This is a genomic window from Arthrobacter woluwensis (assembly GCF_900105345.1).
GTDB classification, from domain to species: Bacteria; Actinomycetota; Actinomycetes; order Actinomycetales; family Micrococcaceae; genus Arthrobacter_E; species Arthrobacter_E woluwensis.
Genome location: NZ_FNSN01000003.1, coordinates 228,376 through 284,352, shown reverse-complemented (window position 1 = coordinate 284,352; position 55,977 = coordinate 228,376). Strand labels below are relative to the sequence as shown.

56 protein-coding genes and 1 tRNA gene (2 of these 57 cut by a window edge) are annotated in these 55,977 nt (G+C 69.1%); 34 read left to right on the top strand and 23 right to left on the bottom strand.

What is annotated here, in order from left to right; translation table 11 throughout:
* Nucleotides 1-104 carry the final stretch of a hypothetical protein gene (locus BLV63_RS01950; protein WP_066213353.1) on the top strand. Its footprint begins 928 nt before the window's first position, so 104 of the gene's 1,032 nt are visible here — the last part of the coding sequence; its start codon lies off the left edge, out of view; the stop codon is at nt 102-104.
* Here the strand turns inward: BLV63_RS01950 and BLV63_RS01945 are convergent, their stop codons facing one another.
* Nucleotides 105-728 (bottom strand): DUF3592 domain-containing protein, encoded by a 624-nt coding sequence (locus BLV63_RS01945; protein WP_066213351.1) that lies wholly within the window; start codon nt 726-728, stop codon nt 105-107.
* A gap of 205 nt (nt 729-933) precedes the next feature.
* On the opposite strand from BLV63_RS01945, the gene BLV63_RS01940 reads away from it, so the two are divergent.
* Complete coding sequence (locus BLV63_RS01940; RefSeq protein WP_066213348.1) at nt 934-1,782, top strand: HAD family hydrolase; 849 nt, start codon at nt 934-936, stop codon at nt 1,780-1,782.
* 14 nt (nt 1,783-1,796) lie between these two features.
* Here the strand turns inward: BLV63_RS01940 and BLV63_RS01935 are convergent, their stop codons facing one another.
* On the bottom strand, nt 1,797-2,360 hold the full coding sequence (locus tag BLV63_RS01935; protein ID WP_066213345.1) for a hypothetical protein: 564 nt from the start codon (nt 2,358-2,360) through the stop codon (nt 1,797-1,799).
* Between the two features lie 186 nt (nt 2,361-2,546).
* Entirely contained in the window at nt 2,547-3,035 is a 489-nt protein-coding gene (locus BLV63_RS01930; RefSeq protein ID WP_066213343.1) for an inorganic diphosphatase, read from the bottom strand.
* 178 nt (nt 3,036-3,213) lie between these two features.
* Between BLV63_RS01930 and dacB the strand changes: the two genes are divergently transcribed.
* The 14 genes from dacB (at nt 3,214) to BLV63_RS01860 (ending at nt 18,399) form a co-directional block, all read left to right on the top strand.
* Entirely contained in the window at nt 3,214-4,623 is a 1,410-nt protein-coding gene (gene dacB / locus BLV63_RS01925) for a D-alanyl-D-alanine carboxypeptidase/D-alanyl-D-alanine endopeptidase (protein WP_066213340.1), read from the top strand.
* 65 nt (nt 4,624-4,688) lie between these two features.
* Complete coding sequence (locus BLV63_RS01920; RefSeq protein WP_066213337.1) at nt 4,689-5,795, top strand: zinc-dependent metalloprotease; 1,107 nt, start codon at nt 4,689-4,691, stop codon at nt 5,793-5,795.
* Complete coding sequence (gene tilS, locus BLV63_RS01915) at nt 5,788-7,101, top strand: tRNA lysidine(34) synthetase TilS (protein ID WP_254780429.1); 1,314 nt, start codon at nt 5,788-5,790, stop codon at nt 7,099-7,101. The genes BLV63_RS01920 and tilS overlap by 8 nt, the downstream gene beginning before the upstream one ends.
* Nucleotides 7,102-7,118: 17 nt before the next feature.
* Nucleotides 7,119-7,670: a hypoxanthine phosphoribosyltransferase gene (gene hpt, locus BLV63_RS01910; RefSeq protein WP_066213334.1), complete on the top strand. Its 552-nt coding sequence runs from the start codon at nt 7,119-7,121 to the stop codon at nt 7,668-7,670.
* 338 nt (nt 7,671-8,008) lie between these two features.
* The gene (locus BLV63_RS01905) at nt 8,009-9,535 is read left to right on the top strand and encodes a glycoside hydrolase family 32 protein (RefSeq protein WP_066213330.1); all 1,527 of its coding nucleotides are present in this window, start codon (nt 8,009-8,011) and stop codon (nt 9,533-9,535) included.
* Between the two features lie 175 nt (nt 9,536-9,710).
* Nucleotides 9,711-11,738 (top strand): ATP-dependent zinc metalloprotease FtsH, encoded by a 2,028-nt coding sequence (gene ftsH / locus BLV63_RS01900; RefSeq protein ID WP_066213327.1) that lies wholly within the window; start codon nt 9,711-9,713, stop codon nt 11,736-11,738.
* 22 nt (nt 11,739-11,760) lie between these two features.
* A complete protein-coding gene (gene folE / locus BLV63_RS01895) occupies nt 11,761-12,384 on the top strand; it encodes a GTP cyclohydrolase I FolE (protein ID WP_066213324.1) in 624 nt (207 codons plus the stop codon).
* A gap of 6 nt (nt 12,385-12,390) precedes the next feature.
* Complete coding sequence (gene folP, locus BLV63_RS01890; protein ID WP_066213321.1) at nt 12,391-13,296, top strand: dihydropteroate synthase; 906 nt, start codon at nt 12,391-12,393, stop codon at nt 13,294-13,296.
* A 5-nt stretch (nt 13,297-13,301) separates the two neighbouring features.
* Nucleotides 13,302-13,724 carry a dihydroneopterin aldolase gene (gene folB / locus BLV63_RS01885; RefSeq protein WP_169795516.1) on the top strand — a complete coding sequence of 141 codons (423 nt, stop codon included), beginning with the start codon at nt 13,302-13,304 and terminating at the stop codon, nt 13,722-13,724.
* Nucleotides 13,721-14,215 carry a 2-amino-4-hydroxy-6-hydroxymethyldihydropteridine diphosphokinase gene (gene folK / locus BLV63_RS01880; RefSeq protein ID WP_066213318.1) on the top strand — a complete coding sequence of 165 codons (495 nt, stop codon included), beginning with the start codon at nt 13,721-13,723 and terminating at the stop codon, nt 14,213-14,215. The genes folB and folK overlap by 4 nt, the downstream gene beginning before the upstream one ends.
* Nucleotides 14,216-14,226: 11 nt before the next feature.
* A complete protein-coding gene (locus BLV63_RS01875; protein WP_244907358.1) occupies nt 14,227-14,712 on the top strand; it encodes a DUF3180 domain-containing protein in 486 nt (161 codons plus the stop codon).
* On the top strand, nt 14,705-15,676 hold the full coding sequence (locus BLV63_RS01870) for a Rossmann-like and DUF2520 domain-containing protein (RefSeq protein ID WP_066213312.1): 972 nt from the start codon (nt 14,705-14,707) through the stop codon (nt 15,674-15,676). The genes BLV63_RS01875 and BLV63_RS01870 overlap by 8 nt, the downstream gene beginning before the upstream one ends.
* 67 nt (nt 15,677-15,743) lie before the next feature.
* Complete coding sequence (gene panC, locus BLV63_RS01865) at nt 15,744-16,622, top strand: pantoate--beta-alanine ligase (protein WP_066213311.1); 879 nt, start codon at nt 15,744-15,746, stop codon at nt 16,620-16,622.
* A 277-nt stretch (nt 16,623-16,899) separates the two neighbouring features.
* Nucleotides 16,900-18,399 carry an MDR family MFS transporter gene (locus tag BLV63_RS01860; protein WP_066213308.1) on the top strand — a complete coding sequence of 500 codons (1,500 nt, stop codon included), beginning with the start codon at nt 16,900-16,902 and terminating at the stop codon, nt 18,397-18,399.
* Nucleotides 18,400-18,494: 95 nt separating this feature from the next.
* On the opposite strand, the gene BLV63_RS01855 is transcribed toward BLV63_RS01860, so the two are convergent.
* Together BLV63_RS01855 and BLV63_RS01850 are read right to left on the bottom strand one after the other, a co-directional pair.
* Nucleotides 18,495-19,328, bottom strand: coding sequence for an alpha/beta fold hydrolase (locus BLV63_RS01855; RefSeq protein ID WP_066213305.1), 834 nt, complete (start codon nt 19,326-19,328; stop codon nt 18,495-18,497).
* A gap of 42 nt (nt 19,329-19,370) precedes the next feature.
* Nucleotides 19,371-20,330 (bottom strand): alpha/beta fold hydrolase, encoded by a 960-nt coding sequence (locus BLV63_RS01850; RefSeq protein ID WP_254780427.1) that lies wholly within the window; start codon nt 20,328-20,330, stop codon nt 19,371-19,373.
* 109 nt (nt 20,331-20,439) lie between these two features.
* On the opposite strand from BLV63_RS01850, the gene lysS reads away from it, so the two are divergent.
* The 4 genes from lysS to BLV63_RS01830 all read left to right on the top strand — a co-directional run bounded on the left by lysS (nt 20,440) and on the right by BLV63_RS01830 (nt 25,250).
* Nucleotides 20,440-21,897: a lysine--tRNA ligase gene (gene lysS, locus BLV63_RS01845; RefSeq protein ID WP_066213302.1), complete on the top strand. Its 1,458-nt coding sequence runs from the start codon at nt 20,440-20,442 to the stop codon at nt 21,895-21,897.
* A gap of 1 nt (nt 21,898) precedes the next feature.
* Entirely contained in the window at nt 21,899-22,090 is a 192-nt protein-coding gene (locus tag BLV63_RS01840) for a hypothetical protein (protein ID WP_066213299.1), read from the top strand.
* A 109-nt stretch (nt 22,091-22,199) separates the two neighbouring features.
* Nucleotides 22,200-22,523, top strand: coding sequence for a histone-like nucleoid-structuring protein Lsr2 (locus BLV63_RS01835; RefSeq protein WP_066213296.1), 324 nt, complete (start codon nt 22,200-22,202; stop codon nt 22,521-22,523).
* A gap of 189 nt (nt 22,524-22,712) precedes the next feature.
* Nucleotides 22,713-25,250 (top strand): ATP-dependent Clp protease ATP-binding subunit, encoded by a 2,538-nt coding sequence (locus BLV63_RS01830; protein WP_066213293.1) that lies wholly within the window; start codon nt 22,713-22,715, stop codon nt 25,248-25,250.
* Nucleotides 25,251-25,504: 254 nt separating this feature from the next.
* Here BLV63_RS01830 and BLV63_RS01825 read toward each other — a convergent pair whose 3' ends face one another.
* Nucleotides 25,505-26,035 (bottom strand): hypothetical protein, encoded by a 531-nt coding sequence (locus BLV63_RS01825; protein WP_066213290.1) that lies wholly within the window; start codon nt 26,033-26,035, stop codon nt 25,505-25,507.
* A 160-nt stretch (nt 26,036-26,195) separates the two neighbouring features.
* Between BLV63_RS01825 and BLV63_RS01820 the strand changes: the two genes are divergently transcribed.
* From BLV63_RS01820 to dhaM, 4 genes are all read left to right on the top strand, one after another.
* On the top strand, nt 26,196-26,708 hold the full coding sequence (locus BLV63_RS01820) for an amino-acid N-acetyltransferase (protein WP_066213287.1): 513 nt from the start codon (nt 26,196-26,198) through the stop codon (nt 26,706-26,708).
* A 106-nt stretch (nt 26,709-26,814) separates the two neighbouring features.
* Nucleotides 26,815-27,816, top strand: a complete 1,002-nt coding sequence (gene dhaK / locus BLV63_RS01815; protein WP_066213284.1) for a dihydroxyacetone kinase subunit DhaK — start codon at nt 26,815-26,817, stop codon at nt 27,814-27,816.
* Between the two features lie 2 nt (nt 27,817-27,818).
* Nucleotides 27,819-28,457, top strand: coding sequence for a dihydroxyacetone kinase subunit DhaL (gene dhaL / locus BLV63_RS01810; protein ID WP_066213281.1), 639 nt, complete (start codon nt 27,819-27,821; stop codon nt 28,455-28,457).
* A gap of 202 nt (nt 28,458-28,659) precedes the next feature.
* Complete coding sequence (dhaM, locus tag BLV63_RS01805; RefSeq protein ID WP_066213278.1) at nt 28,660-29,382, top strand: dihydroxyacetone kinase phosphoryl donor subunit DhaM; 723 nt, start codon at nt 28,660-28,662, stop codon at nt 29,380-29,382.
* 90 nt (nt 29,383-29,472) lie between these two features.
* Here the strand turns inward: dhaM and BLV63_RS01800 are convergent, their stop codons facing one another.
* A complete protein-coding gene (locus tag BLV63_RS01800) occupies nt 29,473-30,465 on the bottom strand; it encodes an HhH-GPD family protein (RefSeq protein WP_066213275.1) in 993 nt (330 codons plus the stop codon).
* An 81-nt stretch (nt 30,466-30,546) separates the two neighbouring features.
* On the opposite strand from BLV63_RS01800, the gene BLV63_RS01795 reads away from it, so the two are divergent.
* A complete protein-coding gene (locus BLV63_RS01795; RefSeq protein WP_074783936.1) occupies nt 30,547-31,185 on the top strand; it encodes a hypothetical protein in 639 nt (212 codons plus the stop codon).
* Between the two features lie 24 nt (nt 31,186-31,209).
* Here BLV63_RS01795 and disA read toward each other — a convergent pair whose 3' ends face one another.
* From disA to BLV63_RS01765, 6 genes are all read right to left on the bottom strand, one after another.
* Entirely contained in the window at nt 31,210-32,286 is a 1,077-nt protein-coding gene (gene disA, locus BLV63_RS01790; RefSeq protein WP_066213272.1) for a DNA integrity scanning diadenylate cyclase DisA, read from the bottom strand.
* Nucleotides 32,287-32,502: 216 nt separating this feature from the next.
* Entirely contained in the window at nt 32,503-32,919 is a 417-nt protein-coding gene (locus tag BLV63_RS01785) for an SRPBCC family protein (protein ID WP_066213267.1), read from the bottom strand.
* Complete coding sequence (locus BLV63_RS18745) at nt 32,912-33,310, bottom strand: ArsR/SmtB family transcription factor (protein ID WP_217640434.1); 399 nt, start codon at nt 33,308-33,310, stop codon at nt 32,912-32,914. The genes BLV63_RS01785 and BLV63_RS18745 overlap by 8 nt, the downstream gene beginning before the upstream one ends.
* Nucleotides 33,311-33,512: 202 nt before the next feature.
* The gene (locus BLV63_RS01775; RefSeq protein WP_175533604.1) at nt 33,513-34,319 is read right to left on the bottom strand and encodes an MBL fold metallo-hydrolase; all 807 of its coding nucleotides are present in this window, start codon (nt 34,317-34,319) and stop codon (nt 33,513-33,515) included.
* Nucleotides 34,320-34,404: 85 nt separating this feature from the next.
* On the bottom strand, nt 34,405-35,781 hold the full coding sequence (radA, locus tag BLV63_RS01770; protein ID WP_066213263.1) for a DNA repair protein RadA: 1,377 nt from the start codon (nt 35,779-35,781) through the stop codon (nt 34,405-34,407).
* A gap of 67 nt (nt 35,782-35,848) precedes the next feature.
* The gene (locus BLV63_RS01765; protein WP_066213259.1) at nt 35,849-36,976 is read right to left on the bottom strand and encodes an FUSC family protein; all 1,128 of its coding nucleotides are present in this window, start codon (nt 36,974-36,976) and stop codon (nt 35,849-35,851) included.
* A gap of 309 nt (nt 36,977-37,285) precedes the next feature.
* Between BLV63_RS01765 and pstS the strand changes: the two genes are divergently transcribed.
* The 4 genes from pstS to pstB all read left to right on the top strand — a co-directional run bounded on the left by pstS (nt 37,286) and on the right by pstB (nt 41,452).
* The gene (pstS, locus tag BLV63_RS01760; protein ID WP_066213256.1) at nt 37,286-38,404 is read left to right on the top strand and encodes a phosphate ABC transporter substrate-binding protein PstS; all 1,119 of its coding nucleotides are present in this window, start codon (nt 37,286-37,288) and stop codon (nt 38,402-38,404) included.
* 204 nt (nt 38,405-38,608) lie between these two features.
* Nucleotides 38,609-39,526, top strand: a complete 918-nt coding sequence (gene pstC, locus BLV63_RS01755) for a phosphate ABC transporter permease subunit PstC (protein ID WP_370960592.1) — start codon at nt 38,609-38,611, stop codon at nt 39,524-39,526.
* Between the two features lies 1 nt (nt 39,527).
* Nucleotides 39,528-40,637: a phosphate ABC transporter permease PstA gene (pstA, locus tag BLV63_RS01750; RefSeq protein ID WP_066213251.1), complete on the top strand. Its 1,110-nt coding sequence runs from the start codon at nt 39,528-39,530 to the stop codon at nt 40,635-40,637.
* A 35-nt stretch (nt 40,638-40,672) separates the two neighbouring features.
* A complete protein-coding gene (pstB, locus tag BLV63_RS01745) occupies nt 40,673-41,452 on the top strand; it encodes a phosphate ABC transporter ATP-binding protein PstB (RefSeq protein ID WP_066213248.1) in 780 nt (259 codons plus the stop codon).
* An 86-nt stretch (nt 41,453-41,538) separates the two neighbouring features.
* Here the strand turns inward: pstB and BLV63_RS01740 are convergent, their stop codons facing one another.
* The 4 genes from BLV63_RS01740 to BLV63_RS01725 form a co-directional block, all read right to left on the bottom strand.
* Entirely contained in the window at nt 41,539-42,948 is a 1,410-nt protein-coding gene (locus BLV63_RS01740; protein ID WP_066213245.1) for an MFS transporter, read from the bottom strand.
* Nucleotides 42,949-43,170: 222 nt separating this feature from the next.
* Nucleotides 43,171-44,679, bottom strand: a complete 1,509-nt coding sequence (locus tag BLV63_RS01735) for a tripartite tricarboxylate transporter permease (RefSeq protein ID WP_066213242.1) — start codon at nt 44,677-44,679, stop codon at nt 43,171-43,173.
* 1 nt (nt 44,680) lies between these two features.
* A complete protein-coding gene (locus tag BLV63_RS01730) occupies nt 44,681-45,145 on the bottom strand; it encodes a tripartite tricarboxylate transporter TctB family protein (protein ID WP_066214077.1) in 465 nt (154 codons plus the stop codon).
* Nucleotides 45,146-45,264: 119 nt separating this feature from the next.
* Nucleotides 45,265-46,281: a Bug family tripartite tricarboxylate transporter substrate binding protein gene (locus BLV63_RS01725; protein ID WP_066213239.1), complete on the bottom strand. Its 1,017-nt coding sequence runs from the start codon at nt 46,279-46,281 to the stop codon at nt 45,265-45,267.
* Nucleotides 46,282-46,529: 248 nt separating this feature from the next.
* Between BLV63_RS01725 and BLV63_RS01720 the strand changes: the two genes are divergently transcribed.
* A complete protein-coding gene (locus BLV63_RS01720) occupies nt 46,530-48,140 on the top strand; it encodes a sensor histidine kinase (protein ID WP_066213237.1) in 1,611 nt (536 codons plus the stop codon).
* Nucleotides 48,137-48,802, top strand: coding sequence for a response regulator (locus BLV63_RS01715; RefSeq protein ID WP_066213234.1), 666 nt, complete (start codon nt 48,137-48,139; stop codon nt 48,800-48,802). Before BLV63_RS01720 ends, BLV63_RS01715 begins: the two co-directional genes overlap by 4 nt.
* Nucleotides 48,803-48,922: 120 nt before the next feature.
* On the opposite strand, the gene BLV63_RS01710 is transcribed toward BLV63_RS01715, so the two are convergent.
* The 3 genes from BLV63_RS01710 to BLV63_RS01700 form a co-directional block, all read right to left on the bottom strand.
* A complete protein-coding gene (locus BLV63_RS01710; protein ID WP_139244623.1) occupies nt 48,923-49,933 on the bottom strand; it encodes an inorganic phosphate transporter in 1,011 nt (336 codons plus the stop codon).
* On the bottom strand, nt 49,934-50,551 hold the full coding sequence (locus BLV63_RS01705; RefSeq protein WP_066213231.1) for a DUF47 domain-containing protein: 618 nt from the start codon (nt 50,549-50,551) through the stop codon (nt 49,934-49,936).
* 216 nt (nt 50,552-50,767) lie between these two features.
* Nucleotides 50,768-51,412, bottom strand: a complete 645-nt coding sequence (locus tag BLV63_RS01700) for a hypothetical protein (protein ID WP_066213228.1) — start codon at nt 51,410-51,412, stop codon at nt 50,768-50,770.
* Between the two features lie 158 nt (nt 51,413-51,570).
* Here BLV63_RS01700 and BLV63_RS01695 point away from each other — a divergent pair.
* Together BLV63_RS01695 and BLV63_RS01690 are read left to right on the top strand one after the other, a co-directional pair.
* Nucleotides 51,571-51,643 (top strand) — tRNA-Lys (locus BLV63_RS01695).
* Nucleotides 51,644-51,841: 198 nt separating this feature from the next.
* Nucleotides 51,842-52,603 carry a GNAT family N-acetyltransferase gene (locus BLV63_RS01690; RefSeq protein WP_066213225.1) on the top strand — a complete coding sequence of 254 codons (762 nt, stop codon included), beginning with the start codon at nt 51,842-51,844 and terminating at the stop codon, nt 52,601-52,603.
* A 43-nt stretch (nt 52,604-52,646) separates the two neighbouring features.
* Here BLV63_RS01690 and BLV63_RS01685 read toward each other — a convergent pair whose 3' ends face one another.
* The gene (locus tag BLV63_RS01685; protein ID WP_066213222.1) at nt 52,647-53,654 is read right to left on the bottom strand and encodes an endonuclease/exonuclease/phosphatase family protein; all 1,008 of its coding nucleotides are present in this window, start codon (nt 53,652-53,654) and stop codon (nt 52,647-52,649) included.
* A 191-nt stretch (nt 53,655-53,845) separates the two neighbouring features.
* On the opposite strand from BLV63_RS01685, the gene BLV63_RS01680 reads away from it, so the two are divergent.
* Complete coding sequence (locus tag BLV63_RS01680; protein ID WP_074783934.1) at nt 53,846-54,511, top strand: FadR/GntR family transcriptional regulator; 666 nt, start codon at nt 53,846-53,848, stop codon at nt 54,509-54,511.
* 37 nt (nt 54,512-54,548) lie between these two features.
* Here the strand turns inward: BLV63_RS01680 and BLV63_RS01675 are convergent, their stop codons facing one another.
* Nucleotides 54,549-55,229 carry a FadR/GntR family transcriptional regulator gene (locus tag BLV63_RS01675; protein ID WP_066213216.1) on the bottom strand — a complete coding sequence of 227 codons (681 nt, stop codon included), beginning with the start codon at nt 55,227-55,229 and terminating at the stop codon, nt 54,549-54,551.
* An 82-nt stretch (nt 55,230-55,311) separates the two neighbouring features.
* A protein-coding gene (locus tag BLV63_RS01670; protein ID WP_074783932.1) for a FadR/GntR family transcriptional regulator crosses the window boundary here: on the bottom strand, nt 55,312-55,977 show its 3' portion. 30 nt of this gene lie beyond the right edge of the window; 666 of the gene's 696 nt are visible here — the last part of the coding sequence; its start codon lies beyond the right edge, outside the window; the stop codon is at nt 55,312-55,314.

The following is a 55,977-nucleotide window of genomic DNA, read 5'->3' as shown; positions in this document are numbered from 1 at the left end:
TCCGAGCCGAGGGTTACCAGGTGGTGCGCTGGGTCTGGGGCGAGCTCATGAAACCTGAACTTCTGCGGGGGAAGCTGCTCAGGGCCGGAGTCCCAAGGCGGTGACTACTTTTCCCGGTACTTACGGTCATCCCCCTGCGCTTCGGCGGCGGGGAAAGTCTGTAAAGCCGGGGATTTCTTTCGCAGGCGCCGGCGGCGGCGACGCCGGATCCCCTTCACCAGGAACACCAGCACCACCGGGATCAGCAGCAGGGACGTCACGAACAGGCCCACGCCCCGGAAGAAGATCCCCCAGGTCTCGTACCCCTCCACGACGGCGTCGGACGGGTTGCCGGGCTCGTAGACCACGGTCACCTGCTCGCCTTCGGCCGGATGGCGTTCGGTGGGGATCAGGGCGCGGACGGTCAGGGTTCCGCTCGCCTCCTCGGGGTAGACCGTCGAGCCGTCCGGTGAGGCGGGGCCGTCGGCAGAGTAGGCCGCGGTGATCTGGCGGTTGCTCGCCTTCTTTCCGTCGTCGATGGCGACGACGACGCCGGGCGTCCGGGTCCCGTGGGCGAGGAGGTCCTCGTCCTGGGCCACCATCACGAAGCCGGCCACCGCGAACGCCGGCCCGACCAGGAGGACCGCGAAGAACACCGCGCCGGAGAGCCACCCCTTGACCTTGGCCCCAGCGCCCCGGGCCCCGGCGCCGCTCGTCGCCGTCCGGGCCTTCGGTCCGTTCCCCGCCATCTCGCTCCTCTTCCCCCATCACGGATCAAGCATCCACCGCCTTGTACTGTACGTTGCGCCCGGGCCGCGACCCCCCCCAGGCGAACATGCACACTGTGCGCAAGGCTGTGAGTATTAACCTCCGCGCCCGGCTGTTCACGCCGAATTCACGCCGCGCTGTGACCTGGCTCCTGGCCCGGCGCGCCGCGGAGTGCTTCACTGAATCATGACCATTTTGACTGAACATGCAGTCGCTGACATCGAAGATCAGCAGCAGAATCCCACCGCCCACCTCATCGCCCTGGACGTCGACGGCACCCTCGTGGACCACGACGGCCACATGTCACCCGGCGTCCGCGAAGCCGCCCAGGCCGTCGTCGCCGCAGGTCATCAGGTGATCATCGCGACCGGCCGTTCCCTCAACGCCACCCTTCCGATCGTCGAGCTCATCGGCCTCACCGAAGGGTACGTGGTGTGCTGCAACGGCGGCGTCACGCTCCGCCTGGATCCCACCCTGGCCGACGGGTACGAAGTCATCCACCGTGAGACCTTCGACCCTGCCCCGGCCCTGACCGCCCTCCGCAAGCGCCTGCCCGTCGCGAAGTACGCCCTGGAGGACTCGGAAGGCCGGTTCCTCTCCACCGAGCGCTTCCAGGACGCCAGCTTCGGGGTCGAGGCCACCGCCGTCGACTTCCACGAGATGCTCGAGGCGGAAGCCGTCCGCGTGGTGGTCTTCAGCTCCGAGAACACGTCTGAGGACTTCACCGAGGCGATCGCCGGCATCGGCCTGAGCGGCGTCACGTACTCGGTCGGCTGGACGGCGTGGCTGGACATCGCCGCGGCCGGCGTCACCAAGGCCAGCGCCCTCGAACGGCTCCGGGAATCCCTCGGCTGGGACGCCACGCGCACGCTCGCCATGGGCGACGGCCGCAACGACGTCGAGATGCTCGCCTGGGCCGCCCGCGGCGTCGCCATGGGTCAGGCCCCCGAAGAGGTCCGGGCCGTGGCGGACGAGATCACCGCTTCGGTGGACGACGACGGCGCCGCACGCGTCCTGCGTTCCCTCCTCGCGTAAAGGCCGGGGCAGCCTCAGTCGCCGGCGCCGGCCGCTCCCCGGAGCAGCCGGGCGGCGAGGCCTCGCCCGAGGAACTCCTCATGCCACCCGGTCCGGCTCAGCGCCTTGCTGACCGCCTGGGTGCTGATCCCGAGGGCCGAGGCCACGGTCTTGTACTGCCCGCGCACGCCCGGCGTGAGCAGGTCCACCACGCGCCATTCGGCCTCCGACCGGTCGGCCACGATCCGGGCCACGAGCCGCAGCGCGCCTTCCGCATCCAGGGCAGCGTCCGGTGACTCGCCGGCGACCGCCACCGCATAGCGGACCTGTCCCTTCTCCAGCGCCACCATGGCGCCGGTCGCCAGGTCCCGCGCGAAACGGGCCGAGGTGTCGTCCACGCCCTGAGCCGCTCCGACGGCGGCGAGCAGGCCGGGATGGCGGGGCGCCAGCAGTGCCGCGCGCACGGCGTCGTCGGCGCTCTGGGTGATCAGCCACCAGGACGGCGAGGCGTCGGCTTTGCGCGCCCCGAGGGCCTGCAGGGCGTCGGCCGCGTCCGGGGCCATGCGGGAGGCGCGGAAGCAGACGGCGTAGCTGTTCATGAGCGGGAGCCTCCGGGGACGGTCGTGGTCCGGGCCGGGTTTCCGGCCTCCCTGCAACTGTAATGGGTGGCCTGCGGGCGGGTGCTTCCCGCGTCACCACGACGACGGCGACCCGCCGCGGACCGTCGGTGACAGTCGCGCGGCGGGTCGCCGTCGTCGTGCAGCCGGGGCGTGCCCCGGCGGGGATCAGTGGCCCTGGGCCTGGAAACGCTCGATGGAGGCCTGGAGCTCGGCCTCGGCGGCGGCGCGGTCCGACCAGCCGGCGGCCTTGACCCACTTGCCCGGCTCGAGGTCCTTGTAGCGGGTGAAGAAGTGCTCGATCTCCTTGATCAGGAACTCGTCCAGATCGCCGATCTCCTGCAGGTGGTCGAAGCGCTTGTCGGCCGGCACGCAGACGACCTTGGCATCGCCGCCGGCCTCGTCCTCCATGTTGAAGATGGCGATCGGGCGGGCTTCCATGACGATGCCGGGGAACAGGTCCACATCCGGGTAGTACACCAGGGCGTCCAGCGGGTCGCCGTCCTCACCCAGGGTGTCGTCGAAGAAACCGTAGTGGGTGGGGTACTGCATCGAGGTGAAGAGGACGCGGTCCAGGCGGACGCGGCCGGTCTCGTGGTCCACTTCGTACTTGACGCGGGAGCCGCGCGGGATCTCGATCGTGACGTCGTGCTTCATGGGAACTCCGTAGCTTGTCGTGCCGCCTCGCGGCGTGAGGTACTGAGCGGCAGGCTGATGACCCTGCCGCCGACTACTATTGAGGATATAGCCACGGCCTGGGATTTTCTCCGGCCGGGCAGCCCGCAGCAGGCCCATGACGCCGCCGGGCCGGGACGGTGACAGGGGATTCACGCACATGAGCAGGGTGGCGCGCGCCGCGGGTTCGGCACTCCTGGTCCTGGTGCTGCTGGCCCTGATCGTCCCCCTCGGATTCCACTGGTCCGGCGCCTCGTTCCCGGCCATGCCGGGGCCCGCCGTCAGCACCCCGCCCTGGCAGCTGCCGCCCTCGACCCCGGCCCCGCAGAGTGGCTCCTTGCGCTCCGGGGCGCCGCAGCCGTCGTCGTCCGCGCTGTCCGCCCTGCTCGCCAAGACCCTGGTGCCCGACGGCGCGGGGAGCTTCTCCGCCCAGGTCCTGGACGCGGAGACGGGGGCGGTGCTGTATTCACGCACCGCGGGCGAGGCTCGCACTCCGGCGTCCAATATGAAACTCCTGACCGCGGCGGCGGCGCTCCAGGCTCTCGGCCCGGACAGCCGCTTCACGACCGAGGTCGTCCGCACGGGTCCGTCCTCCCTGACGATCCGGGGCGGGGGAGACGTGCTGCTCACCGCGGGCACTTCGCAGCCGGACGAGATCATGGGCCACGCCGGACTGGCGACCCTCGCCACCCGCACGGTCGCGCAGCTGCGGGCGGCCGGGGTGAAGGGCAAGGTGTCGGTGGCGGGCGACGACGGGCTGTTCAGCGGCCCGGCGCTGAACCCTGCCGTGGACCCGGGCGACGTCGAGGCGGGGGAGACCGCTCCCGTCGCACCGATGGCGCTGAACTCCGCCCGCACGGACCCCGATGTGCTCACCGGACCGCGCCCGCAGGATCAGACCGCCACCGTGGTCAAGGCGTTCCTGGCCGCGCTCACCACGGCGGGCGCGACCGGCGGGAGCCCTCTCACCTTCGTGGCCGGCGGCAAGGCCGGGTCGGGCGAGGTCCTGGCCGGCGTGGAGTCCGCCACGGTCGCCGAACAGGTGTCCTGGATGCTCCAGCACTCGGACAACTTCCTGACCGACGTCCTGGGGCGGATGGTCGCCGTGAAGTCCGGCCGTCCCGGAAGTTATGCCGGCGCGATCGCGGCCGTCCGGAGTGAACTCGATCAGCTCGGACTGGACACACGCGGCATGGTGATCGCGGACCTGAGTGGGCTGTCGGCCGCCAACCGGGTGAGCCCCGCCCAGTTCGCGGCGCTGATCCGGCTCATGACGACCGGTTCCAACGCCGCCCTGCGCTCCGCGCTGGACGGATTCCCGGTGGCGGGCCTCAGCGGAACCCTCAACGCCCGCTACGGAGACGCCTCCAGCAGGGGCGGCGCAGGCCTTGTCCGGGCGAAGACCGGCACGCTCAACACCGTGCTGAGCCTCTCCGGCTACGTGGTGGACGCGGACGGCAGGCTCCTGGTCTTCTCCTTCATCGGCAACGGCCTCACCCCGGGCGCGGCCGGGAACAAGGCCGCCCTCGACGACTCGGCGACCGTGCTGGCCGGCTGCGGCTGCCGCTGAGACGCTCCACCCGCGTCGGACCGGAAGCCCGGTGAACTGTCAGCCCGGTAGGGCAGGATGGTGACATGAGCTCTCAGTCCACACCCGCACTCATCGACTGGAACCTGGCCGCGGCCACCGCGGCGCGGCTCGCACCGGCAGGCCCCCGATTGCGGCCGGCCGAGATCGCCGCCGCGGTGGAGGACATCCGGGCCAAGGCGGACGCCTCGGTGGAGCATGTCCACCGCATCACCGGTCTCGAAGCCGCCCGGGATCTGCGGGACTCCCAGGTCCTCGTGGTGGACCGGGCCGGCTGGTCCAAGGCCAACACGCAGGGCTTCGCGGCCATGATGACGCCGGCCCTGCACGCGTTCCGGGAGCGGCTGGCCAAGGACATGACCCCTGGCGGCGCGAAGGTGGGCGGGGCGATCACCGGGGCGCAGATGGGTTCGGTGCTGGCCTTCCTCTCCAGCAAGGTCCTCGGCCAGTACGAGCCGTTCTCCGCCCATCTGAACCAGGGTGAGGGCCAGGCGGGACGTCTCCTCCTGGTCGCGCCGAACATCGTGGAGATCGAACGACAGCTGGGGGTGGACCCGGACGACTTCCGCCTCTGGGTGTGCCTGCACGAACAGACCCATCGCGTGCAGTTCGCCGCGGCGCCGTGGCTGGCCGGCTTCATGATGGAGCAGATCGGTCAGCTGAGCGGCTCCCTGGTGGACAACGCCGGGTCCTTCCTCGAACGGGCCTCCCGCGCCGTGGTGTCCCTGAAGGAGGAACGCCAGGACCCGGACGCCCCCAAGGGCTCGATCACGGACCTGCTGCAGGGCCCGGAGGAGAAGGCGATCATGTCGCGCCTCACCGGCATCATGAGCCTGCTGGAAGGCCACGCCAATGTGGTCATGGACGCGGTCGACGCCGACGTCGTGCCCAGTGTCCGCACCATCCGGCAGCGGTTCAGTGCGCGCGGCAAGGACCGCGGCGTGGTGGAGAAGTTCTTCCGGCGTCTGCTCGGTCTGGACGCCAAGATGCGGCAGTACACGGACGGCGCGCGCTTCGTCCGCGCCGTGGTGGACCGCGTGGGGATGGAGGGCTTCAACAAGGTCTGGGAACGCCCCGAGAACCTCCCCACCGAGGCCGAGATCCACGACGCCGACACTTGGCTCGTGCGCATGGGGCTCGCCGGCGGTGTCTGAGGCGGAGTTCCCGCCGGCTCCCGCGCAAGGCGTCACGACCGCTGTGCCCGGCTCGGTGGACGCCGCCGGCACCGCACCCTCCGCGTCCTCCTCTGTCCGGCCCGCCGCCGGAGACCCTGAGTCCGCCGGGGCTGATGCCGACGCGTCCTCCGCCCCTGGCACCCGGCCCCGCGGACGCCGCAGCAAGGGGCGGCTCGCGCCGGTCCTGGGGACGGCCCGCCTGCACCTGCGTCAGGCGCTGGAGGGCGAAGGATACCTGCCGAGGAATATGGCGCGTGGTCAGCAGGCCAAGGATGCCGCAGGTGACGGGCCTCTGCGGGTGCTCGTCGCTCTCAGTGGCGGCCCCGATTCCCTCGCCTTGGCCGCCGCGACGGCTTTCTATGCCCGAGGCGGTATGTTCGAGGCCGGTGCCGTCGTGGTGGATCATCAGCTGCAGGAAGGGTCCGCCGAGGTCGCCCGGCGTGCGGCGGACCAGGCGCGGGAGCTCGGTCTGGACCCCGTCCGGGTGGTCGCCGTGACGGTCCCGGACACGGGGGACGGTCCCGAAGCCTCGGCCCGGGCCGTGCGGCATGAAGCCCTGGAAGCGGCCGCCCGTGACGCCGGCGCCCAGGTGGTCCTGCTCGGCCACACCCTGGACGACCAGGCCGAACAGGTCCTCCTCGCCCTCGCCCGCGGTTCCGGGACTCGCGCGCTGTCGGGCATCCCCCGCCGTCGGGACTTCTCCGGCGGGAGCTACCTGCGGCCGTTCCTGGACCTGCGCCGCGAGGACACGGAAGCCGTGTGCGAGGCGGAGGGGCTGGAGACCTGGCAGGACCCGAGCAACGCCGATCCCGCCTTCGCGCGCTCCCGCGTGCGGACCGTGGTGCTGCCCTTCCTGGAGCAGCAGCTAGGACCCGGCGTCGCGGAGTCGCTGCACCGCTCGGCCCACATCCTCGCGGCGGACGCCGCCTACCTGGACGCCGAGGCCGACCGGCACTTCGCCGCACTGGCGGTGATTCGTGAGGACGGCGCCCTCGAGCTTCCCGAGCAGGGGCTCCGCGACCTTCCGGAGGCGCTGCGTGTGAGAGTCGTCGCACTCGCGGTGACCGCGCTCGGCGGTTCGCCGAGCTATGAAAGGCTCCAGGCCGCCGTCGCACTCCTGAAACGACAGGGAAGCGCGGGTCCCGTGCAGCTGCCGGGCAAGGTGAGCGTGCATCGCCTGCCGAGGCCCAAAGGGGCGCGCAGGGGCGGCGGGGAGTATGGGAAACTGGTGCTCAGGAGTACCGGGGGTCGCGCGGCAGACGCGGGACTGACAGGCCAAGGCTAGAAACAACAGGAGTCAGGGTGGATTCGCAGGACGTCCAGGCAGATCTCAAGGAAATTCTTCTCACCAAGGAGGAGATCCAGCAGCGCATCACGGAACTCGCCGCTCAGATCGACAAGGATTACGAAGGGCGCGATCTGCTGATCGTGGGTGTGCTGAAGGGCGCCGTCATGGTCATGGCGGACCTGGCGAGGGCGCTGCACAGCCACGTGACCATGGACTGGATGGCCGTGTCGTCCTACGGCTCCGGCACGCAGTCCTCCGGCGTCGTCCGCATCATCAAGGACCTCGAGACGGACCTGCTGGGCAAGCACGTCCTGATCGTCGAGGACATCATCGACTCCGGCCTGACCCTCTCCTGGCTCAAGGCGAACCTGGAGTCCCGTGGCCCCGCGAGCGTGGAGATCTGCACCATGCTGCGCAAGCCGGATGCCGCCAAGGTCGAGATCGACGTCAAGTACGTCGGCAAGGACATCCCCAACGAGTTCGTGGTGGGCTACGGCCTCGACTACGCCGAGAAGTACCGCAACCTGGACTTCGTGGGCAGCCTGGCCCCGCACGTCTACGAGTAGGCACCTTCTTCCGGAACCCCGTCCGGACACCGCCCGCGCTGCAACAGCCGGAGGTGTTCAGGGCGGGGTTCCGTGCTGTCCAGGTCCATGTTCTTCGCCTGGCCCTGCGCCCTAGTTCCCCTCTTGCGCCCCAATTGAGGCGCAAATGACGAATCTGGGCGCGGAAACAGTGGATTCCAGAGAGCGGGGGGCTGGGGAGAGGGAACTCACGGGTCCCGGTCATGGCCGCTCGGGCTCCCGAGCCATCACCCCGGCTACCCTTCCCGGCCCGGATGCCGTTTAATGTCTCCATGCCCCACAACCCCTGCGCCTCTCTCGACACCCTTGACCTAACACGTGTGAGGTTCGAGACTCCGGACCGCCGCCCCGTCCTGCACTACACGGCGGCGAGCACCTGGCTCAATGATCCCAACGGCCTCATTTACCACCACGGGCTCTACCACCTCTACTACCAGAACAACCCGTTCGGGAACGTCTGGGGCAACATGTCCTGGGGCCACGCCACGTCCGTCGATCTGGTGCACTGGGACGAGCACGCCGTCGCCATCCCCTGCGAGGACGGCGAGGCCATCTTCTCCGGCAGCGCCGTGTTCGACGCGCGGAACACCAGTCGGCTCGGCACCGCCGAGCAGCCGCCCCTCGTGGCGATCTACACGAGCGCCTACGAGGCGCCCCACCCCCTGGCCGGGCGTCAGGCGCAGTCTCTCGCCTACAGCCTCGACGGCGGTTTCACGTGGACCAAGTTCGCCGGCAATCCGGTGCTGGACCGGGCCTCCAGCGACTTCCGGGACCCCAAGGTCATCCGCTGCCAGGATCCCGCCGGTGACTTCTGGCTCCTCGTGGCGGTCGAGGCGCTGGAGAGGAAAGTGGTCCTCTATCGCTCGGAGAACCTGCGGGACTGGGAGTTCCTGAGCGAGTTCGGGCCGGCCAACGCCATCGGCGGCGTCTGGGAGTGCCCCGACCTCTTCCCGCTCCCGGACCCTGAGCGTCCGGGCCGGCAGAAGTGGGTCCTCCTCGTGAACCTGAACCCCGGCGGCGTGGCGGGCGGCTCCGGCGGCCAGTACTTCGTGGGGGACTTCGACGGCGTGCGCTTCACCCCCGACCACGGGTCCCTCCTGGCCGAAGGCCCCGTGGACGCGGACGGCCCTGCCTCGGACGTGTCCCCGGCGCGCCGCCTCGCGGACTGCCTCTGGCTGGACCACGGGCGCGACTGCTACGCGACCGTCTCCTTCGACAGCGCCCCCGGCGAGGGCCGCGTCCTGATCGGCTGGATGAGCAATTGGGACTACGCCGTCCAGACGCCCACGGACCCGTGGCGCTCCGGGATGACGCTCGCGCGGCGGGCCGCCCTGGTCTCCACGCCGGACGGCCTGCGGCTCGCCCAGCAGCCGGTCCTTCCCGAGTCCGGCGCGGGTCAGCGTCTTCAGCGGGCCCGGGACGTCGCTCTGGAACCGGGCGAACCCTTCGCGTTGGCGGACTTCCCCGACGACGCCGCGCAGCGCATCCGCCTGGCGGTCCGGCCGGACGCCGCCCCCCTCACCCTGCGCCTGTTCGACGACGGCGAGCGGGCCGCCGTCGTCCGCTACTCGCCGGAGGAGGGGGTGCTCAGCCTGGACCGCCGGAGCAGCGGCGACGTCGCCTTCCACGAGAAGTTCGCGTCCGTGGAGCGGGTCAGGGTCGCCCCGAGCGACGGTGTTCTGCGGCTCGACATCATCCTGGACCGCGGTTCGGTGGAGATCTTCGCCCAGGACGGCCTCGTCGTCCTGACGGATCTGGTGTTCCGAGGACCGGGCCAGGTGGGGGCGTCCCTCACGGGCGGCGCGGGCGCGGTGTTGGATTCGCTGGAGGTGGACCTCCTGAGCTGACGGCCCGCGCCGCCTCCGGCGCACGGAGGCGCCCCACTTTCGCCCTGAGGGAACTTTTCGCATCCGATGTGCGTCTGATGGTGGAGACGGTGTAAAGCTAGATTCCAGAGAACTGGGTCCAGCGCCGTGCTCGGGCCAAGCATTCGCAGGAGGGATGGGGCACACGCCCCGGTAGATGAAACTCAAAAATATCGCCAAGGGTCCCTGGATCTGGATCGCCGTCGCGGTGGCCATCATGCTCCTCGCCTTCGCCACGTTCGCGCCGGGTGGACCCGCGCAGATCGACACCAACAAGGGTCTCGAGCTGCTGTCCCAGTCGGGCAAGGTGGACCAGGCCAAGATCATCGACGGCGAGAACCGGGTGAACCTCACCCTCAAGGACTCCCTCAGCGTCGACGGCCAGGACAAGGGCAAGGACGTCTACTTCAAGTACGTCGACGCCCGGGCCAAGGACGTCGTCACCGCGGTGAACGACGCCAAGCCGGCCAAGGGCTTCCAGGACCAGCCGGTGGAGAGCAACTGGTTCTCCGGTCTGCTGTCCCTGCTGCTGCCCGTGCTGCTGCTCGTCCTCCTGTTCTGGTTCCTCATGTCCCGCATGCAGGGCGGCGGCTCCAAGGTCATGCAGTTCGGCAAGTCCCGGGCCAAGATGCTCAGCAAGGACATGCCGCAGGTGACCTTCGCGGACGTCGCCGGCGCCGACGAGGCGGTGGAGGAGCTCCACGAGATCAAGGAGTTCCTGCGCGAGCCCGGCAAGTTCCAGGCCCTCGGCGCCAAGATCCCGAAGGGCGTGCTGCTCTACGGCCCTCCCGGCACCGGTAAGACCCTGCTGGCCCGCGCCGTCGCCGGCGAGGCCGGGGTCCCCTTCTTCTCCATCTCCGGCTCGGACTTCGTCGAGATGTTCGTCGGCGTGGGCGCCTCGCGTGTCCGTGACCTGTTCGAGCAGGCCAAGGCCAACAGCCCGGCCATCATCTTCGTGGACGAGATCGACGCCGTCGGCCGTCACCGTGGCGTCGGCATCGGCGGCGGCAATGACGAGCGCGAGCAGACCCTGAACCAGATGCTCGTGGAGATGGACGGCTTCGACGCCAAGACCAACGTCATCATGATCGCGGCGACCAACCGCCCCGACATCCTGGACCCCGCCCTGCTGCGCCCCGGCCGCTTCGACCGTCAGATCCCCGTGGACGCCCCGGACCGCAAGGGCCGCGAGGATATCCTCAAGGTGCACGCGAAGGGCAAGCCGTTGGCCCCCGGCGTCGACCTCAACGCCGTCGCCAAGAAGACCCCGGGCTACACCGGCGCCGACCTGGCCAACGTGCTGAACGAGGCCGCGCTGCTCACGGCCCGCTCCAACGCGGACCTGATCGACGACCGCGCCCTGGACGAGGGCGTGGACCGCGTGATGGGCGGCCCGCAGCGCCGCAGCCGCACGCAGAAGGAGCACGACCGCAAGATCACCGCGTACCACGAGGGCGGTCACGCCCTGGTGGCCGCGGCCCTGCACAACGCCCCGCCCGTCACCAAGGTGACCATCCTCCCGCGCGGCCGTGCCGGCGGCTACACCCTGGTGGTCCCGGACGACGATCCGCAGGGCTACACCCGCAACGAGCTCCTGGACCGCATGGCCTGGGCCATGGGCGGCCGCGTGGCCGAGGAGATCGTCTTCCACGACCCCACCACGGGCGCCTCCAACGACATCGAGCAGGCCACCACCACGGCCCGCCGCATGGTCACCGAGCTCGGCATGAGCGAGAAGGTCGGCGCCATCAAGGTGGCCGGCGGCGTCTCGAACGTCATGGGCGCCGGGCGCGGCGGCGATGACAGCGGAGTCACCATCTCCAACGAACTCGCGGCCCTGGTCGACGAAGAGGTGCGCAGGCTCCTGGACGACGCCCACGACGAGGCGTACTCCGTGCTGACCGAGAACCGGGACATCCTGGACGCCATGGCGCTGGAGCTCCTCGAGAAGGAGACCATCAACCAGGCCGATGTGGAGCGCCTGACGGCGGGCGTGCGCAAGCCCGTCCAGCGCCCGATCTGGCTCTCCAAGGAGTCCCGCCCGGTGCAGCACATCGCGCCGGTGCAGTCGAGCCGCGAAAAGGCCCAGCTGGCCGCCCAGCAGGTCCCGGCCCCGGCCGAGTCGGAGTCCGCGCCGCACGTGATCGAAGATGACGGACAGCCCGAAGGCCCGCAGGGTCTCTGAGCCGGACGGCTAGGATGCTTAGGTGACTCACATCGACGACGACGTCCCCAACACTGCCTCGGACGCCGCCTCAGCGGACGGCCCCATGGACCTGCCGCGCATCGAGGCGGCGGTCCGGGAGATCCTGATCGCCGTGGGGGAGGACCCGGACCGCTCCGGCCTGGCCGACACCCCCGCCCGGGTGGCGCGTGCCTACGCCGAGATGTTCTCGGGCATCCACCAGGACCCGGGATCGGTCCTCCAGACCATGTTCGACATGGACCACGAGGAACTCGTGCTGGTCAAGGACATCCCGTTCTACTCGACCTGTGAGCATCACCTGGTCCCGTTCCACGGCGTCGCGCATGTGGGGTACATCCCCTCGCACGACGGCATGGTGACGGGGCTGAGCAAACTGGCGCGCCTCGTGGACATCATCGCCCGCAGGCCGCAGGTGCAGGAACGGCTCACCACGCAGATCGTGGAAGCCCTCGTGACCCACCTCAAGCCGCGCGGCGCCATCGCCGTCGTGGAATGCGAACACATGTGCATGTCGATGCGGGGCATCCGCAAGCCCGGCGCCAAGACCGTCACCAGCGCGGTCCGCGGGCAGCTGCACGACCCAGCCACACGAGCTGAAGCCATGAGCCTGATACTCGGAAGGTAATACCCTATGGACTCGCTTGCCGCAGCACCGGGAACCGGCCCGGCCACCAATCCTTTGCCCGTGATCCGGAAAGCCAAAGCAGCAGCCCGATTCGAAGACCTCCCCCAGGACCGCACGCTGGTCATGGGTGTGCTGAACGTGACGCCGGATTCCTTCAGCGACGGGGGTCAGCACACGACCGCGGACTCCGCGATCGCGCATGGGCTCCGCATGTTCTACGGCGGTGCGGACATCCTGGACGTCGGAGGCGAATCCACCCGCCCGGGCGCGGACTCCGTGAGCCCCGAGGAGGAGCAGCGCCGCGTGCTCCCCGTGGTCGCGGCACTCGTGAAGGCCGGGGCCCTGGTCAGCATCGACACGGTCAACGCCTCCACGGCCGCGGCCGCGCTGGATGCCGGCGCCGCGATCGTCAACGACGTCTCCGGCCAGCGGGTCAGCGACGAGATGATCCAGCTCGTGGCCTCGCGCCGCGTGCCGTACATCCTCACCCACTCGCGGGGCGACTCCCAGACCATGGACTCCCTGGCCGACTACACGGACGTCGTGTCCGAGGTGGTCGCCGAGCTCGAGGAACTGCGCGCGCGCTTCCGGAGCGCCGGCCACGCCGACGAGCGCCTCATCCTCGATCCCGGCCTCGGCTTCGCCAAGCAGGGCGAGCAGAACTGGGAACTCCTCCGCGGCCTGGGCCGTCTCCAGGACCTGGGTCACCGCGTCCTGGTGGGCGCGTCCCGCAAGCGCTTCCTCGGTGAGCTGCTCACCTCGGCCGGCAAGGCCGCCGCTCCCGTGGAGCGCGACGCCGCCACGCTGGCCATCACGGCCCTCTCCGCCGGGAAGGGCGCCTGGGCCGTCCGCGTGCACGACGTCGGCCCGAACCTCGACGCGGTCAAGGTCGCCGCGCGCTGGGCGGCGTGAGCCACATGAGCGCGGGGGAGACCGGCGGCGTCCGCACGCTGGACCGGATCGAACTCCGCGGCGTGACCGCCACCGGCTACCACGGGGTCTTCGATTTCGAACGCCGTGAGGGCCAGCCGTTCGTGGTGGACCTGGTGATGCGCCGGGACTTCCGCCGTGCGGCCGAGACCGACGAGGTCGAGGACACGGCCCACTACGGACTCGTGGCCGAAGCCGTGACCGCGGTGATCGAGGGCCCGGCCGTGAACCTCATCGAGAAGCTGGCCGTCCTGATCGCCCGCGCCGTCCTGGAGGGCTTCGACGTGGAGGCCGTCGAGGTCACGGTGCACAAGCCCAAGGCGCCCATCGAAGTGCCGTTCGGGGACGTCGCCGTCGTGGTGTCCCGTTCCCGTGCCGATTTCCCCGGACTCGAAGGAGGTTCCGCATGAGCCGCACCCGAGCCGTCTTGGCCCTCGGAAGCAACCTCGGCGAGCGTCAGGGCACCCTGTCCGCCGCCGTCGCCGATCTGGTGAATCACCCGGCGGTGCACCTGGTGGACATCTCACCGGTCATCCAGACGAAGGCCGTGGGCGGTCCCGAGGACCAGCCCGACTACCTGAACATGGTCCTGGCGGTCGACACCGAGCTCGAACCGCTGGACCTCCTGGCCCACTGCCAGGCCGTCGAGCAGATGCATCACCGGGTGCGCGAGGTCCGCTGGGGGCCGCGCACGCTGGATGTCGACGTCATCGTCTTCGGCGACGTCCAGAGCGACGATCCCGTCCTGACCCTGCCGCACCCGCGTGCCGCCGAGCGCGCGTTCGTCCTGGTCCCGTGGGCCGCGATGGATCCCGAGGCCACCCTGAACGGCACCCCGGTGCGCGAACTGGCGCTGGCCGCGGCCGATTATCCCGACGTCGACGAGTACGACGAGTACTGATCATGCGCCTGATGCGACCCGCCCAGCTCGCCGGGCTGGCCCTCGCCTTCCTGGTGGTGGGCCTCCTGGTCTCGATGATCGTGCAGCGGTACGGCCTGCCGGTGCCGCTGCTCCCGCTCGCCGCGGTGTTCAGCATGCTCGCGATCGCGCTGCTGACCTTCCTGCTGGGCTGGCGGGTGCACCGCTGGAAGACCGCCAAGGTCAAGAAGCAGCTGGACCCGATCCTGGCCGCCCGGACGCTCATCCTGGCGCAGGCCGGGGCGTACGCGGGGACCGTGCTGTTCGGCTGGCATCTGGGCATCCTGCTGGAGCAGCTGCAGTTCCTGCAGTACTCCAGCTCCGTGGACCATGTCATCACGGCCGCCGTCATGGCGGGTGGTGGTGTGGTCATGCTGGTGGTGGGACTGATCGTGGAGCGCTTCTGCCGCATCCCTCCGGAGGACGACGGCGGCGCGGACGGCGGCAAGGACAAGGGGACCGAGGGTGAGTATGCCTGAGCCGGTGAACGGTCCGGCGTCGACCGGCGCCGGTGACGGCAGCTCGCGCGCCGGACGCCTGCGCGTCGGAGTGATCGGCGCCGGGAAGGTCGGCGCGGTGCTCGGAGCCGCCCTGCGCTCGGCGGAACACCGGATCTCCGGGGTCGCGGCCGTGTCCGAGGCGAGCCGGGAACGGGCCGAGAACCTGCTGCCGGGCGTCCCCGTGCTGGAGCCCGGCGAGATCGTCGCCGCGAGCGACCTGGTGCTCCTGGCCGTGCCGGACGACGTCCTCGGCGAGCTGGTCTCGGGCCTGGCGTCCCTCGGGGCATGGCGTCCCGGCCAGCTCGTGGCGCACACGTCGGGCCGCTTCGGCGTCGGCGTGCTGGATCCGGTCCGCGCGGCCGGCGCCATCCCGCTGGCCATCCACCCGGCCATGGCGTTCTCCGGCCTGAGTCTGGATCTCGGTCGCCTTCAGGACTGTGTCTTCGGGGTGAGCGCCGATCCGGCCATGCTCCCGATCGCCCAGGCGCTCGTGATCGAGATGGGTGGCGAGCCCGTGGTCATCCCGGAGGAGCAGCGCGTGCTGTATCACGCGGCCCTGGCCCATGGCTCCAATCACCTCGTCACCCTGGCGTCCCAGGCGGCGCAGGTGCTGCGGGAGATCGGTGTCGAGGACCCGGAGCGCCTCCTCGGCCCGCTGCTTCGTGCCTCCCTGGACAACGCCCTCGTCTCGGGCGAGTCCGCGCTCACCGGTCCGGTGTCGCGCGGCGACGCCGGCACCGTGTCCTCCCATCGCGAGGCGCTGACCGGCCGCGACCGTCTGCTCCGGAACGCCCCGGGACGCGGTGACGGACAGCCGGAGGCTCCGGGCGACGATATCCTGGATTCCTATCTCTCCATGGCCCGTGCCACTCTTCAGCGCGCCGTCCGCCAGGATCGCCTCCGGGCGGACCAGGCCGCGGCGCTGGGTGATGTCCTGGGCTGAGGGAGCCCGCAGCACATCACGTCCCTGATCCGGCCCTGCGCCGGAGCAGGCTGAAGAAGAGGTCCTCATGAGCATCGAACTGGTCACCACCAAGGCCGCACTCCGTGCCCGCCTGGCGGAGGCGGCGGCATCGGGGGTCTCCTCGGCCGGGTTCGTGCCCACCATGGGCGCCCTGCACCAGGGCCACGCCACGCTCGCGCGCCAGGCGGCCCGGGAGAACGACCTCGCCCTCGTCAGCATCTTCGTGAACCCGCTGCAGTTCGGCGAGGCCGTGGACCTGGAGCGCTACCCGCGCACCCTCGACGCCGACCTCGCCCTGCTGGAGGAGGCCGGCGTGCAGCTCGTCTTCGCCCCCGAGGTGGAGGAGATGTACCCGCTCGGAGAGCCGGGCGTCCGGGTGACGGCGGGACCGCTCGGCGGCAAGTGGGAGGGCGCCTCCCGTCCCGGGCACTTCGACGGCGCGCTCACCGTGGTGTCGAAGCTCCTGCACCTGGCGCACGCGCCCGTGCCGGTGAACCGCGCGTACTTCGGTCAGAAGGACGCACAGCAGCTCGCCCTGGTGCAGCAGATGGTCGCCGATCTCGATTTCGACGTGCGGATCGTGCCCGTGCCGATCGTCCGGGACGCCGACGGGCTGGCCCTGTCCTCCCGCAATCGCTTCCTCTCGCCCGAGCAGCGCGAATCCGCCCTGGTGCTCTCGCGGGCGCTGCGGCTCCTGGAGACCCGGGCCGCCGCCCACGAGCCCCTCGACCTCGAGTCCGCCGCCGACCTGGTGCGGTCCGCGCCCGGCGTCGAGCTCGACTACTTCGAGGTGGTGGACCCGCGCACGCTCGAGCCGCTGGCGGAGAACTGCAAATTCACCCCGTTCAGGGGTGACGCTCTGGCCATCATTGCGGCTAAGCTTGGTTCTGTGCGTCTGATCGATAACACACCGCTTTCTGCCTAGGCGAGACCCAGCCTTCCTCCCGGAGTCCTCTGTCAGGGACTCCCTGGAAATGCTCGGAGTGCGCCATGCGGTGTGCCGGCTTCCGTGGCCCGGCTTCGCCGTGCCCTGATCGCCGTTTCCGCTATCCCTCCCGCTCGGAAGAGCTCCGGTGTCAGGCCTGTCCTGTCCCCTCTCCCGTCCGGGAAACCACCGTTGCCGGTCCCGCAGTCCGTCGTTCCCCGACGCCGGCGGTCCGGCGGCATCTCGCTCCCCTTTGATTCACTCGCAAGGACGTGACATGACCTCTGACATCAAGAACCCCTCCGGCGGGCCGCTCGACGCGCCCGCCGCGTACGACTCACCGCCCGAGGCCACCCTGACCGCGCCCGAGGCGGGTGCGCCGGAGAAGCTCTCCCGCGAAGTCGTCGTGATCATCAGCGTCCTCCTGGTCTCGACCTTCACGGTCTTCCTGAACGAGACCATCATGAACGTGGCCTTGCCGCGCCTCATGACCGCGCTGGACGTCTCCGAGAGCACGGTCCAGTGGCTCTCCACCGGCTTCATGCTGACCATGGCCGTGGTCATCCCGACCACCGGTTTCATCCTGGAACGGCTGACCACCCGCAAGGCGTTCTTCCTTGCGATGGGGCTGTTCACCCTGGGCACCGTGATCGCCGCGATCGCCCCGGGCTTCGGGGTGCTGCTGCTGGGCCGCGTGGTGCAGGCCACCGGCACGGCCGTCATGATGCCGCTGCTCATGACCACCATCCTGACCCTGGTCCCGATGAACAAGCGCGGCATGGTGATGGGCAACATCACCATCGCGATGTCGGTGGCGCCGGCACTCGGCCCGACCGTCTCGGGTCTGATCCTGGAGCACTTCGAGTGGCGCTTCATGTTCATCTTCGTGCTGCCGGTGGCCGTCGTGGCGCTGCTGGTCGGCGCGAAGTACCTGGTGAACGTGGGTGAGCCGGGCCAGCAGCGCCTGGACATGCTCTCGGTCCTCCTGACCATCCCCGCCTTCGGTGGCGTGGTCTACGGCCTGAGCCAGATCGGCGGCGGCCACGGTGGTCAGGCGGGTCCCAGCTCGGGTGCCGTCGTGGCGCTGGCCGTGGGTGTGATCTCCCTGGGCCTGTTCGTCTGGCGCCAGCTGGTCCTCCAGCGGACCGGCGCTCCGCTCCTGGACCTGCGGGCGTTCAGCCACCGGATGTTCACGGTCTCCGTGCTGCTCCTGGTGGTGGCGATGATCGCGCTGTTCGGCACCGTGATCCTGCTCCCGCTGTTCCTGCAGAAGGTGCTGGGCGCGGAGCCCCTGGTGACCGGTCTGGTCATGCTGCCCGGTGGCCTGGCGATGGGACTCTCCGGTCCCTTCATCGGCCGGATGTACGACAAGATCGGCCCCCGTCCGCTGACCGTGACCGGCTCGGCCCTCATGGTGCTGTGCCTCTGGCAGTTCGCCATGATGAACGCGTCGACGCCGATCTGGTACGTCACGGTCATCCAGACGGTGCTCAACTTCTCGCTGGCGCTGCTGTTCACCCCGGCGTTCACCAACGGTCTGAACCCGCTGCCGCCGCAGCTGTACTCGCACGGCTCCGCCATTCTGGGCACGCTCCAGCAGGTGGCCGGCGCGGCCGGAACCGCGCTGCTCGTGGCGCTGTTCGCGGCGGGGACCGCCCTGCACGGTGATCTGCTGGACGGCACGCGGATCGCGTTCCTGACGGCGGCCGGCGTGGCGGTGTTCGCCGTCGTGCTCTCCGCCATGATGCGCAGGACGGAAGGCGCCGGTCATCACTGACCGCGGCCGACCACAGGCGTGACGCAGAACCGGCCGTGTCCCCTCAGCTGAGGGGACACGGCCGGTTCGTTTAACTCGTCGAGCAGGAGCGGGCGTCAGCCCGCGAAGAACTCCGCGAGCGGCTCGATCAGGCGGGCCGGGGCGCGGTTCACCCCGTCGTGGCCGAGGCCGGGGATCACGCTGTACGCGGAGCCGGACAGCACCTCGTGCAGACGGCCGCAGGCCACCCCGAAGTACGCCGGGCTCTTTTCGCCGACCATGATGAGGGTTTCGAGCGGCAGTTCCAGGAACGGCTCGGCGGACATGTCGGCGGCGATCATGGCCTTGATCTCGCGGACGCCGTTGGGGAGCTGTTCGCGCATCTCCTTGCCGAAGCCGGTGGTGGCGGTCAGCTTGTTGCCGAGCGTCAGCATGTGCAGCGGCATGCGGGACAGGGCGCCGTGCGGTTCCAGGCCGCGCATCACGATCGCGAGGGCCTTCTCGGTGTCGCCGGCGGCGCGGGCGGCCTCGTACTCGCCGATCCACGGCGCCTGGACGCTGCCGTCGATCGAGACGGCCGGGTCGTAGACGGCCAGGTGGTCCACGGGGATGCTGCGGGCCGCATGCAGCACGAGCGCGCCGCCGAAGCTGTGGCCGAAGAGATCGCGCGTGCCGGTGTGCTCCAGCACGGCCTTCAGATCCTCGACGTCCTGCTCGAGGGAGTAGGAGTCGGTCTGCGGCGTCGATTTGCCCTGGCCGCGGCGGTTCAGCACGTGGACCGGCCGCTTCAGCGCCTCGGAGAGGGCCTTGGCGAATTTGGCGTAATCGGCGGCGGTGACCAGCGATCCGATCACCACGACGACGCCCGGCCCCGCGGCGTCCTCGCCCCCGGCGTAGGTGTTCAGTTCCAGCTCGGCACCGTCAGCGGTGCGCACCAACTCACGCTTCATGTCACGAGCCTAGCGGAGCAGCCTGGACGAGTCATGAACCCGTCAGGCGGCGGCATCCGCCGTCCCGCGCTGTGGCGACTTCCGCTTCCGCCCGCGATGCTGTTCCTCGCGGGCGCCGTGCACGTGGAACTCGGCGAGGGCCGTGACGAGCCGCTTGCCGACGGCCGGGACGGACCCGTGCACGCAGCGCGGCACCTGGCGCAGCGGACCCGGCACCGAACCATGGAGGAGGCGCGCCGTCTGCTTGAAGTACTCGGGGCTGCGGGCGCCGTAGAAGATGCAGCATTCCTGCGCGATGCCCGCGAAGTCCTCGGCGTGCGCCTCCTCCTCCAGGGCCGCCTTCAGCTCCCCGACAGAGGCGGGCATGAGTTCCGCGAACACCTTGTTGGCCTTGGTCCGGCCGAGCGCGCCGAAGAGCAGGCCGAGGATCGGTTCGGGCGCCCTGGAGAGGGCGGTGCCCGGCAGCATGCCCCGCCGCATGCGGGCCATGGCGCGGGGGACGTCGCCGTCGTTCACCGCCTGGGAGAAGGCGGGCAGCCAGTCCACGGGGGTGCTGCCGTCGATGTTGACCGCCGGGTCGTAGACGGAGAGACGCGAGACGCCGAGGCCGGAGCCGCTGTGCCGTGCGGCGTTGAGCACCACGGCACCGCCCAGCGAATGGCCCAGCACGTGCTTCGCGCCCGTGTGCCGCAGCACGGCCTCCAGGTCCGCGATCTCCAGGTCCATGCCGTAGTCGGGGCCCTGCTCGGGGGACTGGCCGTGCCCGCGGCGGTCGTAGACGTGCACGGACCAGCTGCGGCCGTCGTCCTCGGATTCAAGGGCGGTCACGAAGGCCTGCGCGAAGGGCCGGTAGAGCGCCGCGGTGAGGAACGCCCCGCCGACGACGACGAGGCTCCGGTCCGCGTCCGACTCGCCATAACTGTCCATCGCCAACTCCGCCCCGTCCCCGGCACGGACGATGGATTCGGTGCGGGGAACTTCCAGGACCTTCCGGAACTTCACGACCCCATGCTAGCGTCCAGGTGGGTGCCCTCTGCGTCACGTAAACTAAGGGACTGTGACTGCTGAAAACCCCACCCCCCTTTCCGAGGCCTCCGACGCGAACGAGCAGATGCGGGTTCGCCAGGAGAAGCGCCAGAAGCTGCTCGAGCTCGGCATGGAGGCCTACCCGGTGGGGGTGGAACGCACTCACTCCCTGGGCGAGATCCGTGAGAAGTACGCCCACCTCGTGGCCGATGAGACCACCGGGGACATCGTGGGTGTCACGGGCCGTGTGGTCTTCGTGCGCAACACCGGAAAGCTCTGCTTCGCCACGCTCCAGGACGGCAACGGCGTCCGCCTCCAGGCCATGCTGAGCCTGGCCGTGGTGGGCGAGGAGGCTCTCGCGCAGTGGAAGGCGCTCGTCGACCTGGGCGACCACGTCTTCATCAAGGGCGAGGTCATCTCCTCCCGCCGTGGCGAGCTGTCCATCATGGCCGAGTCGTGGAGGATGGCCTCCAAGGCTCTGCGCCCGCTGCCCGTGCTGCACGCCGGACTGAACGAGGAGACCCGTGTCCGTCAGCGGTACGTCGACCTCCTGGTCCGAGACGAAGCACGCCAGATGGTCTACACCCGCGCCTCGATCACGCGGTCCATCCGCGAGACGCTCAACCGCCACGGCTACGTGGAGGTCGAGACCCCGATTCTCAACCTGGTCCACGGCGGCGCCTCGGCCCGCCCGTTCGAGACCCACCTCAACGCCTTCGACCAGAAGATGACCCTGCGCATCGCCACCGAGCTTTATCTGAAGCGTGCCGTGGTGGGCGGGATCGAACGTGTCTATGACATGGGACGCGTCTTCCGGAATGAGGGCGTCGATTCCACGCACAGCCCGGAATTCACCACTCTGGAATGCTATGAGGCGTGGGCCGATCAATTCGTGATGGCCGAGCGCATGAAAGAGATCATCCTGGACGCTGCCGACGCAATAGGCGCGGGCCGCGTGATCCAGACCGAGGCCGGCGAAATCGACCTCGGCGGGGAATGGGCCTGGCTCGGTGTCTATCCCGGTCTCTCCAGTGCCGTGGGTCAGGAAATCACCCCGGACACCACCGAGGAAGAACTGCGTGCGATCGCTGAAAAGCACGACGTGAAGATCGACCCGGCATGGGGTGCGGAAAAACTCGTGGTGGAGCTTTTCGGCGAGATCGTGGAACCGACCCTGCTGAATCCGACTTTCGTCTACGATTATCCGCCGTCGGCCCAGCCGCTTGCCCGCCCGCACCGCGAAGACGGCCGGCTGATCGAGGCCTGGGATCTGATCATCGGCGGCATGGAGCGCGGCACCGCGTTCTCCGAGCTGATCGACCCCGTGATCCAGCGCGAGCGTCTGACGGAACAGTCCCGTCTGGCCGCCGCCGGCGATGACGAGGCGATGCAGCTGGACGAGGATTTCCTGCGCGCCCTCGAATACGGCGCCCCGCCCATGGGTGGCATCGGCCTCGGCGTGGACCGGCTGGTGATGCTCTTCACCGGCGCCGGAATCCGCGAGACGATTCTCTTCCCCCTCCTCAAGCCAGAGGCGAACTGATATGGAATACATCGCCGTTATTCTGCCGTCCCTCGTCGTCGGCCTGCTGTTCTGGTTCGCCATCCGCGCTTTGCTGAATGCGGACCGTTCGGAGCGTGAGGCGCTCGCCAAGGCGGAGGAAGAGTGGGACGCCAGGGCAAAGAATAACAACGGTGAATCCGGCGGCTCGGCGAATAATTCGAGTGCTGACTAATCCGGATTATTGACTCATTGAATTGATTCGTCCATACTTTAGTGCGGGGGCGCAGCCAATACGGGTCGTATGACCTGCTTTAACCACCACACGATGGGAGCCATAGTTCATGGCACAGCGAGTCAAAATCATTCTTGTCGACGACGTCGACGGCGGCGTAGCCGATGAAACCATCCGCTTCGGGCTGGATGGAAACAACTATGAGATTGATCTCTCCGCTGAAAATGCTCAGAAGTTCCGGGGCGCTTTTGAGGAATACATCACTGTCGCCCGCCGGGTGACCAGCACCACCCGCACTCCGAAGCGCGCCGCGGCGAAGGGGCAGGACACCGCCCAGATCCGCAAGTGGGCTCAGGAGAACGGCTACAAGGTCAGCTCTCGCGGCCGCGTGCACGCCGACATCATCGAGGCGTACCACAAGGCCAACAGCTGACCTCAGGGTCGACGGCTTCGAGGCCGGTCCTGGACTTCAGAGTCCCGGGCCGGCCTTTTCCGTGTCCGTTCCCGTGCCTTCTTCCATGTCCGCGCAAGTCGGGGTGATTCCCCCTCTGGCGAACACGCCCCACAAGCCGCTGGTCCGCACGTAGCATCTAATTACGTCGTATCTGAGGAGTGTGGCGAAATGTTTGAGAGATTCACGGACAGAGCTCGCCGGGTAGTCGTCCTTGCACAGGAAGAAGCCCGGCTGCTCAACCACAATTACATCGGGACCGAGCACATCCTGCTGGGCCTCATCCACGAGGGTGACGGCATCGCCGCGAAAGCGCTCGAGTCCCTGGGAATCTCGCTTGACGCCGTCCGCGAGCAGGTCCAGGAGATCATCGGCCAGGGCCAGCAGGCGCCGTCGGGTCACATTCCCTTCACCCCGCGTGCCAAGAAGGTCCTGGAGCTGTCTCTGCGTGAGGCCCTCCAGCTCGGCCACAACTACATCGGCACCGAGCACATCCTGCTGGGCCTCATCCGCGAGGGTGAAGGCGTCGCCGCGCAGGTGCTGGTCAAGCTGGGCGCAGACCTCTCCAAGGTCCGCCAGCAGGTCAACCAGCTCCTGACGGGTTACCAGGGTGGCAAGGAGACCGCCGGTGCAGGCGTGGGATCCGGTCAGCAGGAAGGCACCCCGGCCGGTTCCGTGGTGCTGGACCAGTTCGGCCGCAACCTGACCCAGGCCGCGCGGGAGAACAAGCTCGATCCGGTCATCGGCCGCGAGCACGAGATGGAACGCGTCATGCAGGTCCTCTCGCGCCGCACCAAGAACAACCCGGTCCTGATCGGTGAGCCCGGCGTCGGCAAGACCGCCGTCGTCGAAGGCCTCGCCCAGGCGATCGTTCGTGGCGACGTCCCGGAGACCATCAAGAACAAGCAGCTCTACACCCTGGACCTCGGGTCCCTGGTGGCGGGTTCGCGGTACCGCGGTGACTTCGAGGAGCGCCTGAAGAAGGTCCTCAAGGAGATCCGCACCCGTGGCGACATCATCCTGTTCATCGACGAGATCCACACCCTGGTCGGTGCGGGCGCCGCCGAGGGCGCGATCGACGCCGCCTCGATCCTGAAGCCGATGCTGGCCCGTGGTGAACTCCAGACCATCGGCGCCACCACGCTGGACGAGTACCGCAAGCACATCGAGAAGGACGCCGCGCTCGAGCGCCGCTTCCAGCCCATCCAGGTGGCGGAGCCGAGCGTGGATCACGCCGTCCAGATCCTGAAGGGGCTGCGCGACCGCTATGAGGCGCACCACCGCGTGAGCATCACCGACGGCGCCCTCGAGGCCGCCGCCACGCTCGCGCAGCGCTACATCTCGGACCGCTTCCTGCCGGACAAGGCCATCGACCTGATCGACGAGGCCGGAGCCCGTCTGCGCATCCGCCGCATGACGCCTCCCGCCGAGCTCAAGGAGATGGACGTCGCCATCGAGGCGGTCAAGCGGGAGAAGGAATCCGCGATCGATGCCCAGGACTTCGAGGGCGCCGCGGCACTGCGTGACCGTGAGCAGAAGCTCGTGACCGAGCGTCACGAGAAGGAAGAGGCCTGGCGCAACGGCGGTCCGGACGAGATCGCCGAGGTGGATGAGGAACTCATCGCCGAAGTGCTGGCCAACTCCACGGGCATCCCGGTCTTCAAGCTGACGCAGGAGGAGTCCAGCCGTCTGCTCAAGATGGAGGACGAGCTCCACAAGCGTGTGGTCGGTCAGGACGACGCCATCAAGGCACTGTCCCAGGCCATCCGCCGCACCCGCGCCGGCCTCAAGGATCCGAAGCGCCCGGGCGGCTCGTTCATCTTCGCCGGCCCCACCGGCGTCGGCAAGACCGAGCTGGCCAAGGCTCTCGCGGAGTTCCTGTTCGGTGACGAGGACGCCCTCATCACGCTGGACATGTCCGAGTACTCGGAGAAGCACACCGTGTCGCGGCTCTTCGGAGCGCCTCCCGGATACGTGGGCTACGAAGAGGGCGGCCAGCTGACGGAGAAGGTCCGTCGCCGTCCGTTCTCCGTGGTGCTGTTCGACGAGGTGGAGAAGGCTCACGCCGATCTCTTCAACTCGCTCCTGCAGATCCTGGAGGACGGTCGCCTGACCGACTCCCAGGGCCGCGTGGTGGACTTCAAGAACACCGTGATCATCATGACCACGAACCTCGGCACCCGGGACATCTCCAAGGGCGTCATGACGGGCTTCCAGTCCGGCACGGACACCAAGACGGGCTACGACCGGATGCGGGCCCGGGTCACGGAGGAGCTCAAGCAGCACTTCCGCCCCGAGTTCCTGAACCGTGTCGATGACGTCGTGGTCTTCCCGCAGCTGACGCAGGACGAGATCATCGAGATCGTCGACCTGTTCGTCACCCGCCTGGAGAACCGTCTGAAGGACCGGGACATGGGCATCGAGCTCACGCCCGCCGCCAAGGTCCTGCTGGCCACCCGTGGCTACGACCCCGCGATGGGCGCCCGTCCGCTCCGCCGGACCATCCAGCGCGAGATCGAGGACCAGCTCAGCGAGAAGATCCTCTTCGGGGAGCTCAAGGCCGGGGACATCGTCCTGGTGGACGTCGAGGGCGAAGGCGACGAGGCGAAGTTCACCTTCGCCGGCACCGCCAAGCCCACGGTCCCGGAGCTTGCTCCGAGCACCCACGGCGACAGCAGCGCCGGGGAGCTGGGCAGCGGAGCCGCCTGAGGCCCGCAGCACCGCGGGTCGCTGAAGACCGTGCATGAGTGAAGGCCGGCGACGGAGGGGAGACCCGCCGTCGCCGGCCTTTCGCATGCCCTGAGGTCCATCCCTCCCCGCGTGACCCTCCCCGCGTGAGTCCGCTACGGAGGGGGTGAGTCCGCTACATCGTGCAGCGGACTCACCACCTCGCCAGCGGACTCAGCCCGGAAGCGCGGCGGTGGTGAGACCAAGGCGTCTGGCCGCGGTTCTGGGACGCGATCTCAGCCGAGGATTGGAAGGAGCCTCGGCGCGCGAGCAGCCAGGAACGCCCGCCAGCGGCACGCGAATCCCCAGGTCCGGCCTGCGTCACTGGCGGCAAGGGCGAAGAGGGCCGCGGCGTAGATGACGTGCTCGTCGAGGGCGGGGTTCTGCTGGAGCGGCAGAGCACTCAGCCACATGAGCACCAGCAACGGTGTGCCGCACCAGGCTGCGGCGCGCAGGCCGATGCCGGCCAACAGCATCAGCCCTAGCAGGCCGAGACCTCCCATGAAACCGAAATCGACCCACCGAAGGCCGGCAAGAGACTCCAGAGGGCCGGCAAACCAGCCGTCCAACTGTTCCAGATACTCGCGGGTCGGACTGACTCCGGCGAGGAGTGATTCGCAGGGCTGAGTGTCGAATCCCAGCCCGAAGAGCTTGTCCAGAAAAGACCAAGAGAAGATCGCGCCGAGCAGGATCCTCAGGACTGCCGCGGCACGTCCGGTGGCTTCGGTGGGGCATAACGTGCGTTCTCTGGGTGAACGGGACGGCATCTTCGGGGTCCTCCTGCTGTTGTGCGGCGGAACCCCAAGGTAGGGGGCGCTCCGTCAAGGGGCCAGTCGAACGACTGTGACGTCATCCGTCTCTCCGGGGCGGCGTCCACCCTGCGTCGCACGTTCAACCGGGGCCGGGGGCAAGCCCTACGATGGAGGAATGCCAGCAGCCGACTTCACGCTCCGCCCCGCCCGCACCTCCGACGTCCCGGGGATCAAGCGACTCGTGGCGCCGCTGGCCGAGGAGCGCATCCTCATGGCCAAGGAGACGGTCGCCTACTACGAAGGCATTCAGGAACTGCGCGTCGCCGAGTCCTCCGAGGGCGAGCTGATCGGTTGCGGCGCCCTCCACGTCATGTGGGAGGACCTCGCCGAGATCCGCACCCTCGCCGCCGCGGACAGCTGGCGCGGCAGGGGCGTGGGGCACGCCCTGGTCAAGCGCCTCCTGGACGAGGCCCGCGCGCTCGGGGTCAGCCGCGTGTTCTGCCTGACGTTCGAGGTCGGCTTCTTCCAGCGCCACGGATTCGAGGTCATGGCGGACCAGAGCGCCGTCGATCCGGCCGTCTACGCCGAGCTGCTGCGCTCCCATGACGAGGGCGTCGCCGAGTTCCTGGACCTCGCCCGGGTCAAGCCGAACACCCTCGGCAACACCCGCATGATCCGCCAGCTCTGAGCTTCACGGACAACCCCCAGGACGCTTCCAGCCCGTCCCTCTACCGTGCTCCGGGCGCTGGTAGTAGGGTCACAATGAGGCGCTCCGAGACAAGGCAGGTAGTCCCATGAAAAAGCTCATCAATGACCCTCGCGCAGTGGTGGAGGAGGCCGTCGAAGGATTCGGCCTCGCCCACCCCGACCTGGTGACCGTGACCGCGGATCCGCTCTTCATCGCCCGCAAGGACGCGCCGGTGGCCGGCAAGGTGGGACTCGTCTCCGGTGGCGGCAGCGGGCACGAGCCGCTGCATGCCGGATTCGTCGGACTCGGGATGCTGGACGCCGCCGTTCCGGGCGCCGTCTTCACCAGCCCCACCCCCGACCAGATCCTCCCGGCGACCCTCGCTGCGAACTCGGGCGCCGGCGTCGTGCAGATCGTCAAGAACTACACCGGGGACGTGCTGAACTTCGAGACCGCCGCCGAACTCGCGCAGGCCGAAGGCGTGGACGTGCGCTCGGTCCTGGTGAACGACGACGTCGCGGTCGAGGACTCGCTCTACACCGCCGGCCGCCGTGGTGTCGGCGGCACGGTGCTGGTGGAGAAGATCGCCGGCGCCGCCGCGGAGCGGGGCGACTCGCTGGACGCCGTCGAGGAGATCGCCAATCGCGTCAACCAGAACGTCCGCACCATGGGCGTGGCCCTCAGCGCCTGCACCGTCCCGCACGCCGGGGTCCCGAGCTTCGACCTGGCCGAGGACGAGATCGAGATCGGCATCGGCATCCACGGTGAGCCCGGCCGGCACCGCATCCCGCTCGAGAACGCCGACGCCATCACCGCGCGGCTGCTGTCCCCGGTTCTGGAGGATCTCCAGGCCGCGCCGGGTCAGAAGGTGCTGCTCTTCGTGAACGGCATGGGCGGCACCCCGCAGAGCGAGCTCTACATCGTCTTCCGGGCCGCCTCCCAGATCCTCGCGGAAGCCGGGCTCGAGGTGCAGCGGAGCCTGGTGGGCAGCTACATCACGGCGCTCGAGATGCAGGGCTGCTCGATCTCCGTTCTGAAACTGGACGATGAGCTGGTGGAACTCTGGGACGCTCCCGTGCACACCGCGGCACTCCGGTGGGGGGTCTGACCATGGCGCAGACGCTCGACCTCGCCTGGGCCCTCGACTGGCTGCGCCGTTCGGGCGCGGTGCTCGCGGAGAACCGGATGGCGCTCATCGAACTGGACCGGGCCATCGGGGACGCCGACCACGGGGAGAACATGGACCGCGGGTTCACGGCGGCGCTGGCCAAGCTGGAGGAGCAGCCCCCGGCGACCCCTGGCGCGGCCCTGAAGTCGGTGGCGATGTCCCTCATGTCGAAGGTGGGCGGCGCCGCCGGGCCCCTCTACGGGACGGCGTTCCTGCGGGCGGCCACGGCCCTGGGAGATGCCGAGGAACTGGACTCCGAGGCTCTGGTGGCGGCCCTGGCGGCGGCCCGCGACGGGATCGTCGCCCGGGGTAAGGCCGAGCCGGGGGACAAGACCATGATCGACGCCTGGACGCCCGCCGTCGACGCCGCCCAGGCCGCCGTGGGGGAGAGCCCCGCCGAACTCCTGGACCGCGCCGCGAAGGCCGCCGAGGAGGGCGCCGCCGCCACGGAGCCGCTTGTGGCGCGGAAGGGCAGGGCCAGCTATCTGGGCGAGCGCAGCGCAGGGCATCGCGATCCCGGATCCCAGTCGACGGCTCTTCTGCTCCGTGCCGCTGCGGACGCCGCGGCCGCGGCGTCCTGACCGGCCTCGCTGATCCGAGGGCCTCGGCCCGCCCGGCGCCGGCTCCCTGTGAGCTGCCGCACCGGCGGTCCGATCCCTGGACAGGAGCCGTCCCGGAGCCTGTCCGGACGGCTAGAATCAACCCTGCGGCCCGCCTCGGCGCGCTGCTCCCTGGCATCCTTCGGGACCAGGTTCACCTCGCTCGTTTCGCCGGAAGGGTCCCATGACTGTCGGAATCGTGGTCGTCTCCCACAGCTCCAAGATCGCGGAGGGGGCCTGTGAGCTGGCCGCCCAGATGGCCCCGGCGGTGCGCCTCGAGGCCGCCGGCGGCACCGACGACGGCGGCCTGGGCACCAGCCTGGAGAAGGTGATGGCCGCGATCGAGTCGGCCAACTCCGGCGAGGGCGTGGTGATCCTGTGCGATCTGGGTTCGGCCGTCATGGTGGCTGAGAGCGCCGTGGAATTCCTGGGCACGCCGCAGGACGTCTCGCTGGCCGACGCCCCGCTCATCGAGGGCCTCGTCGCAGCGTCCGTCGCGGCTCAGGGCGGAGCCGGTGTGGCCGCGGTGAAGGCGGCCGCCGAGTCGGCGCTGGCGCAGCAGGTGCAGGCCCGCATCGACGACAACACGGCGCCTCCCGTGCGCCCGCGCGCCGTCGCGGACGATGCCGGCGAAACCGTCTCCGTGGGCGGTGCGATCGTCGAGGACTTCGAGGTGCTGAACCAGCTCGGCCTGCACGCCCGCCCCGCCGCGGTGCTCGCCGGATACCTGGGCGGTCTGGACGTGGAGGTCGACATCAACGGCGCCGACGGCCAGTCCGTCATGATGCTCATGACCCTCGCCGCAGGCCAGGGAACGGTGCTGCACGTGCGCGCGAGCGGCCCCGATGCCCGCCGGGCCATGGATTTCATCGCCGAACAGTGCCGCACGGGTTTCGGAGAGCTCTGACTCCTCGTCCCCCTGTCATCGACTGCTCCGGAGGATGTCGTTTTCCGCCGATTCCGGGGAGAAACGACATCCTCCGGAGCAGTCGATGGTTTAAAGGGTGACGCCCGCGTCGCTTTCGGTGGCCAGCCGGTCCTTGAGGAGGCCTGCCAGGCAGCGCTCCAGCTGATCAGTCGGAGCCTGGAGGCGGTGCAGCGCGTCGAGTGTCCGGAAGACGCCGTCCGGGCCGCCCCAGATCAGATCGACCGACGCCGGGTCCGCGTCCCAGCCTGCCGGTCGGGCCAGGAAGAGCTCACGGGGGACCGGTGCCCCGGCTTCCCGCAGGACGGCCATCATCGCGCCGCGGACCTGCCGGTCGGTGCCATGCCAGGACTGGCCTTTCGGGGTGTACTCGGGCTCCGGGCGGCCGGCCGCGAGCCACGCGCATTCCGCGGCGAGGGGGCACTCCTCGCACTTCGGTGACCTCGCGGTGCAGACCAGGGCGCCCAGTTCCATGACGGCGGCGTTCCACGTGACCGACTCGGCCCGGTCCTCGGGCAGGAGCTGCTCCGCCAGCCGTGCCTCCGCCGCCGTGAAGGCCGGCGCCGGCAGGGCGGACCCGGTGAAGAGGCGGGCGTGGACCCTGCGGATGTTGGTGTCGACGACGCTCTCCCGGCGGCCGAACGCGAACGCGGCGATGGCCGCGGAGGTGTAGGTGCCGACGCCCGGGAGCGCCTGGAGGGCTTCCCGCGTGTCCGGCACGGCGCCGTCGTGCTTCTCGACGATCGCGACGGCGGCCGCATGCAGCCGCTGCGCACGTCGGGGATATCCGAGGCGGCCCCAGGCGCGGACGGCTTCGGAGACGGGTTCGGCCGCCAGGTCCGCGGGCGTCGGCCAGCGTTTCATCCACGCCTCCCAGACGGGGAGCACGCGCACCACGGGGGTCTGCTGGAGCATGAACTCGCTGACCATGATGCCCCACGGGCTGCATCCCCGGGAGTGAGGGAGGGCGGTCCGCCACGGAAGGTCGCGGCCGGCGGCCAGGAACCAGTCCTCGATGAGCTGGGCGGTCTTCCGCTTGAGGCTGTCGCTGGGGTACGTGGTCATGGCGGAATCCACTGTATCGCCCCCGCGTTCCCGGAGCGGCCCGGCGGCGTGCACCCAGGCTCACTGGGTAGGCTTGGGGGTATGGCAGGGCAGGGTGTGAGCACAGGCAAGGGGACGCGGCGGAAGGTCAGTCCCGCCGTGTACCGGCGACGGCGCGTGGTGGTCCTCGGCGCACTGATCGTGGTCCTGGCGCTGGTGGCCTGGGGTGTTTTCGGGCTCATGTCCCTCATGAAGGACCCTGCCGGACCCGCCGCGGCGGCGACCGGGACCGAGACGCCGGCGGTCACGCCCCCGGCGACGTCGGCCAGTCCGTCCGCGCCCGCGACCCCCGTCTGCGATGAGGGCCGGGTCAAGGTCACCGCGACGACGGACAAGAAGGTCTACGGTCCCAAAGAGAACCCGGTGCTGACCCTGAAGGTCACCAACGAGGGCACCGTCGCGTGTCCCATCAACATCGGCACGTCGCAGATGGAGTTCCTCATCTCCAGCGGCCAGGACCGGATCTTCAACTCCCGCGACTGCATGGACAAGCCGAACGATCTGAAGAAGACCCTGGCTCCCGGCAAGAGCGAGACCGCCAACTTCGTGTGGCAGCGCAACCGGTCGGTCGAGGGATGCCGGCTGATCACGGCCAAGCCCGGCGCCGGCGGCGCCACCTACGTCTTCCAGGCGACGCTGGGACAGCGCACGAGCGACAAGGCCATCTTCCAGCTCGGCTGAGGGCTGTGCCGGCCTGGTGACGACCTAGATGTAGCGGTCCAGCAGGCTCGATTCGGCCATGCGGGACAAGCCTTCGCGGACGCTGCGGGCACGCTGCTCACCGATGCCGTCCACCTGCATGAGGTCTTCGATCGTCGCGGCCATAAGGTACTGCAGCCCGCCGAAGTGTTCCACGAGGCGGTCGGCGACGGCGCCCGGCACGGCCTTCAGCCCGGAGAGCAGCCGGTAGCCGCGGGGCTCGACGACGGCGTCCGGCGACGCTTCGCCGCCCGCCCCGGCGATGATCGCCGCAATGCGGTGAGGGTCCACGAGATCCTGCGCGCTCAGCTCACGCAGCGCCGCGACGGCCTGCTCGATGTCCTCGGCGGAAGCGTCGGAACCGGCGTAATCCCGCAGGATCACTTCGCTGCCCGGTCCGCGGCCCGCGGTGAGTTCATCCAGCTGCAGGGCGAGGAGGCGGCCGTCCAGGCCGAGCTCCAGGACGAGCTGGGAGATCTCCTCGGAGATCCGGCGCACCATCTCCTGGCGCTGGAGCGTGACCGCGACGTCGCGCACGGTCACCATGGCCTCGATCTCCAGGGAGGAGAGGGCCGCGGTCACCTGGTCCAGGCGGGAGCGGTAGCGTTCGAGTGTGGCGAGGGCCTGGTTGGCGCGTGCGGAGACCTTCTCGGAACCCTCCAGCACATGGCGGAGGCCGTTCACATAGAGGGCGATGATCTGCATCGACTGGCTGACCGAGATGACCGGGAAGCCCGTCTGCTTGGCGACGCGTTCGGCGGTGCGGTGCCGGGTTCCGGACTCGGTGGTTTCGATGCTCGCGTCCGGGACGAGCTGGACTCCGGCGCGGACGATGTGGCGGGCATCCTTGTCGCAGACGATCGCGCCGTCCATCTTCGCGAGCTCCCGCAGGCGGGTGGGGGAGAACTCGATGCCGATCTCGAAGCCACCGGAACAGATGGAGTCGACCGTGCGATCCGAACCGAGCACGATCAGCGCGCCGGTGCGTCCGCGGAGGATGCGCTCCAGGCCGTCCCGCAGGGCGGTGCCGGGCGCGACGCGGGCCAGCGTCGCCGTGAGCGTCTCTTCTGGTGTGCGGGCCATGCTGACTGTTCCCTTCAGGCGTCCGGGCCGGGGTCTTGCGGCCCGGCTCCAAGAGCCGTTGGACGATCTGCATCGCGGCACACACAAAGTGCACCTTCCACGGCTGACACCATCATAGGGTCCAGGAGGGCCGGGTTCCGCATCAGGACGCCGGAAAGTGCCCCGTGAAGCGCCTCGTGCCGGGCCGGGAAAGTGGCCCTTCCGGCGTCGCCCGGATCAGGCGGTTTCGCTCAGCACCGTCTCGATCCGGCCGAGCACCCCGGGCCAGCCGTGGCCCATTCCGTCGAGCGCCTGACGGCCTGCCGGGGTGTCCAGCCGGAAGCCCGCGTGCTCGAAATGCAGCACGGTGCCGTCCGCCACGCTTTCGAGCCGCCAGGTGACCGTGGTGTCGAGGACGCCCTCGGCGAAGAGGATCGTCAGGGTCCGGCCGGGTTCGACGGCGAGGACTTCGCAGCGCTGCTCGCCCCAGTGGGCCATGTCGAGCGTGAACCGGTGCCCGACGACGGGCGCGATGTCTCCCGCGGCCCACCAGCGGGCGAGGAGCTCCGGCGTCGAGATGGCTTCCCAGACGCGCTCGATCGGGTGCGGGAAGTGGCGTTCGAGACGGATGGCGGTCTCGGGGTTCTCAGTCATCGTCGGTCCGTTCTGTGGGGTGAGGAGGGGTGTCGCGGGCGTGGTCTGCCCGGTGCGGCGCGTGGTGTCCTGCGGGCCTCGCGGCCGCAGTGGCGTCGAGGAGGTCTCCCAGGACGTCGAGGCGGCGGTTCCAGTACTGCTCGTAGGGCTTGAGCCAATCGCCGGCCTGCGACAGTCCGGCCGGTTTCAGGTGATAGACACGGTTCCTGCCCCGGCGTTCCTCGCGGACGAGACCGGCTTCGCGGAGCACGGCGAGGTGTTCCGAGGCGGCCGAGCGGCTCAGTGCGAGCAGCCCGGTGAGCTCGCCGGCCGTGAGCGGTCCCGCGCGCAGGGCATCCAGCATCCTGCGGCGGGCAGGATTGGCGAGAGCACCGAAGACGTCGGGAAGCACGGGATGATGATACGTCGGAAATATCCGACATATCAAGTCTCTGCTGATCCACCGCAGACTTGTGTGCTCAGTTGTTGCGGGTGTCGGGCCCTGGAACCCGCAACAACTGAGCACACAAGTCTGCGGGCACGCCACAACTGAGCGCACCAGGACGACGGCGGGCAGCGGAACGCTCTGCCGTGGACCGAGGGAGCGGCGGCGCTCAGCCCGCCGTCGCCGGCCGGAGGGCAGGCCCGTGACCGGGGAGGATGACATCCGCGTTCTGGGAGCTGAGCAGTTCGAAGCTGCGGCGCAGACCGTCGTGGTCGTGGCTGAAGAACAGCGGCAGAAGCTGCGCCTGGACCGGACCCGAGAGGAGTTCATGGTCGCTCACCAGGGTGTCGCCGCTGATCAGGACGCGGCCCTCTGGTCGGTCGAGAAGGTAGGCGACGGAGCCCGAGGTGTGGCCCGGGCAGTGCAGCACGAGGGGCCGCCCGGGCACGTCCAGGACGTCCCCTTCCGTGAAGGTCCGGGCCGGAGTGACCGAGAGGGGTTTGAGCGCGTCCAGGCGGAGCGCCATCCGCAGCCAGTGCCGCACCCTCCGATGGACCAGTTTGCCGAGGACCTGCGCGAACGTCACCTGCTCTCGGCCCGGGCCCTCGAGATTGGCGGTTTCCGCTTCATGGCACCAGACGGGGACGCCGTGGTCGGCGGCAAGCCGCGCGGCGCCGCCGATGTGGTCCACGTGGCCATGGGTGACCAGCAGGGCGACGCAATCGGCGGGCTTGAGACCCAGGCTTTCGATGGATTCCAGAAGCAGTGGGTGGTCACCCGGATATCCGCTGTCGATGAGGGTGAAGTTCGTGCCGTCAGGATCCTTGATGATCACCCAGTTCGCCGACGCGCCCCTGACCAGGAAGACGTCGGGGAATTCCTCGGTGATGACCGGACCGGCGCCGTCGGCCGCCGATCCGTCGGGCAGCGACGAGAGCACCTGCAGGGGGAGGAACAACGGACGGCCGCCTTTCACGGGAAGAGTGAACGCTCCAGTTGTACCAGCGGGTGCGCGGATGGACTTGTCACACGCCGCCCCCCGCAGTCCCGTCCTCGCACCCTCATCCGTGGAACAGCAGCTCCAGCGCCTGGGCCAGGTGCTCCACTTCCTTCACGGTGAAGCCGTCCGGGACGGGGCCCGGTCCATTGGGGCTCGACGGCACGATGGCGTGCGTGAAGCCGAGCCTGCTCGCCTCCTGGATGCGCTTGTTGATGCCGGGCACGGGGCGCACCTCGCCGGCCAGGCCCACTTCGCCGAACGCGATCAGACGGCTGGACAGTGCCTTGCCCGCCTTGGCGGAGGCCACGGCGAGGGCCACGGCCAGATCCGTGGCGGGCTCGCTGAGTTTCACGCCGCCCACGGTGGCCACGTAGGAGTCGTCCTTGTGAAGCTGGCAACCCGCGCGCTGCTGGAGCACCGCCAGGAGCATCGACACCCGGGAGGAATCCAGGCCGCTCGTGGCGCGGCGGGGCTGCGCGTTGGGGGAGGTGGCCAGAAGGGACTGCACCTCGGCCACGAGAGGCCGGCGGCCCTCGAGCGTCACGGTGATGCAGGTCCCGGACACCGGTTCCTTGGTCCGCGAGACGAAGAGGCCGCTCGGGTCCGCCAGTCCCTCGATGCCGTCCTCGTTCAGATCGAAGCAGCCCACCTCATCCGTGGGCCCGTAGCGGTTCTTCACGGCGCGGATGAGGCGCAGCCGTGAGTGGCGCTCGCCCTCGAACTGGCACACGACGTCCACGAGGTGCTCCAGCAGCCGCGGCCCGGCGATCGAGCCGTCCTTGGTCACGTGCCCCACCAGCAGCGTGGTCATGTTCCGCTTCTTGGCCGCGGCGATGAGTGAAGCGGCCACCTCCCGCACCTGGGAGACGCCACCCGCGGATCCCTCCACCTCGGGACTGCTCAGCGTCTGCACGGAGTCCACCACCAGAAGCCGCGGCTCCACCCGTTCGACCTGGCCCAGAGCCTGCGACAGGTCCGTCTCGGCGGAGAGGTAGAGGGTGTCCGCCACCGCGTCGATCCGCTCGGCCCGGAGCTTCACCTGCGCGGCCGACTCCTCGCCGGTCACGTAGAGGACGTCCTGGCCCGTGCGGGCGAAGCGCGCCGCGACATCCAGGAGCAGGGTCGACTTGCCGACGCCCGGTTCGCCGGCCAGCAGGATCACGGCGCCTGGCACGAGACCGCCGCCGAGCACGCGGTCCAGCTCGTTCACGCCCGTGGGCAGGAACGCCGCCGCGGCGGCGTCCACCGAAGCGATCGGGAGGGCGGGCTCCAGGACGGTGGCGGCCGCCGTCGTCCGGGCGACCGTGGTTCCGGTCTCCACCACCGTGCCCCACGCCTGGCACTCACCGCAGCGGCCCACCCACTTGATGGTGGTCCAGCCGCATTCGGTGCACTTGTATCCCGGCGCCTTGCTGCCGCGGGTGGTCTTGCTTGCCATGCCCTCAAGCCTATCGGCGGGCACTGACACGAAAAGCGATGGGCGAGCGATGTGGACAACCCGCGGGTCAGAGATCCGGCAGGTAGTCCCGGGCCTCCTTGGCCTCCACGCCCGCGGTCTCCAGGAGATCCACCATGAGCGGCCGGAACAGCATGACCACCGTCTCGCCCTCCAGACGGCTCACCCCCAGCAGACGGGGATGCAGGCGCGTGGCGATCGAGGCCAGGTCCTGCTGCGCGTCCCGCAGCGCGGAATCGCGGCCGCGGCCGTCGTCGCCCGCATAGCCCACGGCCATGAGGTCCACCGCGTCGGCGGTCTCGAACAGCACCTCCGCGATGCTCTGGGTCGCCTCATCGCTCAGCGCGGTGTGGTTGATGGCGCTCGTCAGCCGCCGGGCGAACACCCGGCAATTACGCAGGGCGAGATCCAGGTACTCGACCGCTTCGCCGAGCTGTGAGACCTCGGAGCGGTGCCGTCGGTACAGCGGGGACATGGTCGTCACCTCGCCGGAGGCCCGCAGCGTCATCCGCAGGGCGTCCAGTCCGGGCTGGCAGTTCCGGGCGCGCACCAGGGCGTGCCAGGCCAGGGTCGAGTCATTGTCGAGGAGGCTCTTCCCGCATTCGCGCAGCACCTCGGAGGTCTGCTGGAGCGTCGAGCGCAATTGCAGCCGTGGCTCCTCGCGCGGATCCCGTGGGGTCAGGAACGTCACGAGCAGGGCGAACACCCCGCCCACCACGGCGTCGAGGCTCCGGGTGAACGGCCCGCCCGCGGGAGCCGGGAGCAGGACGACCAGGAGTGACTGCAGGCCCAGCTGGGTCGCGAAGATGGCGCCGCTGTCCAGGAAGCGCGCCAGGAGGATCGAGAAGAGCAGCACGACGGCGGCCTGCCAGATCCCCGAACCGAGCCAGTGCAGCAGGACGTCCCCCACCGCGATGCCCAGCGTGCAGCCGAGACCGACCTCCAGCACACGGCGCAACCGCGTGCCCCGGGCGAAACCGAGGGCGATCAGTGAGGACGTCGCCGCGAACAGCGGCCCCACATGCCCCAGGACGAGCTCGGCGAACGTGTACGCCCCCACCGCGCAGAACGTCATCTGCAGTGCGGGGATGAGCGATTCACGCATGCGGATGACGCCCGTGGTGGCGCGCTCCTTCGCTTCCCTGCCGATCGGCTTCACACCGCCCAAGCGCACCATGGGCTCAGTCTATTGCGGAGCCGACGACGGCGCCGTGCGCCCGGCCGTTCACGTCGGCGTGGCCGGTGGTTCAGGAAGTGTCCTTACGGCGTGCGGCAGGCCAACGCAATGCGGCCCGGCCAGAAGTCACGGACTATCCATGGCCGGTTAACCTCGCGTTCACCTTTAACCGCGGATCCCTTTACCTCGGCTCTTTAGTTTCGTTGAAGGTACAAAGGTACGCATCGTCGGCAGGACCGTCACGCACCCGATCGGGGCGGAAGGCAGAGTCCGGGCCGGCGCGACATCAGGACCCTGAAAGGGAACATTGTGAAGGCTCTCCGCTTCGGCCGCCATGCGGCACTCGCAGTCGTCGCAGCAGGCGCTCTGGCGCTGACCGCTTGTGGCTCGGACAACGCGACCGGCAACAACTCGGCTGCTCCCAGCAACAACGGGCCCAAGGTCACCGGCACCCTGACCGGCGTCGGCGCCTCCTCGCAGGGTGCGGCCATGGACGCCTGGAAGACCGGCTTCGCCAGCGCGAACTCCGGCGCCAGCGTGCAGTACTCCCCGGACGGCTCCGGCGCGGGCCGCAAGGCCCTCCTGGACGGCTCGGCCCAGTTCGCCGGTTCCGACGCCTACCTGAAGGACGAGGAGTACGCCTCCTCCAAGGAGAAGTGCGGCCCCAACGGCGCCATCAACATCCCGGTGTACATCTCCCCGATCGCCGTGGCCTTCAACCTGCCGGACGTCAAGGAGCTCAAGCTCGACGCCGACACCACCGCCAAGATCTTCCGCGGCCAGGTCTCCAAGTGGAACGACGCGGCCATCGCCAAGCTGAACCCGGGCGTCACCCTGCCCGACCTCAAGGTCACCCCGGTGAACCGCTCGGATGACTCCGGCACCACCAAGAACTTCACGGACTACCTGTCCGCCGTGGCTCCGTCCGTCTGGACCGACAAGGCCGATGGCGTGTGGCCGTCCTCCCTCAAGGGCGAGAACGCCAAGGGCACGTCCGGCGTCGTCAAGACCGTCACCGACACCCCCGGCGCCGTGACCTACGCGGATGACTCCGCCGTCTCCGGCAAGCTCGGTGTGGCCTCCATCAAGGTCGGCGAGAGCTTCGTGAAGCCGAACGCCGAGGGCGCCGCCAAGGCCGTCGAGACCGGCAAGTCCGTCGAAGGCCGCGCTCAGGGCGACCTCTCCCTCAAGATCGACCGCAAGACCACGGACTCCGCGGCCTACCCGCTGACCCTGGCTTCGTTCCACATCCTGTGCACCACCTACAAGGACCAGGCCACCGTGGACCTGATCAAGGCGTTCGAGAACTACGTGGTGAGCGACGCCGGCCAGCAGGCCGCCGCCGACGCCGCCAAGTCCGCGCCGCTGAGCAAGAGCCTTCAGGAGAAGGCCAAGGCCGCGATCGAGCAGATCAAGGTCAAGGGCTAGCATTCCCCGCCCGGGAATGACGAGTTCCCTGTCCAGAGCATTCTCCCCGACGTCGTGGGAACCGGGTTCCACACCCGGCGACCACGGCCCGGGGATGCGGAAGGCCTGGACAGGGAACTTTGCCGTTACCCACCCGATCCGGGAATCCGGCAGGGCCGGGACACCCACACTGGACTGGAAGGCAGTTAAGTGAGCAGCAACACCATGACCGAGTCATCGGCCGCAGGACGGGCCGGCGACAAGGTCTTCTCCGGAGCCACGCTCGGCGCCGGGATCCTGATCCTCCTCGTCCTCTTCGGTGTGGCCGCATTCCTGGTCGCTCAGGCGATCCCCGCGCTCGTGGCCGACCCGGCCGACATCCAGGGCGGCGCCGGCTTCTGGGCCTACATCTGGCCCATCATCATCGGCACCCTGATCGCCGCCGCGATCGCCCTGGTCATCGCGACCCCGGTCGCCATCGGCGTCGCGCTCTTCATCTCGCACTACGCCCCGCGCCGCCTGGCCTCCGCCCTCGGCTACGTCATCGACCTCCTGGCCGCCATCCCGTCCGTGGTGTACGGCGCCTGGGGCGCGGCCTTCCTGGCCAAGGAGATCTCCCCGGCCTACGACTGGCTGGCGGACAACCTGGGCTGGATCCCGATCTTCGCGGGGCCCGCCTCGGCCACGGGCAAGACCATCCTCACGGCCGGCATCGTCCTGGCGGTCATGGTCCTGCCGATCATCACGTCCCTCTCCCGCGAGATCTTCCTCCAGACGCCCAAGCTGCACGAGGAGGCCGCGCTGGCCCTCGGCGCCACGCGCTGGGAGATGGTCCGCATGGCCGTCCTGCCGTTCGGCCGCCCCGGCATCATCAGCGCCATCATGCTCGGTCTCGGCCGCGCGCTCGGCGAGACCATGGCGGTCGCCCTGGTGCTCTCCTCGGGCGCCCTGACGGCCAGCCTGATCCAGAGCGGCAATCAGACCATCGCCGCCGAGATCGCCCTGAACTTCCCGGAGGCGTCCGGGATCAAGGTGAACACGCTGATCGCCGCCGGCCTGGTCCTCTTCGTCATCACCCTCGGCGTGAACATGATCGCGCGGTGGATCATCACCAAGCACAAGGAATTCTCGGGGGCCAACTGACATGACCACGACCCTGACACCCAATCGCCGCCGCTCCGCGCTGACCAAGGGGCAGCTGCCCAAGTACGCCCCGTGGGTCGTGCTGGGCGCGTCCCTCGTCGTCGGCGCGGCGCTCGTGAACCTCATCGGGTTCAACCCGTTCGGCTGGGGCCTGATCTCCGCCATCCTCTTCACCGTGGGCCTCGTGGCCTGGAGCGGTTCCGTGGAGGGCGCCCGCAAGGCGAAGGACAAGCTGGCCACCTGCCTGGTGTTCGGCTCCTTCATCATCGCGGTCCTGCCGCTGATCTCCGTCATCTGGACGGCGCTGGTGAACGGCATCCCGGGTCTCATGACCCCCGGCTTCCTCAGCACCTCGATGAACGGCGTGACCGGTGTGGCCGACAACAAGGCCGTGGAGAACGGCACCAAGGTCCTGGGCGGCGTGTACCACGCGCTGATCGGCACCCTGCAGATCACGGCCCTGGCCACGGTCATCTCCGTCCCGGTGGGTCTGCTCACGGCGGTCTACCTCGTCGAGTACGGCAACGACCGCTTCCTGGCCCGCGCCATCACGTTCTTCGTGGACGTCATGACCGGCATCCCGTCGATCGTGGCCGGTCTGTTCGCGGCGGCGTTCTTCTTCATCGTGGTGGGTCCCGGCACCAAGACCGGCGCGGTCGCCGCGATCGCGCTCTCGGTGCTGATGATCCCCGTGGTGGTGCGCTCCAGCGAGGAGATGCTCAAGATCGTCCCGAACGAGCTCCGCGAAGCCGCCTACGCCCTGGGCGTGCGCAAGTGGCGGACGATCGTGAAGGTCGTCATCCCGACGGCGATCTCCGGCATCGCGTCCGGCGTCACCCTGGCGATCGCCCGCGTGATCGGTGAGACGGCGCCCATCCTCGTCACCGCCGGCTTCGCGACCGCGATCAACAACAACGTGTTCGGCGGGTGGATGGCTTCACTCCCGACCTACATCTACACGCAGATCCTGAACCCGACGTCGCCGTCCAACCCCGGTCCGTCGGACCAGCGGGCCTGGGGCGCGGCCCTGGTCCTGATCATCCTGGTGATGCTGCTGAACCTCATCGCCCGCCTGATCGCACGGGTCTTCGCGCCCAAGCAGGGCCGCTAGAGACACCCACCGAAGATTCCGAAGGAACCACAGCAATGAGCAAGCGCATCGACGTCAAGGACCTGAACGTCTACTACGGCAACTTCCTGGCCGTGGAGGGTGTCAGCATCAACATCGAGGCCAAGTCGGTCACGGCCTTCATCGGCCCGTCCGGCTGCGGCAAGTCCACCTTCCTCCGCACCCTGAACCGCATGCACGAGGTGCTGCCGGGCGCGCATGTGGAGGGCGAAGTCCTGCTGGACGGCGCGGACATCTACGGCCCCGGCGTCGACCCGGTGACCGTCCGCACGAACATCGGCATGGTGTTCCAGCGCCCCAACCCGTTCCCCACCATGTCGATCCGGGACAACGTCCTGGCCGGCGTGAAGCTGAACAACAAGCGGATCTCCAAGGGCGAGGCCGACGCCCTGGTGGAGAAGTCGCTGCAGGGCGCCAACCTCTGGAACGAGGTCAAGGACCGTCTGGACAAGCCCGGTTCGGGCCTCTCGGGCGGCCAGCAGCAGCGTCTCTGCATCGCCCGTGCGATCGCGGTGGAGCCTGCCGTGCTGCTCATGGACGAGCCGTGTTCCGCTCTGGACCCGATCTCGACCCTCGCGGTGGAGGACCTCATCAATGAGCTCAAGGACTCCTACACCGTGGTGATCGTGACCCACAACATGCAGCAGGCCGCCCGTGTCTCGGACAAGACGGCGTTCTTCAACATCGCGGGCACCGGCAAGCCGGGCAAGCTCATCGAGTTCGCGGACACCAGCACCATCTTCAACAACCCGAGCCAGAAGGCCACCGAGGACTACGTCTCCGGCCGCTTCGGGTGATCCTTCCGGACGACCCCCGGTGATGCAGAAGACCCACGGAAATGTCCGTGGGTCTTCTGCATCACCGGGGGTGGAACCGGCCGGTGTCAGTGGGCGACGTCCGCTGAGATCTCGGCGAGCGTGCGGCCCTTCGTCTCCGGCGCGAGCCACTGGGACAGCGCCGCCCCCAGGAACGCGACGACGGCGGCCACCACCATGCTGGGCCCCATGCCGATGTTGGTGATCGCCCAGGGCAGGGCGAAGGTGCCGAGCGCGGCGCCGATGCGGCTGAACGACGCCGCGAAGCCCATGCCGATGCCCCGCAGGTGGCCCGGGAACACCTCGGCCGGATAGACCTGGGTCATCGTGGTGTAGCCGGCGTTGAAGAACGAGAACGCCAGGAAGAGGACGAGCACGAGGATCGCCGGGGCGTCCGCCCAGACGCCGATCACGAGCAGGATGCCAGCGCAGAGCCACTGGCCGGGCACGGTGAGGATGCGGCGTCCGAGCCGGTCGATCAGCAGCACCGTGGTGACGACGCCCGCCGCCGCCAGCGCGGACAGCCCCACGCCGCCCGCCCAGCCGCCGCCGAAGCCGAACTGGTGGAGGACGTCGTCGGCGAACGTGGCGATCGCGAAGTACGGGGTGACGGCGCAGAACCAGAAGCCCGAGGTGAACAGGGTGGTCCGCCAGTACTGCGGTGAGAACAGCATCGTGAAGGAGGCGTTCTTGAGCGGGGTCTTGTCCCGGGCGGCCTGCGCCTCCTGGATCGCGCGCAGGTCGATCTCCTCGGTGATGCTGTGGTGCATCTGCGGGGACTCGACGTACTTGCGGGCGATCGCGAGCGCCTCGTCGCGGCGGCCCTTGGTGATGAGCCAGCTGGGGGACTCCGGAAGGCCGATGCGGGCCAGGAAGAGGATGAGGGCGAGGACCGTGCTGGTGCCGATCACGATCCGCCAGGGGGTGCCGGCGTCGTGGAGCGCCGTGCCGATGATGAACGCCATCATGAACCCGATGTACCAGGCGATCAGCGTCAGGCCGAGGAGCCGCCCGCGGAGTTTCGGCGGGGAGAACTCGGACAGCAGTGGCCCGCCGATGGAGTACTCGCCGCCGATGGCGACGCCCATGAAGAAGCGGATGAGGGCCAGCTGGATCACGGCCCCGTCCCCGGTGGTCACGAAGAACTGCGCCGCGGAGGCGAGCAGGAACAAGCCCATGTCCACGAGGAACATCGGTTTCCGGCCGAACTTGTCGGCGGCCCAGCCGGCCAGGGGTGACCCGACGAAGATCCCGACGAGCGGTCCGGCCGCGATCAGCCCGAGGGACAGCTCGTCCAGCTGGAGGTCCGCCCGCATGAGGCCCGTGACGGGGCCGATGATGCCGAGGATGTAGCCGTCGAGGAACATGCCCCCGATGAACACGGCCACGAGGCGCACCATGAATCGGCGCTTGAAACGGGAGTCGGTCGGAGTCGTGGTGGGGTAGACGGAAGCCGTCGTGCCGGTCGGTGAGGTCATGGAGTTCAGGTCCCTTCTGGCATCAGCGGAGACCGCCGATGGGAGTGTGACATATCACTCATATATCAGAACCCTAGGGTGGCCCTCCGGCTTGGTCAAGAGTGTGACGGAGCGGTTTCCGGCCCGCTGCCCCTGAACGCCGAAACCGTGGATTCCCGTCGAAACCGTGTATGGAACACACGGTTTCGACGGAAACCCACGGTTTCAGCCGGGGGCAGGATCTCAGACCAGGGCGTCCGCCTTCGGGGTGCGGGTCCGCTTCCAGGTCGCGATCAGCAGCGGGGACACGGCGATCAGCGCGATGATCACATACACCGTCACTCCCACGGGCTCGTTGAACAGGCCCGAGAGATCGCCGCCGCTCAGCTGGAGCGCCTTGCGGAGCTGTCCCTCGATCCGCGGCCCCAGGATCAGGCCGATGACCAGCGGCAGCACCGGAAGCCCGAAGCGCCGCATCGCGAAGCCGAGGGCTCCCAGCACCAGGAGGATCACCAGGTCGAAGGCCTGCAGATTCACCGCGTACGCCCCGAGCGAGGCGAAGAACAGGATGCCGGCGTACAGGTACGGACGCGGGATCTGCAGCAGCTTCGCCCAGAGCGGCGCCATCGGCAGGTTGATGACCAGGAGCAGCGTGTTGCCGATGAAGAGGCTCGCGATCAGGCCCCACACCAGATCCGGCTCCTTCTGGAAGAGCAGCGGACCCGGCTGGATGTTGAACTGGGTCAGCGCCGCGAGCATGATGGCCGCCGTCGCGTTGGTCGGAAGACCCAGGGCGAGTGCCGGCGTCAGGGTGCCCGCCGCGGAGGCGTTGTTGGCCGCCTCCGGACCTGCGACGCCCTCGATGGCGCCGTGCCCGAACTCCTCCGGATGCTTGGACAGCTTCTTCTCCGTGACATAGGAGAGGAAGGTCGGGATCTCGGCGCCGCCGGCCGGCATGGCGCCGAACGGGAAGCCCAGCGCGGTGCCCCGCAGCCACGGTTTCCAGGACCGCTTCCAGTCCTCCTTGCCCATCCACGGCTGGCCGACAGGGATGGTGTCCATCCGCTTGCGGCGCAGATGGGCCGCGATCCAGAGAGCCTCGCCCACCGCGAAGATGGCGACCGCCACCACCACGATGTCCAGGCCGTCCGTCAGCAGCGGGATGCCGAAGACCAGACGCTGCTGTCCACTCACGGGGTCGAGCCCGATCAGGCCGATCGCCAGGCCGAGGCCCAGCGAGGCGAAGCCGCGGATCTTCGAGGACCCGAGGACCGCGGTGACGGTCAGCAGGCCCAGGATCATGATCGCCAGGTAACTGGAGGGGCCCAGGCTGACCGCGAACTGCACGACGGCGGGCGCGAACGCCGCCAGGAGGGCCGTGCCGATGGTGCCGGCCACGAAGGAGCCGATCGCCGCCGTCGCGAGGGCCTGTGCCGCTCGTCCCGCTTTCGCCATCTTGTGGCCCTCGATGGCCGTGATGACCGTGGACGATTCGCCCGGGGTGTTGAGCAGGATGGAGGTCGTGGACCCGCCGTACATGCCGCCGTAGTAGATGCCCGCGAACATGATGAGCGCGCCGGTCGGTTCGAGGTTGGCGGTCACCGGCAGGAGGAGTGCCAGGGCCATGGCCGGGCCGATGCCCGGCAGCACGCCCACGGCGGTGCCCAGGAGGACGCCGATGCAGGCGAAGAGCAGATTGGTGGGCGTCGCCGCCGTGGCGAAGCCCTGCATGAGGTTGTTGAGGATGTCCATGTCAGAGAATTCCCGCCAGGATCCCGGCCGGCAGGTGGATGCCCAGGCCGAGGTAGAAACCGTAGAAGGTGCCGACGGCCAGGACCAGTGAGACCAGTGCGTCCCGCACGTAGTGGCGGCTGCCGAGGGACCAGACGCTGCCCCAGAACATGATGGTCCCGGAGAGCACCCAGCCCAGCGGATCGATCAGCACGATGTTCAGGATGAAGAAACCGATGAGCGGCAGCACGGTCTTCCAGTCGGTGGGATGGCTGAGGTCCACGTCCTCGCCCTCCTCGGCCTGGCCGCTGCCGCCCCGCAGGACGTTGACGGCCAGGAGCACGGCGCTGACCACGAGCAGCGATCCGACGATCACCGGCATGGTCTTCGGTCCCACCACGTCGGAGACGGAGTAGGGCACCGTGATGCGTGAGGCGTCCCAGAGCACGACGACGCCGGCCACGCCGAGCAGGGCGGCGATGCCCAGCTCGGCGCGGCTCCGGCCGCCGGGCGCGGCGACCGCGGCGCGCTCGCCGCCGTCGTCGTCGTGCCCGGCGCCGAGGCCTCCGGGGTCCGCGTGACCCCCGGCGTCTGCGGCGCTATGGCTCACGCCAGCCCCAGCTTCTTCAGGACGTCCGCCACGCGCTGGTCCTGATCCTTCAGGAAGGTGCCGAACTCATCGCCCGTGATGAACGCGTCGGTCCAGCCGTGGGTCTTGAGCGCGGCCTTCCACTCGTCCGTGTCGTGCATCTTCTTGAGGGTGGCGATCACCTTGTCACGGTCGGCGTCGGAGATGCCGGGAGGGGCCACGATGCCGCGCCAGTTGGTGAATTCGAGGTCGATGCCGGATTCCTTGAACGTGGGGGCGTCCACGCCGTCCAGCCGCTGGGCGCCACTCACGGCGAGGACCCGGATCTCGCCGGTCTTGATCTGGTCGATGTACTCGCCGGCGCCGGAGGCGGCGAAGCCGAGCTTGTTGCCGAGGATGGCGGGCAGGAGGTCGCCGCCGCCGTCGAAGGAGACGAAGTTGACCTTCTTGGGCTCGATGCCCACGGCCTGGGCCAGCTGCATCGGCAGGAGGTGGTCCGGTCCGCCGGGGTTGGAGCCGCCGCCGACGGCGAGCTTGGAGGGGTCGGCCTTCCAGGCGTCGACCAGGTCCTTGATGGTCTTGTAGGGGGAGTTCTTGGGCACCATGATGGCGCCGGGCTCCTGGATCAGACGGGCGAGCGGCACGGTCTCGGTGAGCTTGGCCGGGGACTTGTTGGTGTAGCTGGCGCCCACCACTCCCAGGCCCATGAGCATGGTGAGGTCCTTGTTGCCCTTCTCGTTGACCAGGCGGGCCAGGCCCACGGTGCCACCGGCGCCGGCCAGGTTGAAGACCTCGACATTGCTGGCGGTCTTGGTCTCGCCCATGACCTTCGCGGCGGTGCGGGCCGTGGTGTCGTACCCGCCGCCGGGGCTGTTGGGGACCATGATGCGCAGGCCCTTGAGAGGCTCGCTGGAGACGCCCGACGCCGACCCCTGGGGGTTCGAGCCGCCGGAGCCGGTGACTCCGCAGCCGGTGGCGGCGAGGATCAGGCCCAGCGCGGCGGCGGCCAGGCGGACGGCTTTGAGTGAACGCATTGGTACTTCCTTTGTTCGCATGACGTCGCTGTCATGAGGGGGTTCCGGAAAGAACGTCCCTCACGCTATGCGCGGATGTGAGGTGGGTCACCCTTGAGTTCTCAAAGATCGTTGTGTTCATTGTGTTCTCCGTCACATACCCCTCCAGGCTGTCATGATGGACGCGGGGACGTCCGTCCCCGAGGAGAAAGGACAAGGACCCGTCCCGTGAGTGCCCCATGACGCGTTGGTGGCCTCGGCGGGCCAGGATGTCCCTGGCCGCGCAGTACCTGGTCCTGCAGCTCCTGATCGTGCTGGCCGTCCTGGTGGGCGTCATCGCGGTGTCCCTCGCGCAGTCGGAGGACACCTTCGAACGGGTGGAGGGCCGTCGCGCCCTGTCCGCGGCCGAGTCCGTGGCGGCCATGCCCGCCGTGCGCACACTCCTCCCGACCGCCCAGCCTGGCCACGGGGCCGCCCTCCCGGCCGTCGCGGAGTCCGCGCGGACCGTCTCCGGGTCGAACTTCGTGCTCCTCGTGCGTCCGGACCGCGTCATCCTCACCACGCCGGATCCGTCGCTGCTGGGAACCCGCCTGGATCTGGGGCAGAGCCATGTCCTGGAAGGCCGGGCGTGGACCGGTGCGGCCGACGTCTCCGGGCATCGCGCGCTCGTGGCGCACGTGCCCGTGCTGAGCGACGGCGGCGAACTCGTGGGGTTCGTGGCCGTGGGCCGGGAGTACCCCTCCGTGCTGGACCGGCTGGGTGAAGCGCTGCCGGATCTGGTCACGTACCTGGGGGTCTCCCTCGCGCTCGGAGCGGCCGGCTCGGTCCTGCTCTCGCGGAGGGTCAAGAAGCAGACGCTGGGCCTGGAGCCCGAAGAGATCGTCGGTCTCGTGGAGCACCGCGAGGCCATCCTGCACGGGGTGAAGGAGGGCGTCCTCGCCCTCGACCAGAAGCAGCGCATCACCCTGCTGAACGAGAGCGCCCGCGCCATGCTCGGATTGCCGCGCTCCGCTGAGGGCCACAGCCTGGAGGAGCTCGGGGTGGATCTTCGCCTCCGGGAGGTCCTCGCGGGGGAGGACGCCGTGGAGGACCGGATCGTCCTGGCCGGCGAGCGGCTCGTGAGCCTGAATCGGCGGCCGGTGGTGAACCGCGGCCGGGAGATCGGCTCCGTCACCACGCTGCGGGACCGGACCGAGCTCGCCGCCCTGGAGCAGGAGCTCGGTGCGACGCGCAGCGCCACGGACACGCTCCGTGCCCAGACTCACGAGTTCGCGAACCAGCTGCACACCATCTCCGGCCTCATCCAGCTGGGCGAGTACGACGACGTGCTCCGCTTCGTGGACGGCGTCCGGCTGAGCAGGACCAAACTCTATGACGAGGTCACCGAACGCCTCCAGGACCCCGCGGTCGCCGCGCTGGTCATCGCGAAGGCCAGCCTCGCGGCCGAGCGGGCCGTGCCCCTGGATCTCGACCTGGAGTCCCGGCTGGGCCGCGTCGGCGAGGGGCTGTCACGGGACCTGTGCACCGTCGTCGGGAACCTGGTGGACAACGCGCTGGACGCGGTCACCGGACGCCCTGATGCCCGGGTGACACTCCTGATCAGCGACGACGGCGGCCACGTCGGCGTGCGGGTGCGGGATACTGGACCGGGCGTGGCCGGGGACAAGATGAGCGAGGTCTTCCGCCAGGGGTACACCACCAAGGACGCGCTGGGCGAAGGCGGACACGGCTTCGGCCTGGCGATCACCCAGCTGGTCTGCCGGCGTCGCGGCGGGGACGTGGAGGTCCTCAACGACGGGGGCGCGGTGTTCACGGCGGTGCTCGGCCGGAGCGTGGAGGCGGGGGACGGCCCGCCGGAGAGGGAAAGGGCGGAGGCATGATCAAGGTCCTGATCGTCGATGACGACTTCATGGTGGCCAAGGTCCATGCGGGATTCGTCCGCCAGGTCCCCGGGTTCGGCGTGGTCGGAGTCGCCCACACGGCGGCTCAGGCGCTTCAGGAGGTGGACCGGACCCGGCCGGATCTGGTGCTTCTGGACATCCACCTGCCCGACCGGAGCGGGCTCGAACTGCTCCAGGAGATGCGGACGCTCCAGCCCGAACTCGACGTCCTGGTCATCAGCGCGGCCCGCGAGATGGAGACGGTGCGCAAGGCGCTGCGGGGCGGGATCGTGCACTACCTCATGAAGCCCTTCACGGCCCAGGACCTGGCGGAGCGCCTGGTGCACTACCAGCAGAGCTACCGCCCGCTCGCCGAGTCCGGCAGCGTGGCGGACCAGGCCGATGTGGACCGCGTCTTCGGCGTCGCGCACCGCGAACGGCCCCTGCCCAAGGGCTGCAGCATCGAGACGCTGCGCATGGTGGAGGCTCTCCTGAAGGACCACGACGGCGACGTCTCCGCCACGGAGGCGGCCGCGGTGCTCGGCACGTCCCGCGTGAGCGCTCGCCGGTATCTGGAGTACCTCGCCGAGGAGGGCCGGGCCGTGGTGCGCCTGCGGTACGGGGGCGTCGGCCGGCCGGAGCGCCGGTACGTCTGGAAGTGAGGGCGGCGGGGCGTTCTGGGTTGCCCCGACCCGCCTCGCCGAAACAGTGGTTTTCCGCTGAAACAGTGAGCTGAACACGCTGTTTCAGCGGAAACTCACTGTTTCGGCGAAGGGGATCGCTCAGGTCAAGGCGGAGAGCGCCATCTGGAACACGAACCCCAGCGCGGCCGTGGCCACGGGGGTGATCACCCAGTAGCCGAGGATCTTCAGGATCAGCGGTCGGTTGGCCTGGGAGAAGCGCTGGTTGGTCCCCGCGCCCCACATGCCCGCCGCCATCGTGTGGGTGGTGGAGATCGGCCAGCTCAGGGCGATGGCCCCGGCGAACTGGAGCGCGAAGCCGACCGCCTGCGTGACGAAGCCCCGGAGCGGGTCCACCCGGATCATGCGGTGTCCCAGCGTGTAGGAGATGCGCCAGCCACCGAACAGCGTCCCCGCCGTCATGGCCGCGGCCACGAGGGTCACCATCATGAACGCGAGCGGCTGGCCGTCCTCGTAGCCCGCCACGAAGAACGCCATCAGCAGGACCAGGAACGTGCGCTGGCCGTCCTGCAGCCCGTGCCCGAACGCCACGGCGCCCGCGGTGATCGCCTGCGCCCTGCGGAGCCGGCGGTTCACGACGTTGGGCGGCTGATTCCGCGCCACCCAGGTCGTCGGCCAGACCAGCACATAGGAGAGCAGGAACGCCAGGGCCGGGGAGAGCAGCAGGGGCAGCGCCACGGAGTTCCACAGCGTGGCGGAGGCCTCGGGGATCTCCGTGCCGCCCTTGAGGATGGCCGCGGCGCCTGCGCCGAACAAGCCGCTCAGCAGCGCGTGGGTCGAGGAGGACGGGATGCCCTTCCACCAGGTGAAGATGTTCCAGATGATGCCGGCGGCCAGCCCGGAGACCAGGAGGCTGAGGCCGTTGAGCCCCTCGGGGAGGCGCAGCCAGTTGGTGCCGATCTCGAGCGCGAGCGGGAACGCCAGGACCACGCCGAGCAGGTTGAAGAAGGCGGCCAGCACCACCGCCACGCTGGCGGTCAGCGCTCGCGAGCGGACCGCGAAGGCGATGGCGGAGGAGACGTCACGGAAGCCGTTGAGAAAGGTGAAGGTGACCGTCAGCAGGACCGTGAGGACCAGGAAGAAGGCGATCACTCATGATTCCTTGACGATGATCGCCCCGACGCTCGTGGCGACGCGGCGCATGTCCTTGGTGACCTCCACGAGCTGGTTCGCCACATCCCGGTGCCGGGTGTACTGGGCGAACTTCATGTCGCGGAGCATGTCCGCGACCCAGACGCGATGGCTGCGCTCGGCCCGCTTGGCCAGCCGGAGCACCTCGATCCAGTAGTCCTCGAGCTCGTCCAGGTCGTCCAGCCGGCGCATCGCCTCCACGGTGAGTTCCGCCTGGCGGGTGATGATCTCCAGCTGGTCCGCCGCACGGGTGGGAAGACGTTCGAGCTTGTAGAGGCCGATCAGTTCGGCGGCGCCGTCCAGTTTCTCCATGGCGTCGTTGAGATACCGGGACAGGTTGAACATGTCTTCGCGCGGGAGGGTGTTGATGAAACTGGTGCGCATATGGGTCAGGAGCGCGTAATGCAGGTTCATGGACTCGCCCTCGTGCTGGTGCATCTCCTCGACCAGGCGGTCGAAGTCCGCGGCGGGGGCTCCCAGGAGCTCGGAGAGGGTTCCGGTGCCCAGCACCAACTGGCGGGCCAGCTGGGTGAGGAGCTTGAGGCCTGCAGTCTCCTGCGGGAAGAGGCTGAGTTTCACGTCGTACCGGTGTCCTTGGCTGGCGTAAAGATCTTGAGGCACGGACCTCAGCATGAGAATGGTGCCGGACCGGATACGCCTCTCGGCGGTAGGCCGCTCGAAGCGGCGAATTGTTGAAGCCCGGGGGTTTCGCGGCCCGACACCAAGTTCAGTTTTCTACTTCCGTGGCCCGGAGTCAACATTGACAGCCGCTGGAATGAGTGATTCAGTGCGCCGTCAGTCCAGGTGGCCGTTTCGCCACGCCGCGGCTGCGAATTCGAGGTCGTCGGCCGTGCGGACCAGGCGGTGGGAGTCTCGCGTGAGCCGGGTGGCGTTCGCCTCGTTGCCCAGTTCGGCGGCGTCGGCCAGGCGTGCCTGGCCCAGGGCGATCACCCGGCAGAACGCGGCGAAGCGTTCCAGCGCGACGTCGAACTCGCCGTCGAACGCTCCGGAGAGGATGGCGTCGGACATGTGGCGGATCTCGTCGGCGCCCGGAGGCTCGGCCGCACCCGCCACCACATGGGAGACCTGCGCGCCTTCCTTGCCGGCGTTGAAGTACAGGGCCATCCGGTCGGGATCCTTCACGACGGCGGCGCGCAGCGCGTACAGCCGCCAGAGTGCGCCGGGGAGGGAGTGCGCCGGGCTTTCGGCCCAGAGTTCTGCGATCACCTCGATGCCCTGCCGGTCCGCGAGCTTGACGAGGCGTTTCGTGACGTCCGGGTCGTCCGCGGCGCGGCCGTGTTTCACGAGGGCGTGCGCCGCGAGGTGCGCCGCCTCGGAAACGCGCGCCGGGTCCGCGCCGCCCGCGAACGGTTCGAAATCGAGGGGTGCGAAGGGCTTCGGCTTGTGATGCCGTGGGGCTGCTCCCGGGTTCTCGCTCATGCCCTTACGCTACGCCTGGTGCGGGTGCCATGCCAGAGCGGCACGGAGGCGCACGACGGCTCCGGCAGGCACGGAGGGAACGTCGCCTGGGATGCGGGGACGGGTGCCGGAACCCCTTGCGTGCCTACGGTAGAGTAGTGACGTCCCTAGGGACGGTTGGGCCTTTAGCTCAGTTGGTAGAGCAGTGGACTTTTAATCCATAGGTCGAGGGTTCGATCCCCTCAGGGCCCACGGGAACGGCCCCGGAATCGTGAGATTCCGGGGCCGTGGTCGTTAACCGATGGAGTGGAACCTGCGGGCGGCGACGGCCGTGCTGGGCTGGGCCGTCGTCCACAGGCCGGCGAGCGCCCTCGACCGTGACAAATGTAGGACATATGATGGTGAAAGATGTGTGCACGTGCTCGCGTGGGGGACACGGATGGAGTGGGGATGAATTCGGCGGGCAAAGGTGTCGTCACCATCCGCGAGGCGGGGCCGGGGGACCGTGCGGGACTGGTCCGTGTCATGGCCAAGGCGGGCCTGAGCGAGGGCTTCCTCGTGGAGCACGGCGTCGGGGATCCCCGGCTGGGGAAGGCGGTGCCACGGAGGGCGTTAGGGATGAAGGCGTTCCGTAAGGCCATCGGCAAAGGCGCGGGCGATCCGTGGTCCGGCGCCGCGCTCATGCTCGCCACCACGGTCCTCGTGGCGGTGGACCAGGAAGGGATCGTGGTGGGCGGCGGCGTGGTAGCCCCCAGCATCGCGTCGATCCATGACGCGGTGGCCGGACGTTCCGCGCGCCGGGAGGAGCTCACGCTCCGTGGCCTGGCCGACACCCCTCAGCTGGTGGCGATCGCGGTGGACCCTGCGCACCGCAATCGAGGGGTCGGCAAGGCCCTCTTCGACGCGCTCGTGTGGCACTACCGGCTGTCCGGGGCGCCGCTCCTCCACGGGGTCATCCAGGCGGAGTCGGAACCGTGGATTCCGGAGTTTCTGCGACGGGCCGGGTTCCGGGTGGCCGGGCCGGACGCCTTCCTCGACTTCACCTCGGTGTATACCACCCGGTCGTACCTGGCCAGCGGTCCCGGGCGCCGGTTCTTCTACCTGGACTTCCGGAGCCCCGGCGCTCACGACTGGGAGATCCCGGCGGCCGTGCGGAACGGTGGGGACAGTGCGGCGCCGCGATCGGTGCGGTCGGCTCCTCGCGAACGCTGAACCAGAACTCCTGCACCAGCCCCGCGCGAAAGGCCTCGTGGAGTCACTGCGGGAAGGCGAAGGACGCCACGAGGGCGAGATGGTCGCTCTCGCCGGCGCGCAGCATCGTGTTCTCCTGGGGCAGAAGCCCGCGCTGGAACACGTGGTCGATGCGGGCGAGCGGGAGGCCGGAGGGCCAGCTGAAGCCGAAGGACGGTGTGCTTTGCGGAGGCTCCGCCAAGGTCGAACGGATCCCGGCCAGGGCCGGGTCCTGGGCCACCGCGTTGAAGTCCCCCACCGCGATCGCCCGCGGGGCGTCGTCGGCGGTGATCACCTGGGACAGGTCCCGGAGCATCTCATCCCGGGCGTCCTGTTCCCCGGGCCGGACCGAGGCCGCATGCACGGCGTACAGGGTGAGCGTCCCGGCGGGCGTCTCGACATCCACCGCCAGCGCGCGTTTCCAGCCCAGACCCAGTCCCAGCGCCCGCGTGTTGTTCAAGGGGTAGCGGCTCCAGATGCCCACCGTCCCCACGGTGTAAGCGTGGGGGTAGCGCTCCGCCAGCACTTCGCGCGCGGCACTCCGCCCGGCGTCGTCGAGCTCCACCAGCACCACGACGTCGGCGCCCCGCTCCGCGAGTGCGCCCGCCGCCCGGGCCGTGGAGTCCGCCCCGCTGCCGGCCTTCACGTTCTGGCTCGCCACCGTGATCCGTCCGCTCCCGGTCCCGTTCCCGGCGCCGCTCTGGGCCTGTGCCTGAGGAGCGGCTTGCTTCTGCAGGGGGATCAGAGCGGGCGCGGCCATCAGCCCCCAGGCCAGCACCGGGACCAGGAGCACGGCCCAGGCCCGGCGCTGCACCCAGGGCAGGCACGCGACGCACAGCAGCGCCGGGATCCAGAGCCACGGGAGGATGATCGCGAAGAACGTGCCCGCCGGGCCCGGGAGCACGAGGTGCAGGAATGCCGCCGCCGTGACCGCGGCCGCGCAGCCGAGCGCCACCCGGTCCCGGAGGCGGAGCCGGGACGAGCGAGGCCGGTCCTCCGGAGAGGAGGTGACGGACGGGTTCGGAGGGTTCACGCGGGGTCCTGAGGTCGGGGGCAGAGGCAGGGCGCCGGCGGCACGGCACGGGCCGGACGGGACCGTTCTACAGGTACCAGGCGAATCCGGGAGCGGGCTGGGCACCGACCCGGAGGCCGCCAGTCCCAGGCGTACACTCACACTCACAAGTTTTTGTCCGTCCCCGCCCCCGAACGCAGGTGATCCGTCCCGTGTCCCTTTCCACCAGCACGCCCGACGAACCCGTGGACCGGCTGCGTCGGCTGCTCAGAGCAGGGGAGTGGCCGGTCGGGGCGAAGATCCCGAACGACGCTGCGCTCGCGGGAATCCTTTCGGCGTCCCCGACCGCAGTTCGCGAGGCTGTGCGCTACCTGGTCCACACGGGTCTGCTCGAGTCCCTGCCGGGGAAGGGCACTTTCGTCAGGGCTGTCACCGAGCTCCCTGGCCTCGTGGGCGAATGGGTCAAAGACGAATTGACACTTCACGCGATCGAGGCCCGAGAGGCGTTGGAGTCCTACGCCGTGCGCCTTGCTGCGGATCGGATCACAGACCAGCAGATCGCCGAACTGCGGTCGGTTCTCCGCGCCCGTGAGGTTGCTGGCGATGCTGAAGCTGTGGCCAGCGCGGACGTCGCTTTTCATCGGCTGATTGTGAGGGCGACGGGTAACTCGCTCATGGTGGAGATGTATGAGGGGCTGGATCGGGAGAGGGTTTTCGATTTCACTGTCCTGCCGGAGATCTCGCCGGAGGAGTCCTTGCATTCAGAACACGCGGAGTTGCTGGACGCTCTCGCGGACCATGACGTGGCGGGCAGTGTCCGGGCCGTTGAACGCCTGCTGGCCCACGTTCGCATCAAGGTCCTGCGAGCGCAGGGCTGAGTGCCGGCGGCGGAGCGCTGGTGGAGCGAGCCGGTATTCACAGAATACGGTCGGCCAGGAGAGCCGCAGCGGTCGGCTGGCGTGCAGCGATCGCGGTGAGGACTTCGCGACGGGCGCGGGTGAGATTTTCCGTGCGGGCTGCCTCGATGCCTTCGTTGACCCGGGTCGTGGCTTCGAGAATCATGAGCCGATCGTAGATTCGCACCATCAGGTCGTTTCCGGCGGCGACAACTACTTCGCGTTCGAAAGCATCTTCGCCGCCGGTGGCTGCGGTTTCCACGCTCTCGCCGATCTCAGGGTGCTCCAACAGGTGGCGTAACTCCATGACGATGTCGTCTGAGGCTCTGGTGGCAGCCAACCGGGCGGCCTGCGTGAGAAGCGCCTTGCGGGCTTCATTCACAAGCCGCCACCGCTCGTAGTCCGGCCCCGGATTCCCCTCAGTCGTTTCGAGAGTCGAGCTGTTCAGGGCCCCGCCCTTCACTCCGATCACCAGGCGCCCGTCCTCGGGCCTGATGATCAGAATCCCGCGCCGATGGAGCCCATCGATGACCTCACGTGTGTACTCCAGCTCGGCGCTGCCGAAGATGCGGGTGAGCTCATCGCGGGTGGGGAGGAGGCCTCCCTCGGGCCAGACGCCCGACTCGATCCAGTGTTCAAGGCGCCTGCCGAAGTCACGGGGATCGCTTGAGGGCTGCTGAGGGGTGTGTTCAAAACGCACCCGTCAATTGTACGACAACTGAACATCGGCCAAAGTCAAATTGCTCATGAGAACACGGCAGATGGCTGAGGATGACGAACCTCTAGTCGTTGCCGCGCTTCTCCGCTGCGGCATCCAATAATTGAAGCGTGGCTGCGACCGCGCCGTCAGGGTCGTGGCCCGCGAGCGCATCAAGAATCGCCTCGTGTTCCGCTCGGAGGAAATCGTCGGAACCCATGCTCGTGTAGTTGCTTTCGTCATGGATTACGGCAGGCTCCAGACCGCGGTGCAACTCGACGATCAACGGGTTGTCGGAGGCGGCGACGATCAGGTGGTGGAATTTCACATCGGCATTCAGACGATCAGTGACCGTGGCGCCTTCGTAGCGTTCCTTGAGGAGGGCGCGGAGGGCGTCGATCTGCTCCACGGTGATGCGCTGGGCCGCGAGGCGTGCCGCCTGGACCTCAAGCGCTTCCCGGACCTCGAAGACCTCCTTGGTGGACTCCTCCGTGACGCGACGCCCCAGCACTGCGCCGAGTTCGCTGGTCGAGCGGACATAGGTCCCATCCCCGGGCCGGGATTCCAGCAGACCGAGATGAACAAGAGCGCGGAGTGCTTCCCGGACGGTGTTGCGGCTGGTGCCGAAAGTCTTGACCAGATCGTGCTCACCCGGAACCTTGGTCCCGATGGGCCAGGTTCCGTTCATGATCTGCTCGCGCAACTGCGTTCCGATCTGGACGGAGAGCGGAACGTTGCGGACAGTTGGGTG

Coding starts and splice junctions, on each gene's coding strand:
- lysS (WP_066213302.1), top strand. CDS start 20,440: ATGCGGGTTCGCCAGGAGAAGCGCCAGAAGCTGCTCGAGCTCGGCATG.
- folK (WP_066213318.1), top strand. CDS start 13,721: ATGAGCCGCACCCGAGCCGTCTTGGCCCTCGGAAGCAACCTCGGCGAG.
- BLV63_RS01700 (WP_066213228.1), bottom strand. CDS start 51,412: ATGAGCGAGAACCCGGGAGCAGCCCCACGGCATCACAAGCCGAAGCCC.
- BLV63_RS01945 (WP_066213351.1), bottom strand. CDS start 728: ATGGCGGGGAACGGACCGAAGGCCCGGACGGCGACGAGCGGCGCCGGG.
- dhaM (WP_066213278.1), top strand. CDS start 28,660: ATGACTGTCGGAATCGTGGTCGTCTCCCACAGCTCCAAGATCGCGGAG.
- ftsH (WP_066213327.1), top strand. CDS start 9,711: ATGAAACTCAAAAATATCGCCAAGGGTCCCTGGATCTGGATCGCCGTC.
- BLV63_RS01860 (WP_066213308.1), top strand. CDS start 16,900: ATGACCTCTGACATCAAGAACCCCTCCGGCGGGCCGCTCGACGCGCCC.
- BLV63_RS01870 (WP_066213312.1), top strand. CDS start 14,705: ATGCCTGAGCCGGTGAACGGTCCGGCGTCGACCGGCGCCGGTGACGGC.
- panC (WP_066213311.1), top strand. CDS start 15,744: ATGAGCATCGAACTGGTCACCACCAAGGCCGCACTCCGTGCCCGCCTG.
- BLV63_RS01795 (WP_074783936.1), top strand. CDS start 30,547: ATGGCAGGGCAGGGTGTGAGCACAGGCAAGGGGACGCGGCGGAAGGTC.
- BLV63_RS01820 (WP_066213287.1), top strand. CDS start 26,196: ATGCCAGCAGCCGACTTCACGCTCCGCCCCGCCCGCACCTCCGACGTC.
- BLV63_RS01940 (WP_066213348.1), top strand. CDS start 934: ATGACCATTTTGACTGAACATGCAGTCGCTGACATCGAAGATCAGCAG.
- pstC (WP_370960592.1), top strand. CDS start 38,609: ATGACCGAGTCATCGGCCGCAGGACGGGCCGGCGACAAGGTCTTCTCC.
- pstA (WP_066213251.1), top strand. CDS start 39,528: ATGACCACGACCCTGACACCCAATCGCCGCCGCTCCGCGCTGACCAAG.
- BLV63_RS01935 (WP_066213345.1), bottom strand. CDS start 2,360: ATGAACAGCTACGCCGTCTGCTTCCGCGCCTCCCGCATGGCCCCGGAC.
- BLV63_RS01855 (WP_066213305.1), bottom strand. CDS start 19,328: ATGAAGCGTGAGTTGGTGCGCACCGCTGACGGTGCCGAGCTGGAACTG.
- folP (WP_066213321.1), top strand. CDS start 12,391: ATGGACTCGCTTGCCGCAGCACCGGGAACCGGCCCGGCCACCAATCCT.
- BLV63_RS01920 (WP_066213337.1), top strand. CDS start 4,689: ATGAGCTCTCAGTCCACACCCGCACTCATCGACTGGAACCTGGCCGCG.
- BLV63_RS01840 (WP_066213299.1), top strand. CDS start 21,899: ATGGAATACATCGCCGTTATTCTGCCGTCCCTCGTCGTCGGCCTGCTG.
- BLV63_RS01835 (WP_066213296.1), top strand. CDS start 22,200: ATGGCACAGCGAGTCAAAATCATTCTTGTCGACGACGTCGACGGCGGC.
- BLV63_RS01765 (WP_066213259.1), bottom strand. CDS start 36,976: ATGGTGCGCTTGGGCGGTGTGAAGCCGATCGGCAGGGAAGCGAAGGAG.
- BLV63_RS01740 (WP_066213245.1), bottom strand. CDS start 42,948: ATGACCTCACCGACCGGCACGACGGCTTCCGTCTACCCCACCACGACT.
- BLV63_RS01715 (WP_066213234.1), top strand. CDS start 48,137: ATGATCAAGGTCCTGATCGTCGATGACGACTTCATGGTGGCCAAGGTC.
- BLV63_RS01785 (WP_066213267.1), bottom strand. CDS start 32,919: ATGACTGAGAACCCCGAGACCGCCATCCGTCTCGAACGCCACTTCCCG.
- BLV63_RS01930 (WP_066213343.1), bottom strand. CDS start 3,035: ATGAAGCACGACGTCACGATCGAGATCCCGCGCGGCTCCCGCGTCAAG.
- dhaL (WP_066213281.1), top strand. CDS start 27,819: ATGGCGCAGACGCTCGACCTCGCCTGGGCCCTCGACTGGCTGCGCCGT.
- BLV63_RS01800 (WP_066213275.1), bottom strand. CDS start 30,465: ATGACCACGTACCCCAGCGACAGCCTCAAGCGGAAGACCGCCCAGCTC.
- BLV63_RS01690 (WP_066213225.1), top strand. CDS start 51,842: ATGAATTCGGCGGGCAAAGGTGTCGTCACCATCCGCGAGGCGGGGCCG.
- BLV63_RS01875 (WP_244907358.1), top strand. CDS start 14,227: ATGCGACCCGCCCAGCTCGCCGGGCTGGCCCTCGCCTTCCTGGTGGTG.
- BLV63_RS01825 (WP_066213290.1), bottom strand. CDS start 26,035: ATGCCGTCCCGTTCACCCAGAGAACGCACGTTATGCCCCACCGAAGCC.
- BLV63_RS01725 (WP_066213239.1), bottom strand. CDS start 46,281: ATGCGTTCACTCAAAGCCGTCCGCCTGGCCGCCGCCGCGCTGGGCCTG.
- BLV63_RS01830 (WP_066213293.1), top strand. CDS start 22,713: ATGTTTGAGAGATTCACGGACAGAGCTCGCCGGGTAGTCGTCCTTGCA.
- dhaK (WP_066213284.1), top strand. CDS start 26,815: ATGAAAAAGCTCATCAATGACCCTCGCGCAGTGGTGGAGGAGGCCGTC.
- BLV63_RS01735 (WP_066213242.1), bottom strand. CDS start 44,679: ATGGACATCCTCAACAACCTCATGCAGGGCTTCGCCACGGCGGCGACG.
- folB (WP_169795516.1), top strand. CDS start 13,302: ATGAGCGCGGGGGAGACCGGCGGCGTCCGCACGCTGGACCGGATCGAA.
- BLV63_RS01720 (WP_066213237.1), top strand. CDS start 46,530: ATGTCCCTGGCCGCGCAGTACCTGGTCCTGCAGCTCCTGATCGTGCTG.
- disA (WP_066213272.1), bottom strand. CDS start 32,286: ATGGCCCGCACACCAGAAGAGACGCTCACGGCGACGCTGGCCCGCGTC.
- pstB (WP_066213248.1), top strand. CDS start 40,673: ATGAGCAAGCGCATCGACGTCAAGGACCTGAACGTCTACTACGGCAAC.
- dacB (WP_066213340.1), top strand. CDS start 3,214: ATGAGCAGGGTGGCGCGCGCCGCGGGTTCGGCACTCCTGGTCCTGGTG.
- radA (WP_066213263.1), bottom strand. CDS start 35,781: ATGGCAAGCAAGACCACCCGCGGCAGCAAGGCGCCGGGATACAAGTGC.